The sequence below is a fragment of the Streptomyces sp. NPDC053427 genome (assembly GCF_044544985.1).
GTDB lineage: Bacteria > Actinomycetota > Actinomycetes > Streptomycetales > Streptomycetaceae > Streptomyces.
Map to the genome: position 1 here is coordinate 286,461 of NZ_JBITYA010000001.1, position 56,323 is coordinate 342,783.

At 71.0% G+C, this 56,323-nt stretch carries 48 protein-coding genes and 1 pseudogene (2 of these 49 only partly in view); 27 read left to right on the top strand and 22 right to left on the bottom strand.

Annotated features, from left to right (window positions below; all coding sequences use genetic code 11):
- The 4 genes in view from ACIGWZ_RS01125 to ACIGWZ_RS01140 are tightly spaced (at most 25 nt apart) and all read left to right on the top strand, a layout consistent with a single transcriptional unit that may run on beyond the window.
- On the top strand, positions 1-874 hold the 3' portion of the coding sequence (locus ACIGWZ_RS01125) for an ornithine cyclodeaminase family protein (protein WP_400059493.1). The gene continues 152 nt to the left of window position 1, outside the view; the window shows 874 of its 1,026 coding nt (coding positions 153-1,026); its start codon lies off the left edge, out of view; it ends in the stop codon at positions 872-874.
- A 20-nt stretch (positions 875-894) separates the two neighbouring features.
- Positions 895-2,271, top strand: a complete 1,377-nt coding sequence (locus tag ACIGWZ_RS01130) for a Y4yA family PLP-dependent enzyme (protein WP_400060757.1) — start codon at positions 895-897, stop codon at positions 2,269-2,271.
- 25 nt (positions 2,272-2,296) lie between these two features.
- Complete coding sequence (locus ACIGWZ_RS01135; protein ID WP_400059495.1) at positions 2,297-3,322, top strand: cysteine synthase family protein; 1,026 nt, start codon at positions 2,297-2,299, stop codon at positions 3,320-3,322.
- A gap of 8 nt (positions 3,323-3,330) precedes the next feature.
- Positions 3,331-4,728 carry an MATE family efflux transporter gene (locus ACIGWZ_RS01140; protein ID WP_400059497.1) on the top strand — a complete coding sequence of 466 codons (1,398 nt, stop codon included), beginning with the start codon at positions 3,331-3,333 and terminating at the stop codon, positions 4,726-4,728.
- Between the two features lie 136 nt (positions 4,729-4,864).
- Here ACIGWZ_RS01140 and ACIGWZ_RS01145 read toward each other — a convergent pair whose 3' ends face one another.
- Positions 4,865-5,692: an SGNH/GDSL hydrolase family protein gene (locus ACIGWZ_RS01145; protein WP_400059499.1), complete on the bottom strand. Its 828-nt coding sequence runs from the start codon at positions 5,690-5,692 to the stop codon at positions 4,865-4,867.
- Positions 5,693-6,078: 386 nt separating this feature from the next.
- Here ACIGWZ_RS01145 and ACIGWZ_RS01150 point away from each other — a divergent pair, with 386 nt between their 5' ends.
- Positions 6,079-7,269, top strand: a complete 1,191-nt coding sequence (locus ACIGWZ_RS01150) for a PucR family transcriptional regulator (RefSeq protein ID WP_400059501.1) — start codon at positions 6,079-6,081, stop codon at positions 7,267-7,269.
- A gap of 215 nt (positions 7,270-7,484) precedes the next feature.
- Here the strand turns inward: ACIGWZ_RS01150 and ACIGWZ_RS01155 are convergent, their stop codons facing one another.
- From ACIGWZ_RS01155 to ACIGWZ_RS01170, 4 genes are all read right to left on the bottom strand, one after another.
- Positions 7,485-9,095, bottom strand: a complete 1,611-nt coding sequence (locus ACIGWZ_RS01155) for an FAD-dependent monooxygenase (protein ID WP_400059503.1) — start codon at positions 9,093-9,095, stop codon at positions 7,485-7,487.
- Between the two features lie 159 nt (positions 9,096-9,254).
- The gene (locus ACIGWZ_RS01160; protein WP_400059505.1) at positions 9,255-9,944 is read right to left on the bottom strand and encodes a VOC family protein; all 690 of its coding nucleotides are present in this window, start codon (positions 9,942-9,944) and stop codon (positions 9,255-9,257) included.
- Positions 9,945-10,009: 65 nt separating this feature from the next.
- The gene (locus tag ACIGWZ_RS01165; protein WP_400059507.1) at positions 10,010-10,723 is read right to left on the bottom strand and encodes a VC0807 family protein; all 714 of its coding nucleotides are present in this window, start codon (positions 10,721-10,723) and stop codon (positions 10,010-10,012) included.
- Positions 10,720-11,364: a TetR/AcrR family transcriptional regulator gene (locus ACIGWZ_RS01170; RefSeq protein ID WP_400059509.1), complete on the bottom strand. Its 645-nt coding sequence runs from the start codon at positions 11,362-11,364 to the stop codon at positions 10,720-10,722. The genes ACIGWZ_RS01165 and ACIGWZ_RS01170 overlap by 4 nt, the downstream gene beginning before the upstream one ends.
- A 422-nt stretch (positions 11,365-11,786) precedes the next feature.
- Here ACIGWZ_RS01170 and ACIGWZ_RS01175 point away from each other — a divergent pair.
- Positions 11,787-12,118: pseudogene (locus ACIGWZ_RS01175) on the top strand (hypothetical protein); the annotation flags it as partial.
- A 103-nt stretch (positions 12,119-12,221) separates the two neighbouring features.
- Here ACIGWZ_RS01175 and ACIGWZ_RS01180 read toward each other — a convergent pair.
- Together ACIGWZ_RS01180 and ACIGWZ_RS01185 are read right to left on the bottom strand one after the other, a co-directional pair.
- Positions 12,222-12,980 carry a CAP domain-containing protein gene (locus ACIGWZ_RS01180; RefSeq protein WP_400059511.1) on the bottom strand — a complete coding sequence of 253 codons (759 nt, stop codon included), beginning with the start codon at positions 12,978-12,980 and terminating at the stop codon, positions 12,222-12,224.
- Between the two features lie 470 nt (positions 12,981-13,450).
- Positions 13,451-14,029, bottom strand: a complete 579-nt coding sequence (locus ACIGWZ_RS01185; protein WP_400059513.1) for a TetR/AcrR family transcriptional regulator — start codon at positions 14,027-14,029, stop codon at positions 13,451-13,453.
- A gap of 373 nt (positions 14,030-14,402) precedes the next feature.
- Between ACIGWZ_RS01185 and ACIGWZ_RS01190 the strand changes: the two genes are divergently transcribed.
- The 4 genes from ACIGWZ_RS01190 to ACIGWZ_RS01205 are packed head-to-tail and all read left to right on the top strand — an operon-like array spanning position 14,403 to position 19,312.
- Entirely contained in the window at positions 14,403-14,984 is a 582-nt protein-coding gene (locus ACIGWZ_RS01190; RefSeq protein WP_400059515.1) for a 2Fe-2S iron-sulfur cluster-binding protein, read from the top strand.
- A complete protein-coding gene (locus ACIGWZ_RS01195) occupies positions 14,981-15,973 on the top strand; it encodes an FAD binding domain-containing protein (protein ID WP_400059517.1) in 993 nt (330 codons plus the stop codon). Before ACIGWZ_RS01190 ends, ACIGWZ_RS01195 begins: the two co-directional genes overlap by 4 nt.
- Entirely contained in the window at positions 15,970-18,105 is a 2,136-nt protein-coding gene (locus ACIGWZ_RS01200; RefSeq protein WP_400059519.1) for a xanthine dehydrogenase family protein molybdopterin-binding subunit, read from the top strand. The genes ACIGWZ_RS01195 and ACIGWZ_RS01200 overlap by 4 nt, the downstream gene beginning before the upstream one ends.
- Before the next feature lie 49 nt (positions 18,106-18,154).
- Positions 18,155-19,312 carry an XdhC family protein gene (locus ACIGWZ_RS01205; RefSeq protein WP_400059521.1) on the top strand — a complete coding sequence of 386 codons (1,158 nt, stop codon included), beginning with the start codon at positions 18,155-18,157 and terminating at the stop codon, positions 19,310-19,312.
- 47 nt (positions 19,313-19,359) lie between these two features.
- Here ACIGWZ_RS01205 and ACIGWZ_RS01210 read toward each other — a convergent pair whose 3' ends face one another.
- Positions 19,360-21,504, bottom strand: a complete 2,145-nt coding sequence (locus ACIGWZ_RS01210) for a SpoIIE family protein phosphatase (protein WP_400059523.1) — start codon at positions 21,502-21,504, stop codon at positions 19,360-19,362.
- 357 nt (positions 21,505-21,861) lie between these two features.
- On the opposite strand from ACIGWZ_RS01210, the gene ACIGWZ_RS01215 reads away from it, so the two are divergent.
- The 4 genes from ACIGWZ_RS01215 (at position 21,862) to ACIGWZ_RS01230 (ending at position 25,054) form a co-directional block, all read left to right on the top strand.
- A complete protein-coding gene (locus tag ACIGWZ_RS01215; protein ID WP_400059525.1) occupies positions 21,862-22,188 on the top strand; it encodes a plasmid stabilization protein in 327 nt (108 codons plus the stop codon).
- A gap of 219 nt (positions 22,189-22,407) precedes the next feature.
- Positions 22,408-22,755, top strand: coding sequence for an Ig domain-containing protein (locus ACIGWZ_RS01220; RefSeq protein ID WP_400059527.1), 348 nt, complete (start codon positions 22,408-22,410; stop codon positions 22,753-22,755).
- 38 nt (positions 22,756-22,793) lie between these two features.
- The gene (locus ACIGWZ_RS01225) at positions 22,794-23,339 is read left to right on the top strand and encodes a DUF6328 family protein (protein WP_400059529.1); all 546 of its coding nucleotides are present in this window, start codon (positions 22,794-22,796) and stop codon (positions 23,337-23,339) included.
- Between the two features lie 89 nt (positions 23,340-23,428).
- Entirely contained in the window at positions 23,429-25,054 is a 1,626-nt protein-coding gene (locus ACIGWZ_RS01230) for a cytochrome bc complex cytochrome b subunit (RefSeq protein ID WP_400060759.1), read from the top strand.
- A gap of 42 nt (positions 25,055-25,096) precedes the next feature.
- Here ACIGWZ_RS01230 and ACIGWZ_RS01235 read toward each other — a convergent pair whose 3' ends face one another.
- From ACIGWZ_RS01235 to ACIGWZ_RS01245, 3 genes are all read right to left on the bottom strand, one after another.
- Positions 25,097-25,489 (bottom strand): cytochrome c oxidase subunit 4, encoded by a 393-nt coding sequence (locus tag ACIGWZ_RS01235; RefSeq protein ID WP_400059531.1) that lies wholly within the window; start codon positions 25,487-25,489, stop codon positions 25,097-25,099.
- A gap of 4 nt (positions 25,490-25,493) precedes the next feature.
- The gene (gene ctaD, locus ACIGWZ_RS01240; RefSeq protein WP_400059533.1) at positions 25,494-27,131 is read right to left on the bottom strand and encodes a cytochrome c oxidase subunit I; all 1,638 of its coding nucleotides are present in this window, start codon (positions 27,129-27,131) and stop codon (positions 25,494-25,496) included.
- 273 nt (positions 27,132-27,404) lie between these two features.
- Positions 27,405-27,815, bottom strand: coding sequence for a DUF2795 domain-containing protein (locus ACIGWZ_RS01245; RefSeq protein WP_400060761.1), 411 nt, complete (start codon positions 27,813-27,815; stop codon positions 27,405-27,407).
- A 783-nt stretch (positions 27,816-28,598) separates the two neighbouring features.
- Here ACIGWZ_RS01245 and ACIGWZ_RS01250 point away from each other — a divergent pair.
- From ACIGWZ_RS01250 to ACIGWZ_RS01290, 9 genes are all read left to right on the top strand, one after another.
- Positions 28,599-30,185 carry a sensor histidine kinase gene (locus tag ACIGWZ_RS01250; protein ID WP_400059535.1) on the top strand — a complete coding sequence of 529 codons (1,587 nt, stop codon included), beginning with the start codon at positions 28,599-28,601 and terminating at the stop codon, positions 30,183-30,185.
- Between the two features lie 3 nt (positions 30,186-30,188).
- On the top strand, positions 30,189-30,593 hold the full coding sequence (locus tag ACIGWZ_RS01255; RefSeq protein WP_400059537.1) for a roadblock/LC7 domain-containing protein: 405 nt from the start codon (positions 30,189-30,191) through the stop codon (positions 30,591-30,593).
- The gene (locus ACIGWZ_RS01260; protein ID WP_400059539.1) at positions 30,590-30,943 is read left to right on the top strand and encodes a DUF742 domain-containing protein; all 354 of its coding nucleotides are present in this window, start codon (positions 30,590-30,592) and stop codon (positions 30,941-30,943) included. Before ACIGWZ_RS01255 ends, ACIGWZ_RS01260 begins: the two co-directional genes overlap by 4 nt.
- The gene (locus tag ACIGWZ_RS01265; protein WP_400059541.1) at positions 30,924-31,544 is read left to right on the top strand and encodes a GTP-binding protein; all 621 of its coding nucleotides are present in this window, start codon (positions 30,924-30,926) and stop codon (positions 31,542-31,544) included. Before ACIGWZ_RS01260 ends, ACIGWZ_RS01265 begins: the two co-directional genes overlap by 20 nt.
- Positions 31,541-32,818: a cytochrome P450 gene (locus ACIGWZ_RS01270; protein ID WP_400059544.1), complete on the top strand. Its 1,278-nt coding sequence runs from the start codon at positions 31,541-31,543 to the stop codon at positions 32,816-32,818. Before ACIGWZ_RS01265 ends, ACIGWZ_RS01270 begins: the two co-directional genes overlap by 4 nt.
- Before the next feature lie 612 nt (positions 32,819-33,430).
- Entirely contained in the window at positions 33,431-36,502 is a 3,072-nt protein-coding gene (locus ACIGWZ_RS01275) for an amino acid adenylation domain-containing protein (RefSeq protein ID WP_400059546.1), read from the top strand.
- A gap of 692 nt (positions 36,503-37,194) precedes the next feature.
- Positions 37,195-38,277, top strand: coding sequence for a sugar ABC transporter substrate-binding protein (locus ACIGWZ_RS01280; protein ID WP_400059548.1), 1,083 nt, complete (start codon positions 37,195-37,197; stop codon positions 38,275-38,277).
- A 100-nt stretch (positions 38,278-38,377) separates the two neighbouring features.
- Complete coding sequence (locus ACIGWZ_RS01285) at positions 38,378-39,163, top strand: SDR family oxidoreductase (RefSeq protein ID WP_400059550.1); 786 nt, start codon at positions 38,378-38,380, stop codon at positions 39,161-39,163.
- A 90-nt stretch (positions 39,164-39,253) separates the two neighbouring features.
- The gene (locus ACIGWZ_RS01290) at positions 39,254-40,156 is read left to right on the top strand and encodes a DMT family transporter (protein WP_400060764.1); all 903 of its coding nucleotides are present in this window, start codon (positions 39,254-39,256) and stop codon (positions 40,154-40,156) included.
- A 145-nt stretch (positions 40,157-40,301) separates the two neighbouring features.
- Here the strand turns inward: ACIGWZ_RS01290 and ACIGWZ_RS01295 are convergent, their stop codons facing one another.
- The 3 genes from ACIGWZ_RS01295 to ACIGWZ_RS01305 form a co-directional block, all read right to left on the bottom strand.
- The gene (locus tag ACIGWZ_RS01295; protein ID WP_400059552.1) at positions 40,302-42,098 is read right to left on the bottom strand and encodes a M4 family metallopeptidase; all 1,797 of its coding nucleotides are present in this window, start codon (positions 42,096-42,098) and stop codon (positions 40,302-40,304) included.
- 420 nt (positions 42,099-42,518) lie between these two features.
- Positions 42,519-43,250, bottom strand: coding sequence for an HAD family hydrolase (locus tag ACIGWZ_RS01300; RefSeq protein ID WP_400059553.1), 732 nt, complete (start codon positions 43,248-43,250; stop codon positions 42,519-42,521).
- A gap of 37 nt (positions 43,251-43,287) precedes the next feature.
- On the bottom strand, positions 43,288-43,767 hold the full coding sequence (locus tag ACIGWZ_RS01305; protein WP_400059555.1) for an Lrp/AsnC family transcriptional regulator: 480 nt from the start codon (positions 43,765-43,767) through the stop codon (positions 43,288-43,290).
- A 206-nt stretch (positions 43,768-43,973) separates the two neighbouring features.
- On the opposite strand from ACIGWZ_RS01305, the gene ACIGWZ_RS01310 reads away from it, so the two are divergent.
- The 3 genes from ACIGWZ_RS01310 (at position 43,974) to ACIGWZ_RS01320 (ending at position 48,329) form a co-directional block, all read left to right on the top strand.
- Positions 43,974-45,329 carry a DUF5685 family protein gene (locus ACIGWZ_RS01310; RefSeq protein WP_400059557.1) on the top strand — a complete coding sequence of 452 codons (1,356 nt, stop codon included), beginning with the start codon at positions 43,974-43,976 and terminating at the stop codon, positions 45,327-45,329.
- Positions 45,330-45,531: 202 nt separating this feature from the next.
- Positions 45,532-47,046, top strand: a complete 1,515-nt coding sequence (locus ACIGWZ_RS01315) for an FUSC family protein (RefSeq protein ID WP_400059559.1) — start codon at positions 45,532-45,534, stop codon at positions 47,044-47,046.
- Between the two features lie 131 nt (positions 47,047-47,177).
- Positions 47,178-48,329: a lactonase family protein gene (locus ACIGWZ_RS01320; RefSeq protein ID WP_400059561.1), complete on the top strand. Its 1,152-nt coding sequence runs from the start codon at positions 47,178-47,180 to the stop codon at positions 48,327-48,329.
- Here the strand turns inward: ACIGWZ_RS01320 and ACIGWZ_RS01325 are convergent.
- From ACIGWZ_RS01325 to ACIGWZ_RS01355, 7 genes are all read right to left on the bottom strand, one after another.
- On the bottom strand, positions 48,283-48,624 hold the full coding sequence (locus tag ACIGWZ_RS01325) for a nuclear transport factor 2 family protein (RefSeq protein WP_400059562.1): 342 nt from the start codon (positions 48,622-48,624) through the stop codon (positions 48,283-48,285). The genes ACIGWZ_RS01320 and ACIGWZ_RS01325 overlap by 47 nt on opposite strands.
- Positions 48,625-48,916: 292 nt before the next feature.
- Positions 48,917-49,861, bottom strand: coding sequence for a sirohydrochlorin chelatase (locus ACIGWZ_RS01330; protein WP_400059564.1), 945 nt, complete (start codon positions 49,859-49,861; stop codon positions 48,917-48,919).
- A 98-nt stretch (positions 49,862-49,959) separates the two neighbouring features.
- On the bottom strand, positions 49,960-50,967 hold the full coding sequence (locus ACIGWZ_RS01335) for an N-acetylglucosamine kinase (RefSeq protein ID WP_400059565.1): 1,008 nt from the start codon (positions 50,965-50,967) through the stop codon (positions 49,960-49,962).
- Entirely contained in the window at positions 50,960-51,931 is a 972-nt protein-coding gene (locus ACIGWZ_RS01340) for a phospholipid scramblase-related protein (protein ID WP_400059567.1), read from the bottom strand. Before ACIGWZ_RS01340 ends, ACIGWZ_RS01335 begins: the two co-directional genes overlap by 8 nt.
- Positions 51,932-51,961: 30 nt before the next feature.
- Positions 51,962-52,639 carry a uracil-DNA glycosylase gene (locus ACIGWZ_RS01345; protein WP_400059569.1) on the bottom strand — a complete coding sequence of 226 codons (678 nt, stop codon included), beginning with the start codon at positions 52,637-52,639 and terminating at the stop codon, positions 51,962-51,964.
- 91 nt (positions 52,640-52,730) lie between these two features.
- Positions 52,731-53,816, bottom strand: coding sequence for a WD40/YVTN/BNR-like repeat-containing protein (locus ACIGWZ_RS01350; RefSeq protein ID WP_400059571.1), 1,086 nt, complete (start codon positions 53,814-53,816; stop codon positions 52,731-52,733).
- 91 nt (positions 53,817-53,907) lie between these two features.
- Positions 53,908-55,005 carry an NADH:flavin oxidoreductase/NADH oxidase gene (locus ACIGWZ_RS01355; RefSeq protein WP_400059573.1) on the bottom strand — a complete coding sequence of 366 codons (1,098 nt, stop codon included), beginning with the start codon at positions 55,003-55,005 and terminating at the stop codon, positions 53,908-53,910.
- A gap of 138 nt (positions 55,006-55,143) precedes the next feature.
- Here ACIGWZ_RS01355 and ACIGWZ_RS01360 point away from each other — a divergent pair, with 138 nt between their 5' ends.
- Complete coding sequence (locus ACIGWZ_RS01360; RefSeq protein WP_400059575.1) at positions 55,144-55,515, top strand: ArsR/SmtB family transcription factor; 372 nt, start codon at positions 55,144-55,146, stop codon at positions 55,513-55,515.
- Positions 55,516-55,585: 70 nt separating this feature from the next.
- Here the strand turns inward: ACIGWZ_RS01360 and ACIGWZ_RS01365 are convergent, their stop codons facing one another.
- Positions 55,586-56,323, bottom strand: partial view of an FAD-dependent oxidoreductase gene (locus ACIGWZ_RS01365; RefSeq protein ID WP_400059577.1) — the 3' portion only. The gene runs 630 nt beyond the window's last position; only the last 738 of its 1,368 coding nucleotides appear in the window; the start codon falls outside the window, past its right edge; the stop codon is at positions 55,586-55,588.

Sequence of the window (56,323 nt, forward strand, 5' to 3'; positions counted from 1 at the left end):
GGGAAAGTCCGACAACCCGCGCAAGCTGACCGTCAAGCCCGAGGACGGGCACTCGGTCTCCTACGCCATGCTCGGCCGGGACGGCTCCCGCGATGTCGTGGCGATCAAGACGTCGTACAAGCACGGGCTCGACAAGGGCCGCGAGGAGCAGCACTACTACACCGCGCTGACCCTCTACGACGACGTCACCGGCCTGCCCGTCGCCATGATGGACTGCGGCCGTATCGGCTCGCTGCGCACCCCGGCCGTCTCCGCCCTGCTCGCCCGCGAGTGCGCCCGGCCCGGCGCCCGCAGCGCCCTGGTCATCGGCACCGGAACCCAGGGGCGGCTCGCTCTGCCGTTCCTGCTGACGACGCTTCCGGACCTGGACCGGCTCATGTTGTTCGGCACCCACTCCGACGGCATCGCCGCGGTACGCGGGGAATTGCGCACCCATTTCCCTCAGCGGGACGTGGAGATCGTCACCGACCTGCGGGCCGCGGCGGCCGATGCCGACATCCTCGTCGCCACCGCGGGCGCGCACACCCCGGCTGCCGTCGAGGCCGGCTGGCTCAAGCCCGGAGCGCTGTCGATCCTCGTGGGCCACGGGCTGGCGCCCTCCACCCTCCACCGCGCCGACCGCGTCGTGGCCACCAGCGAGGCACAGATGAAGGTCACCGGCACCGACATGGCCGATGACAACGGCGACTTCCCGGCCGTCGACACCGAATTCCCGCCCGTCATCGCCGGCATCACCGCGGGCCGCCGCTCGGCGCAGGAGCGCATCTTCGCCTACAACAGCGGACTCGTCGTCACCGACATCGCGCTCGGCCACCGCTTCGCCCAACTCGCCCTCGACCAGGGCCTGGGAGTGCAGGTGCCGCTGTGGCAGTGACCGACGTCCCGGCCCTCACGATGCCGACCCTCCCCGCCCACCCGGACCCGGACACCGACCGGATCCTGGACAGCGGCATGCTGCACGAGCTGTCCTACGCCTTCGGCGGCCCCTTCCACTTCCTGCTGCCGCACCGCTTCGACGCCAACCTCGCCGCATTCCGCACCGCCCTGCACGACGCCGGTGTGGAGGGACGGGTGTACTACGCGAAGAAGGCCAACAAGGCGGCCGTGTGGACAGAGCGGTGCGCCGCCCACCAGGCGGGCGTGGACGTGGCCAGCGCGCCGGAACTGCGCGAAGCACTCGGGCACGGGGTGCGCGGCGAGAACATCGTCGTCACCGGCCCCGCCAAGAGCGACGAACTGCTGCGGCTGGCCGTCCTCCAGGGCGCTCTGGTCGCGGTGGATGCTCTCGACGAACTCGACCTGCTCATCACGCTCGCGCTGACCGGCACGATCCGCCCGGCCCGGCTGCTGCTGCGCCGCCTGCCCTCCGCCCAGCCGCACAGCCGCTTCGGCATGAACGACGCCGAGCTGGAGACGGCCCTGGACCGCTGCGTACGCGCCGGGGACGCGGTCCGGATGGAGGGCTTCAGCTTCCACCTGTCCGGCTACGCCATCCAGCCGCGCGCCGACCTCGCCGGCGAACTCGTCGACCTCTGCCTCAAGGCCCGCGTCCTGGGCCTTCAGGCCGACCGGATCAGCATCGGCGGCGGCTTCGCCGTCGACTACAGCGCGGCCGACCACTGGCACACCTTCCTCGCCGAGCAGAAGCCCGAGCATTACCACGCGAAGAAGGCATTCCGGACCGGGGACTTCTACCCGTACCACTCTCCCGTTGCCGGGGCCGACGCCCTGCGCGCCATCCTGGCCACGGTTCCTCAGGGCGGACGGGACACACTCGCGGCACGGCTGACGGACACCGGCACGCTGCTGATGACGGAGCCCGGCCGCGCTCTCCTGGCGGGAGCCGGCTCGACCGTCTTTCGCATCCAGGGTGTCAAGGAGCGTGCCGGGTACCGCATCGTCACCGTCGACGGGACCAGCCTGAGCCTGTCCGAGCAGTGGTTCAACAGCGAATACCTCCCCGACCCGCAGCTGGTGACGCCTTCCGGCCGAGACCATGGCGCGCACACCGGTGAGGTGCACCCGGCCTGTGTGGGGGGCGCGTCCTGCCTGGAATCGGACATGGTCACCTGGCGCAAGGTCCCCTTCCCCGCACGCCCGCGCGGAGGGGACCTCCTGGTCTACCCGAACACGGCCGGCTACCAGATGGACTCCAACGAGTCGCCCTTCCACGACCTGCCGCTGCCCTCCAAGGTCGTCATCGACCGCCTGGGCGTGGACCACCTGGGCGAACGCCCGCGCTGGCGGCTCGACCGCCGCCCCGCACGCTGACCTTCAACACGCCAGGAGTCGTCCCATGAACGAGGCCCTCGCGCGCCCCGCCGTGGTCTCCCGCATATCCGACCTCATCGGCCGCACCCCGCTGCTGGAGCTGTGCCGTACCGAGACCGGCAGCCGCCTGCTGCTCAAGCTGGAGATGTACAACCCGACCGGCACCGCCAAGATCCGCATGGCCCGCGCGATGATCGACGCCGCCGAGCAGGACGGCGCGCTGCGCCCGGGCGGCCGCATCATCGAATCGACCTCCGGCAACACCGGCCTGGGCCTGGCCGTCATCGCGGCCGAGCGCGGCTACACCTTCACCGCCGTCGTCGACCACCACGCCGCCGCCGACAAACTGCGCGGCATGAAAGCCCTGGGCACCGAACTCGTCTACGTCGTCGACGACGGCACCGAGGAACTGGCCACCGCCGCCCGCGAGGAACTCGCCGAGGACATGGCCCGCGGCCACGACAACACGATCTTCACCGAACAGCACAACAACCCCGCCAACGGGGTCGGCTACTTCCCCGTCGCCCACGAACTCCACCAGGCCCTCGACGGCGACATCGACGTCGTGATCGGCGCGGTGGGCACCGGCGGCATGCTCTGCGGCACCACCCGCGAGCTGCGCAAACTCCACCCCGACTTCACCACCATCGGCGTCGAGCCCAAGGGCTCCATCGCCTTCGGCGGCCCCGCCCACGACTACTACCAGTCCGGGACCGGCACCCCCGAAGGCGCCGAGATCGGCGCGCTCGTCGACTTCGACCTCATCGACGAGGGCGTCAAGGTCGGCGACATCGAAGCCTTCGCCACCGCCCGCGCCGTGGCCCGGACCGGACTGCTGATCGGCGGTTCGGCCGGCGGAGTCGTCTACGAGGCCCTGACCCGCCTGTCCTGCGTCCCGCCGGGCACCACTATGGTCGCCCTGATCAATGACGGCGGGGAGAAGTACATGGACACCGTCTTCAACGACGACTGGATGAGCGCCCGCAACCTGGTCGATCCCGCCATGGAGCGCGAGATCGACGAGAAGATCACCAAACTCCGCAGGATTTGATACTCACCATGCCGCTGACCACCCTCCTTCGCGACAGTCGCGCCCTGGCCACCCTCGCCGTCCCCTTGGTCCTCACGCAGCTGGCGCAGGTGGCGCTGACGACCACCGATACCGTGATGATGGGCATGCTCGGCGCCGCCGACCTGGCGGCGGGGGGACTGGCCATCGTCCTCTTCAACCAGCTGCGCACCATGGGCGTCGGACTGATCACCTCCGTCGGCAACCAGATAGCCGCCGCCTCCGCCCGCGCGGAGACCACGCAGGACGCCGCTGCACAGGCCGGCGACGACGAGGTCCGCTCCCTCGTCAGGGCGAGCCTGGCCCTGGCCACCCTCGCCGGGGTGGTCGGCGCCGCGGTGATGCTGCTGATCGGCCAGGCCCTGCCGCTGCTCGGTCAGGAGCCGGGCGTGGCGGCCAATGCCCAGCACATGCTGCTGGCCCTGGCCCCGGGACTGCTGCCCTGCCTGTGGTTCCAGGCCATCCGCCAGTTCACCGTCGGCATGCGGCGCCCCCAGGCCCTGCTGCAGATCACCCTCGCCTCCGTCGCCGTCAACGCCGGGATCAACTGGGTGTTCATCCACGGCACCTGGGGCCTGCCGAAACTGGGCCTGCCCGGCATCGGCGTCGCCACCTCCCTGGTCCACCTGCTGACCCTCCTGGCGCTGTACGTCTTCACCCGCCGGGACCCCGTCCTCGCGCCGCTGCTCAGTCTCAACATCGCCAAGGCGGACCCGGCCACGATCCGTCGGCTGCTCCGGCTGGGCATCCCGATCGCGGCGACCTACGGCTCGGAGGCCGGCTTCTTCTCCGTCACCGCCCTGATGGCCGGCTCCTTCGGCAGCGCCGCCCTGGCCGCCCACACCGCCGTCAACCAACTCGTCTACATCGTCTTCCAGGTCGCCGTCGGTCTCTCCCACGCGGCCTCGATCAACGTCAGCCGCGAGATCGCCCTGGACCGCCCCAAGGACGCCCTGCGCATCAAGAACACCGCCCTGGCCTGCGCCGCAGCCGTCATGGCCGTGGTGGCCGTGCTCTACGTCGCCGCCCCGAAGCTGGTGCTGGCCCCCTTCTTCGAAGGCGGCGACAGCGAGGCCGTCTCCATCGCCACCCACCTGCTGCTGGTGACCATGGTCCTGCAATTCTTCGACTGCGCCCAGAACATCGGCGTCGGCCTGCTGCGCGGACTGGACGACACCAAGAGCGGATTCCGCATCACCCTGATCGGATACTGGCTCGTCGGGCTGCCGGCCGCCTGGCTCTTCGCCTACGCACTCCACCTCGACACGCTCGGCATCTGGCTCGGTCTGCTCACCGGTCTCGCGGTCACCGCCGTCCTCCTGCTGCGCCGCTACAACACCGCGCTGACCGCCCGGTTCGCCTCTTCCGAACCCGTCCCCGCAGCCTGAACCGATCTCGTCCCCATGGCCGGGCGCCGCGGCACCATGCCGCGGCCGGCCGCACCCTGCGCAGCGCGCCGCCCCGCCGGAGGAGACCGGCGGGGCGGCGCGCGCCAACGGGTGACGGTGGTGGCGGTCAGGCGGTTCAGCGGCCCAGGGCCTTCAGCACCGCCTGGGCCATGGCACGTTCGCCCACGGCGTTGGGGTGCAGCGGCGCGGCGGGCGAGGTCGGCAGGAGACCCTCGATCCAGGGGGACGCGGAACAGCTGTCGTGGCCCTTGGTCGGACCGAGGGTGTCGACGTATGTGGCGCCCGCCGCGGCGGTGGTCTTGGCCACCTTGTCGTTGAGCTCGCCGAGGACGGAACGCAGGAAGCGGAGATCGCCGGTCGTGACGGGCATCTTGCCGAAGCACTTCGTCGGGTCGTCGGGGAGCACCGACGGGTAGCCGACGACCACCACCTTGGCCTGGGGAGCCTTGGCGGACAGCTTGCGGAGACCGTCGGCCAGCTGCCCCGCCGCCGAGTCGAGCCGCTTGCTGAGCGTGTCGCCGTAGAAGTCCCGGCAGGGCGATCCGAAGGGACCGGTCACGGCCAGGGCCGAGCAGGCGACCACGACGTCGACGAAGCCGACGTCGGAGGTGCCGAGGTCGTTGCCGCCGAGCGTGAGGGTGACCAGGGACGTATCGGGCGTGACGGCGTCGAGCTGGGGGCCGTTGACGACGATCCCGACGTCGGTCTGGGACGTGGTGAGCGCCCTCACCTTGGCGCCGGCGCAGGTCTTGTCCATGTACGAGGACGGGGAGAGGGCCGCGGCGACGAGGTGGCCGTAATTGTGGTCCGAGCGCAGGCACAGGCCCGCGGATTGCGCGGGGACGCCTGCCCCGGCGGCGTAGGAATCGCCGAGGGCCACGTATTTCCCGGTCCCGGTCCCGGCCGGGGCCGCGGCATGTGCGGAGGCTCGGGTGGTGGCCATGGTGAGGGTGGAGGCGAGGAGCGCGGCGCCGGTCAGGACGGTCGCATATTTCCGGACGCCGGGGATGCGTACGGCGTCGCCGATATCGGCAGTACTGCCAGTACTGCCAGTACTGCCAGTACTGCCAGTACTGCCAGTACTGCCAGTACCGGCAGTACCGGCAGTACCAATGGTGCTTGTGGTGCGTGTTGTTGCGGCTCTGGGCACGATTCCTCCTGGGGAGGCAGTACGAGGGAATACGGTCCGATACCGGCCGGTAACGTCCTCGTATCGTGGCGGTCGGATACCGCACGGGCCATGTGCCGACGCACAGCACCACACCCGCCTCTGTTGTCCCAGGGCACAATGCGGCCCCGCTTCCGTTCGGCCCTTTGTAGCCTGCGGGCATGAGCCGGACGCCCGACGCACCCGCCGAAATCGCCCCCATCGCGGCCTTGTTGCTGACCCGCAGCGAGGAACTGGGCGCACGGATGGCCCGCCGTATACGAGCCCAGGTGACGTACTACCGAGGTGACGAGCACGTCTCCTTCGGGGAGTTGGCCGCATCGTGTCAACGCAACTGCGAGCAGGTGCTCCAGCGGCTCGTGCACGGCGGCAGCGGGGACATGGCGCCGGCCCAGGAGACCGGCCGCGAACGGGCGCGTCAGGGAACCCCGCTGGCCGAGGTCCTGCACGCCTATCGCGTCGGGGCCGAGGTGCTGTGGACCGCGATCGCCGCCGAGGCCCGTTCCGCCGAGGGCCTCACCGCCGAAACGATCATGGCCCTGGCCGCGTGGTGGGTGAACGGAGGCCTCGCCGCGTCGGCCAGCGATGCGTACCGTGAGGAGGTCTCCGAGCTGGTGCTGCAACGCGAGCGGGAACGGTCGGCCATGGTCGAGGCCCTGTTCACCGGCCTGCTCACCGACCGCACGACCCTCTGGGAAGCGGCCGATGTCCTGCGCCTGCCGACCGGCGGGCCCTATGTCGTGGTCGCCGCCGAGGTGCCCGGACCCGGCCGGGAGGCGCTGCCCGGAATCGAGGCACGCCTCCTCGCCGAACACCTGCGGTCGGCCTGGCGCCTGCTGCCGGACCTGCACGTCGGCGTGGTCGCCGTCCAGCATCCGGGAGCCGATGATGCGGTGCTGAGCGTCCTGGAGCGAGCGCTCACCGTCCGCGTAGGCATCAGCCCCCCGTACCGCGACCTACGGGAGACCCCCAGGGCCCTCCGGCTCGCCCGCCTGGCGCTCACCGGCGCACGCGGCCGGCCCACGGGCATCGCACGATTCGACAACAGCCCGGCCGCGCTGCTGGTGGCCGCGGCTCCGGACGAGGCCGGACGGATCGCCCGCGCCGTCCTCGAAGGCGTACTGCGGCTCCCGGCCGGCGAGCGGGACCGCCTGCTGGAGACCCTGGAGTGCTGGTTCGCGGCGGGCGGCTCGGCGGCCGCCGCGGCGGGGCTCCTGTACTGCCACCGCAACACCGTCCGCTACCGGCTGCACAGACTGGAGGAGCTGACGGGGCGTTCGCTGCGCGATCCTCGCGCGGTGGCCGACCTCGCCGTGGCGTTGCATGCGCTGCGGCTGACCCCCGGAGAGTAGGACGTCGCCGCCCCGTTGCCTCTGCCGCCGATCGTCGCCGTGCACGCTCACCACGATCCCTACGGGCGTTGCAGCGACGAGGCCAACTCTTCGCTGCTACACCCTTCTTCCTCCGTGGACTGCGCACGGGGAGATGAGGGGTGGGGGAGGAGCCGCGGACCCGGCCGGTGCGGGTGGCCGGCGGAACGTCATCGGCGGTGGGGCTTCCTGGCTGGTCAGCCCCGTGCGTCAACGGCTCTGCTCGGTCCGCCGCCGCGTCCGGTCGGGGTACGGGGCGCACCGAACCAACGGGTGAGGGCGGCGCGCAGGCCGTCCGCGTCGTCCTTCCGGCCGGCCCAGCAGACGTGCCCGTCCGGGCGGACCAGCACCGCTTCGCCGCCGTCGGCCGCAGGCTCGCGGTCGAGACGGTCGAGACGGTCGAGACGGTCGAGACGGTCGAGACGGTCGAGACGGTCGAGACGGTCGAGGGGGCCGAGACGGTCGATTCGGTCCGTCCAACCGTCCGCCGCGGCGGCGACCGCCGACGTGGCGTCGGCCAGCAGGGCTCCGCGACCGGACGGCAGCCGGATGCCGGGTGCCCGCGCCCCCAGCAGCGGGTGATCCGGCGCGCCGGGCATCGGGTAGCGGATGTCCGTACCGGCGATCATGGCGGCCACGCGGTGGTTGGCCTCCGGCGTGGTGAGCAGGTCGGCGAGCAGGTCGCGCACCAGCACGGCGTCCGGGTCGGGGAGCGTCAGCACCATCTGGGCGCGGGTGTTGGCCAGCACCCGGGCGCCGACCGGGTGCCGCTCGGCGTGATAGGTGGCCAGCAGCCCGTCCGGGGCCCGTCCTTGGGTCACGGCGGCCAGCTTCCAGCCCAGGTTGAACGCGTCCTGCATGCCGAGGTTGAGGCCCTGCCCGCCGGCGGGGGCGTGGACATGGGCGGCGTCACCGGCCAGCAGCACCCGGCCGTCGGCGTACCGCTCGGCCTGCCGGGAGGCGTCGGTGAAGCGGGACGCCCAGCGGACGGCGCGCAGTTCACGCGGCGGGCCGGGGCAGCGGGCCAGCGCCGCGCGCACCTCGTCCGCGGTGACCGGGGCGTCGCGGTCGACGCCCTGCTGCTCGGGTCCGCCGAGGATCAGCCGGTGCACGCCGTCGCCGAGCGGGACCAGGAAGGCGACGCCCGCGGGGTTCGGAGTGAGGTCGGGGAGGCGCCAGGTCTCGCCCGGACCGCCGGATTCGGTTTCCGCGGCGGCGAGTTCGTCATCGGCCACTTCGATTTCGGCCAGTTCCACGTCGGCGACGGCCATGCCGACCCGGCCGTCCCGCCCCGGGAAGGGCGTGCCCAGGATGCGGCGCACCGTGCTGCGCCCGCCGTCCGCACCCACCAGGTACCCGGCCCGGACGGTGCACTCGGCCCCGTCGGACCCGAGGAGGGTGCTGGTGACGCCGTCCGCGTCCTGCCGGAACGACGTCAGCTCCCGGCCCCGCAGTACCGGGACGCCGTACGCGGCGAGGTGGTCCTCCAGGAACTCCTCGACCCGGGCCTGCGGGATACCGACCTGGTGCGGGAACGCGGTGTCCAGCGCGCCGTAGTCGAGCGGCAGTCCGGCGAAATGGCCGGCCGGAAGGAGGGCCAGCGACCGGTCCAGGACCGGCTCCAGCCAGCCTCGGCAGTCCAGCACCTCGGCGGTGCGCGGCTGCAGATTGAGCGCCTTGGACTGGCCGCTGCGGTGCGGCAGCCGCTCCACGACGGCCGTCCGCACCCCGGCCAGGCCCAGCTCGTTGGCGAGCAGCAGGCCGGTCGGGCCCGCCCCCGCGATCAGCACCTCGAATGCGGTGTCCACAGCTTCCCCCTGGACGAGTAGTTCCGAATGGTGTCGGCCTGTTCGGCGCCACTGTGAGAGCGCTCAAGATCTTTTTGTCTGAAGGGCAGTTGGCCCTCGAACAGCACGGAAGCCGTACTTTCGAGTCTCGTGCTCAGCCGGCCCCTTGCACCATGCCCCCTACGGGCGGCCAGTGGGCGGACCGGCCACGCCCACGCATGCCTCGTTGCCCTCGAGGTCGGCCAGTACCCAGTTCGATGGTGCGTCGGCATCGTTCACCAGACGGCCACCGGCCGCGAGCGCGGCGGCTATCCGCTCCTCGGCCTGGTCATAGGGCACCCACACGTCGACGTGGACCCGGTTGCGCTGAGGGCGCGGTGCGTCCATCTGCTGGAAGTAGAACGGCGCCCCCCGGCGAAGCGGGTCGATCAGGTCCTCGCTGCTGTCCGCGCGGTCCTGATAGCCGAGCAGGGCACGCCAGAACGCCACTACGTCGGGACCCGCAAGGGCATCGATGGTGACCTGGACGGTCTGCACGGATGACGGGTCAGCGGGTATACCAAGAGAGCGGGCGACTGCCGAGACCTGTCGGGCCAACTCGATGTGCCGTTCAGTCAGCCCGTAGTAGTCGCCCGTAACCGTGATCAGACGGACGATCACACCCTCCTGCCGCAGGTCGACGTCCGGGTGTTCGTCCCCGAGTCCCGGCATCTCGCTCATCGCCTGCACGAACTGCGCTCCCACCGCGAACGACCCGGTGCGGAAGTACGCACAGGCTCCCTCGCCCACGACACGCCAGTCCTCCGTGCCGCCGGTCTCGTGGAACTGCTGCGGCCTGATGCGCCCGGTCTTGCTCTCTACGGAGGTCATGCGATCAACGTAGCGTGCAGGTCCGACAGCCCCCTTCGGCCATCCAGCACTCCGGAACTACTCGCCTAGAGCTTCATGCCGTGCCGGGTGAGGTACCAGTTGTGCCATGTGAGCAGCCCGCCGAGCATCGCCAGCCAGAGCAGGGTGCTGGTGAGCGGGAAGGAGTCCACCGGGATCGTGTACGCCAGCACCACCCGCAGCACCGCGTCGAGCAGGAAGACCGCGCCCCACACCGCCGTGACCAGCCGCAGATGGTGACGGAACGTCGGCTCCGTGTCCCACCGCGCCTCCCATTCGACCAGTCCGGCCTCGCCGACCTTGGCGATGACGATGCCCCGCGAGGCCGTCATGATGAACGGACGCCGGGTGAGCAGCGTGCCGAGCACCCAGATTCCGATCGCGGCGGTCAGCCAGCTGTCCCGGATCATGATCACCCGCGGGCTGCCGGTGATCAGGGTCAGCAGCGTTCCGACCACCACCAGGCTCAGCGTGAACACCGCCATCGCTTCCACGCGCCGCTGCCGCACGATGCCGTAGCCGATCCACGGCAGCAGCAGCACGCCGCCGACGACCATCGAGAGCCACTGGCCGACGCCGGCCGCGCGCAGGCCGTAATAGGAGCCGAGCGGGAGGACGAGCTCGAAGAGCAGCTGCGCGGCGAGCCGACGGCGCAGCGCCCTCGTGCGGCGTCGGGCGGTCGCCGCGGCGGCCCCGTCCGTGTCGGTTCGTGGTGCCGGGTGCGTTGCCATGGCGGGTACCCCCGTGTCCGCTGCGGTCATGACGTCCTTCTGGTGGCGCGGTCGAACAGGTCCGCCAGCTCCCGGCCGGCGGCCCGTACATCGAATGCGGGATCGTGGGTGGCGCGGCGGACCACGTCGTCGATGGCGGCGCGGATCGCCCGCATCATCACCCACGGGTCGAAGTCGCAGAACTCGCCCGCGCGCTGCGCCTTGCGGAGCTGCTCCACCTGGACGGCGAGGTTCGCCTCCGTCGCGTCGAGGAAGGTGACCATGCCGGGATCGCCGCCGCGGAGGTTGGAGAGGATCTCGACCACCGCCGAGAGGTGGTTCGGGTACTCGGCGAACAGGTCGAGGTTGCCCTCGATGGAGGCGCGCAGGCGGGCCGCGTAGCTCTCGTGGGCCTCGATACGGGGGCGGATGTACCCCTCCGCGAGCCGCATCACCTCGGCGACGGCCTCGCGCATCAGGTCGTCCCGCCCGTCGAAGTGGTACGAGATCATCCCTGTGCTGCTCAGCCCGGCGCGCTCCGCGATCTTCGCGAACGAGGCCCGGTGGTACCCGACCTCCGCGATGACGTCGATCGCCGCGGCGACGATCTGGGCGCGGCGGCCCGTCTCCGTGAAGGAGGACCTGGCCTTGCGCTCTCCCTTTTGCTTGCCCGTGCTGTTTCTTGCTTGCATGAGCAAGAAAGTAGCGCGGTTTGCTCGGTCGAGCAAGACGGTGCGGCGCGATCGCCCGCGGTTCGGTGCGGTGCGGGTGCCCGCGCCCCGCACCGGGCATGCGGCCGACGCGGCAGGCCTGTTGACGCGGCAGGCCTGTTGGGGACGCGCTGGTCACCGCGGTGGGGAGTGGCGTCGCGAAGGTGGGGACGAGGCGAGTCCCGGCACGGGAAGGTGCCGCCCTCTCCTTCCCGCGGCTGACGGCTGTCCGGGGCGGCCGCTCCGCCTTCCGTGGACGCTCCGACGGCCCACCGCCGCCTGCGCCGCGCCTCGATCGGCATCAGGAAAGGAGGCGGTGGGGGTGGGGGTGGCACCGAATACGCCCGCCGCGCCGACCCCTATCCGCTCTGCGCCGAGCTCCGCGAGGAGAAGGTGACGCGGCAGGGGGACTCGCCGAGAAGCGCCGCGCCGAGCCGGCCGACGACAGGCTCTCCGCGTTCGTCGGCGGCGACGGCGCGGGCGGGCAGCTCACGCCGCTGGAGAGCATGGACCCCGCGCTGATGCCGTCGGCAGTGGAGGAGCTGCTGCGTTACGAGCCCCCGGTCCATTTTCTGCCACACCGCTCGCCCGCCTGGAGACCCGGATCGCGCTGACCGGGCTGCTCCGGCACCTCGGCGATCCCCGCCTGACCGAGGACCCGCCTCCGTACCGGCGCAGCCCGGTCCTGCGCGGCCCACGCCACCTGGCCATCGAGGTCGACCGGGCGGTCGGCTGATCCCGTCGGATCCGATGAGGCGGCATGACCTCGCCGGGCCGCCGGGCCGCCGCGCCGCCGGGCCACTGCGCCACCGCGCCGCCTGGCGGCGTGCGGCCGGCGGCTATCGCGCCGTACCGAAGTCCTGCGTCCAGTAGTCACCGGGCTGCGCGAGACCCACGCCGATCTCCTTGAAAGAACAGTCAAGGATGTTGCGCTTGTGGCCGGGGCTGGACATCCAGCCCTTCATCACGCTCTCGGGAGTGGAATAGCCATAGGCGACGTTCTCGCCGTATGCGCTCCAGCTGTAGCCGGCCCGTGTGATCCGGTCACCCGGAGCCGAACCGTCGGAGCCGGTGTGGGACATGTTCCGGTGATCCGCCATGTCCTTGCTGTGATCTTGCGCGGCCTTGGTCAGCTTCGCATTCAGGGTCAGCGGCGAGCATCCGACCTTGCTGCGTTCGCTGTTGACGAGTTCCAGAATGCGGGCCGCGGAATTTGATGCCGGAGCGGACGTCGAAGCCGGAGCGGTGGATGCAGCCGGGGCGGCGGGTGAGGCCGGCGCGGCGGGTGCAGCCGGGGCGGCGGATTTCGAGGAACTCGGAGACGGGGCGGGCGCCTTCGGTTTATGTGCTGCCTTCGGCTTATGCGTGGCCTTCGGCTTATGCGTCACCTTCGCGGTCGGCTCCGGACTCCAGGTGTGCTCTCCCGACCGGTGGTGGTGCCGGACGGAGGCACTCTTCCACTGGTCGTGGCCCTTACCGCCCTCGTCCCCCGACCCGTTCAGACACGCCATGGCGGCGGTGGGCACGGCCACGGCGCCTACGGCGACGGCGGCGATGGTTATTTTCCGGTATGGCCGCTTTCTGCGGTGCTGCGTCATGCGTGACCTCACTGAGCTGCGGGGATGCCGTGGGGTCGTCATTCTTGGGACCGCCGCCGAACAGAGCAAGAAACGCCGAATACTAGGTCGCTTAGTAGCAGGACGCGGCTCTTGCCATGGGCGTGTGTGCGTGCTGCCGGAAGTATGGATCTTCTGTGAATTGCTGGCGCCCCGTCAGAAATCCTTATGCGCCGAATGCGCGGGCAATGATGCCGGGCCAGTCGAATGCCGTCCCGCCGTCCCGGCGCTTTTTCTCCATCAAGACGGACAAATCCCATTTGCCGCCGGTGGCCTCAACTACTATTCGAGATAGTTGTCGCCGGGTTCCCTTATGGCGGATGTCACAGGAGTGTGGATTGCGCCCCTGTGTCCCGGGGGCTCCGGTACGCGGACGGCGGACGGCGGACGGCGGACGGCTGGTGGTCATGGAGTTGCCGCCGGGTGCGCTGCCCCGTGCCGGCCCGCGTCGCTCATCGTCCGGGGGCGCCGGCGCGCAGTCCGTCCATGACGAGGTCCAGGAGCCGTCCGGCGCGGGACTGCCACTCCCCGTGCGGATCGATCTGCCAGAGGCCGGCGATGGCGAGCATGAAGTCGTCGGGGGTCACTCCCGGGCGGATGGTGCCGGACTCCTCGTTCGCCTCGAGGAGGAGGGCGACGGCCGAGGTCAGCGGGCCGCGTCCCACGGCGGCCAGGCCGCCGCAGCCGCTTGTGGCCTTGCGCATCGCGTCGGCCAGACCGGCCTTGGCCATGGCGTACTGGGTGAGGCGGTCCATCCACTCCCGCAGCGCCTGGTCGGGTGCGCGGGTCTCGAGCAGCTGGGCCGCGGTGTCGCAGACCTGCTGGACCTCGTAGCGGTAGACCTCCAGCACCAGCGACTCGCGATTGGGGAAGTGGCGGTAGAACGTCCCTTGTCCGACGCCTGCCTTCTTGGCGATCGCGCTCAGCGGGGCGTCGGCCGAGCCCGTCAGCTCCGCCAGTGCCACTTCCAGGATGCGCTCGCGATTCCGTTGCGCGTCCGAGCGCAGCGGTGCGTCTTTCCTTTTCTGCACTCGTCCTCCTTCCGGACATCACGGCCGGAATCCGGAATCGGGGCCGGTCCGGTCTTGCTAACCGGACAACTGTCCGGTAGGTTCAAGCTAACGGACAGTTGTCCGCTTAGGCTCACCATAGCGGCAGATCCGGCCGGTGTGGATGGGCGGCGGCCACCGCAACCGGAATTTCGCCCACCGCACACGCCGTCGGCGCCCCAGCTGACGCCACTACGCACAGCGCCACCTCCTCCCGATCCGTCCGCCGGGATCGTCCCGATCGACCGCTCGCTCCCGCGTGCCGGGGATCGCTCGACCTCTCGGTCGGCCACACAGGCATCGGGCTCGCGCCCCGCCGCCCGCCGCGCCTTACATACGCGAAAGAAGGCTGATCATGGCCCTATCGACGTCCAGCGCCATCACCTTGAACATCAACGGCGAGAAGCATGCGCTGCCCGTCGACCACCGCACGACCCTGCTCGACGCGCTGCGCGAGCACCTCGATCTGACCGGCACGAAGAAGGGCTGCGACCAGGGCCAGTGCGGCGCTTGCACGGTGCTGCTCGACGGGCGCCGGGCCGTCTCCTGCCTCCAGCTCGCGGTGGCCGCCGAGGGGCGTGAAATCACCACGATCGAGGGCGTGGCGGACGGTGAGCGGCTGCATCCCGTGCAGCAGGCATTCCTCGATCTCGACGGCTACCAGTGCGGCTACTGCACACCGGGGCAGATCTGTTCGGCCATTGCGGTGATCGAGGAGCACGCGGCGGGCTGGCCGAGCGCCGCCACCGCCGATGTGCGGCCCGACGCGGAGATCCCGCCGCTGACCGCCGACGAGATCAGGGAGCGGATGAGCGGCAACCTGTGCCGCTGTGGCGCGTATGTGTCGATCGTGCAGGCGGTCGCGCAGGCGGCGCAGGCCGAGGCTGCGAACGCGCAGGAGACGGCGGCGGAGAAGGCGGAGGAGAAAGCGGCATGAAGGAATTCGGCTATCAGCGCGTGCTCGACGTCCCCGGCGCGGTCGCGCTGCTCGGCGCCGAACCCGAGGCGCGCTTCCTCGGCGGTGGCACCAACCTCGTCGACCTGATGAAGGCCGGCGTGGAGCGGCCCGCGCTGCTCATCGACGTACGGGAACTCCCCCTGGACCGGATCGAGTCCACGGATGACGGCGGGCTGCGCATCGGCGCGACCGTCACCAACAGCGATCTCGCCGCGCATCCCGAAGTCCGGCTCCGCTACCCGGCGTTGGCGCAGGCCGTCCTGGCCGGCGCATCGGGCCAGCTGCGCAATATGGCCACGGTCGGCGGCAATCTGCTCCAGCGGACGCGCTGCGGCTACTTCGCCGACCTGACCAAGCCGTGCAACAAGCGCGTCCCCGGCAGTGGCTGCCCCGCCATCGAGGGCGAGCACCACAACCACGCGATCCTCGGCGCCTCCGCGCACTGCGTGGCCGTCCACCCCTCGGACATGGGGGTGGCGCTGGCCGCCTTCGATGCCGTCGTCCGCTACGAAACGGCGGACGGGCCGGGGGAGTTGCCGCTCGCGGAGTTCTACCTGCCCGTGGGCGACACCCCGCATCTGGAGACCGCGCTGCCGCCCGGCGCGCTGATCACCGGCATCACCCTGCCGCCGGCGCCGGTCGCCGCCGTCTCCCGCTACCGCAAGGTGCGCGAGCGCGCGTCGTATGCGTTCGCGATCGGCTCGATCGCCGCCGCCCTCGACGTCCGGGACGGCGCCGTACACGACGTGCGCCTCGCCTTCGGGGCGGTCGCGTCCCGGCCGTGGCGGGCCCTGGAGGCCGAGCGGGTGCTGACCGGGGGACCGGCCACCGCCGCCGCGTTCGCCGCCGCCGCGGACGCCGAACTGGCGGCCGCCGAGCCGCTGCCCCACAACGGATACAAGGTGACGCTGATGCGCAACCTCGTCGTAGCCATGCTGACCGAGCTCACCGAGGAGGCCGCCCGATGACCACGGCGACAACGGGACACCTCCCGGTGACGGGGGTCGTCGGCACGGCGCACACCCGTATCGAGGGTCTGGCCAAGGTCACCGGCGCGGCCCGCTACGCAGGCGAGATTCCGTTCGCCGAACTCGCCCACGGCTGGCTGGTGCTGTCCACGATCGCCCGCGGCCGTATCCGCTCGGTCGAGTCCGCCCCGGTCCGCGCGATGCCCGGCGTCCTGACCGTCCTGCATCACGGCAACGCGCCCCGCGTCGACGGGGACTACCAGGGCCTGCTGGGGCGGCCCGACCCGATCGTCGAGGTCTTCCAGCACGACCAGGTGCCGTTCGTGGGCTGGCCGGTGGCGCTGGTCGTCGCCGAGACGTCCGAGCAGGCCAGGGAGGCCGCCGAGGCGCTGGTGGTCCACTACGACGAGGAGCCGCACGACGTCGCGTTCTCCGCCGGACGCCCCGGTACGTACCTACCGGACGCCGCCAGCATGCGCACGGAGAAGGGCGCCCTGGAGACCGAACTCGCCGCGTCCGCCCATGTCGTGGACGCCGAGTACACCACGCCCGAAGAGCACCACTGCGCGATGGAACCGCACGCCGCGATGGCGCGCTGGGACAGCGGCCGCCTGGAGGTCGTCGACTCCAACCAGGGGAGCACCTGGGTTGCGGACGAGCTGGCAAAGCTGTTCTCCCTCGACCCGGCCTCGGTGCGGGTGCGCTCCGAACACGTCGGCGGCGCCTTCGGCTCCAAGGGCGTACGGGTGCACCAGATCCTCGCCGTGATGGCGGCGACCGTCCTCCACCGCCCCGTCAGGGTCGTACTGACCCGCCGGCAGACGTTCTCGCTCGTCGGCTACCGCAGCCCCACCGCGCAGCGGGTCAGGCTCGGGGCCGACGCCGACGGGCGGCTGCGCGCGCTCGACCACCAGGCGCAGAACCTCACATCGACCGTCCATGAATTCGTCGAGCAGAGCGCCGGGTTCGCGCGCCCCCTGTACGACGCCGACGCGCACCACACCGTCAACCGCGTCGTACGCCTCGACGTGCCCACCCCGACCTTTGTGCGCGCGCCCGGTGAGGCGCCCGGCTCGTTCGCCCTCGAGTCCGCGCTCGACGAACTCGCCGAGAAGTGCGACATGGACCCGATCGCGCTGCGGGCCCGCAACGAACCGGAGGTGGGGCCCGTCTCCGGGCTGCCGTTCGCCAGCCGCAATCTGCTGGCCTGCTTCGAGGAAGGCGCCCGCAGATTCGGCTGGGCGGACCGGGACCCGCGTCCCGGCCTGCGTCGCGAAGGACGCTGGCTGATCGGGACCGGCACCGCCGCGGCCACCTTCCCGGTGCTTGTCGGCCCGGCCACGGCCGCCGTGACGGCGGAGGCCGACGGCACGTTCACCGTGCGGATCACCGCGGCGGATGTCGGGACGGGGGCGCGGACCGCGCTCACCCTGATCGCCGCGGACGCGCTCGAGGTGGCACCGGAACGCGTCCATGTGCGCATCGCCGACAGCGACTTCGGCCCGGCGATGATCGCGGGCGGCTCGATGGGCACCCGCTCCTGGGCCTGGGCGGTCACGGTCGCGGTGCGCGATCTGCGGGAGCAACTGGCCCTGGGCGGTGACATTCCGCCGCAGGGAATCACCGCACGGTCGGACACCAGCCAGGCCATCGGCGAGCTCACGCAGAAGGAACGGCACTCCTTCGGGGCGCAGTTCGCCGAGGTCGCGGTGGATGTCACCAGCGGTGAGATCCGTGTGCGGCGGATGCTCGGCATCTTCGCCACGGGCCGGATCATCAACCCCCTGACCGCCCGAAGCCAGTTCATCGGCGGCATGACCTGGGGTCTTTCCATGGCGCTGCATGAGGAGGCGATCCGGGACCAGGCGTCGGGCGGCCACGTCGGCGCGGACTTCGCGAGCTATCACTTCGCCGCGAACGCCGACGTACCGCTCATCGAGGCGGACTGGGTGGACGACCCGGACGAGGACGACCCGGTCGGCATCAAGGGGATCGGCGAGATCGGGATCGTGGGTGCCGCGGCGGCGATCGCCAACGCGGTCTGGCACGCCACCGGTGTACGCCACCGGCACCTGCCGATCCGGCCCGACCGTGTCCTCACGGCCGACGGCGGGGCCGACCGGACCGGCTGAGCCCGTCCGCCGTACCGCCGCCGGCCCACGAACCCTGAGGAGGACCAAGATGCTGGACATCGCCGAGGAGCTGCACCGCTGGGTCGAGCAGGGCCGCGACTTCGCCGTCGCCACCGTCGTGGCCGTCGGCGGCAGCGCCCCGCGCAGCCCCGGCGCCGCCCTCGCCGTCGACAGCGAGGGCACGGCCATCGGCTCGGTCTCCGGCGGCTGCGTGGAGGCGGCGGTGTACGACCTGTGCGCCCAGGCGCTCCAGGACGGCGAGACCGTGCGCGAACGCTTCGGCTACAGCACCGAGGACGCCTTCGCGGTGGGGCTGACCTGCGGCGGAGTCATCGAGGTCCTGGTCACGCCGATGCGCGCGGACGCACCGGGCCGGACGCTGTTCGCGGCGGCGCTGTCGGCCGCCGCCCGGGGAGCGGCGGCGGCCCTCGTCCGGGTGGCCGGTGGCCCGGCCGAGCTGCTCGGCCGGGCGCTGCTCGTACACCCCGACGGCTCGTACGAAGGCGGACTCGGCGGACACGTGGAGCTGGACCGCACAGCGGTGGGGGAGGCCCGCGCCCTGCTGGACGCGGGGCGCACCGGCACGTTCGACATAGCGGAGGACGGATCGCGCTGCGGGGCCGCCCTGACGCTGTTCGTCGAGTCGAGCGTGCCGCCGCCCCGCATGATCATCTTTGGTGCGGTCGACTTCACCGCGGCGCTGGCGCGTACCGGCAAATTCCTCGGCTACCACGTGACCGTCTGCGACGCCCGCCCCGTCTTCGCCACGCGGGCCCGCTTTCCCGACGCCGACGACGTCGTCGTCGACTGGCCGCACCGCTACCTCCAGCAGACCGGGACCGACGGCCGTACGGTCCTGTGCGTGCTCACCCACGACGCCAAGTTCGACGTCCCCCTGCTGAAGGAGGCCCTGCGGCTGCCGGTCGCGTTCATCGGCGCCATGGGCTCCCGCCGCACCCACGAGGACCGCAACCGCAGACTCCGCGAGGTCGGCGTCACGGAACGCGAACTGGCCCGGCTCCGCTCGCCGATCGGCCTCGATCTCGGAGCCCGTACGCCTGAGGAGACCGCCCTGTCCATCGCGGCGGAGATCGTCGCGGCACGTCAGGGCGGTACGGGTCTGCCGCTGACCGGCTCGCGGACACCGATCCATCGCGACAGGGACCGGCGGGTGACCGGCGCGGCCGGGCCGCATGCGGCGGCCTGACCCGGCCCGGACAGGCGGGTGCCCGCGCCCGGGATACGACCGCCGGCTCAGGCAGGGGCAGGGGGCGGGGCCGATGCGGTAGGTCCGGTCGGCTCGGAGACCAGGACCATCAGCGCCACATCGTCCTGCCGGTCCACGTCCGCGTGCCGGTTCTTCAGCAGGGCGTCGGCGAGGCGGTCCGGGCCCAGGTGCGGCGCGTCGTCGAGCCGTTCGGCGAGGTTGGCGACGGAGCGGTCCAGGTCGACCCCCGGCGTTTCCACGAGGCCGTCGGTGTAGAGCACCAGCACCGAACCCGGGGGCAGGTCGATCTCCGTGGCGGAGTACCGGGCGTCGGGGTCGATGCCCAGAAGCAGCCCGGCGGGGACGTCCACCACGAGGGTGGGCCGGTCGGCGCGGCGCAGAAGCGGGGGCGGATGACCGGCGCTGGCAACGCATGCCCGTCGCGTGCGGACATTGATGTGCACGTACAGGCAGCTGGTGAAGAGGCCCGGATCCAGATCGGTCAGCAGCCGGTTCGTACGGGCCAGCACCTCGCCGGGTGAGGCGCCGGCGGACGCATGGGCGTGGACGGCGGTCCGGGCCTGCCCCATGAGAGCGGCGGCCGCCGCGTTGTGGCCCTGCACGTCCCCGATGACCGCCGCGACGCTGTCCTCGTCCAGCCGGATCAGGTCGTAGAAGTCGCCGCCGATGTCCATTCCGCGGGTGGACGGCAGATAGCGGGCCGCGACGGCGAGACCGGGCACCGCGGGGAGCCGGTGCGGCAGCAGGCCGGCCTGCAGGTCGTGGGCGAGCTGCTGCTTGGTGTCGTAGAGCCGGGCACGGTCCAGCGCCTGGGCGATCAGCCCGGCCAGCGAGGTGAGGACCTGGCGCTCCTCGGGGCTGAAGGTGCGGGGGCGGGTGTAGGCGAGGATGCAGCAGCCGACCGGGCGGCCGGAGACGATCAGCGGCAGCACGGCCCGCGCCGCCTTGCCCGTCAGCTGCGGCAGACCGGGATAGTCCCGTTCGATTTCCTCGGGGGTGGAGTAGAAGCTGGGCTCCCCGGTGGCGAGGGCGTGTACGGCGGGGCTGTTGGCCGCGCCGAGGAAGGCCCCTTCGAAGGCCGCGACGGCCTCGGCGGAGTACCCGCGATGGCCGAGGGTCCGCAGCCGCCCGCCCTCCGTCGCGTACATGAGCACGCCCTGGGCACCGAAGGCCGGCACGATCTGGTCGGCCACGAGGTCCACGACATCCCGCACCCCCACGGCCTCCGTCAGCGCGGCCGCCAGATGCAGGACGTGGTAGATCTGCCCGGCCCGCACGGGCATGGCGGCGCCCGCCGCCGGGATGGGCGTCACGGTGCCGGGATCCCGGTCCGAGGGGCTGATCCACACGCTCAGGCCCCGGCCGTCCGGGAACAGGCGGAAAGTGAGCCACTGGTCCGGCGGCCGGCGTGCGGTGAAGGACATCGGCCGTCGGCTGATCATCGCGGCGCGGTAGCGGTCCTCGAAGATCGGGTCGCGCAGCCACGGCAGCACGTCCCAGGGCTGCGCTCCGACCAGTCGGGTCTCCTCCTCACCGAGCAGATCCGCCGCACCCGTGGTGACCATGGTGACGCGCCCCTCCAGGTCGAGCGCGCAGCAGCCGCCGGGCAGCCGCTCCACATAGTCCACCGCCGCCAGCGCCTCCTCCGGGCGCACGCATCGCACGGGCGGCGGCGTCAGCACCCGCGGCCCACCGGTCGGCGAGACGCTGCCACCGGTCCCCGGACCCTTGCCCAGCGCCGCCGCCAGGCTCCGGCAGCCGGCCTCCACCGCCTCGCGCTCGTCCGCCGACAGCTGCGGCGCATGACCGGCCGGCCACAGCAGCAGCAAAGCGCCCCGGCACGCGGGCCGCTCGCCGACCGGCGCCGCCGCCAACGCGAAGTCGTACGGCACGGCCACCGCCGTACGGGGGAAGTCACGCGCCAGCTGCTGATGGCCCCCCACCCACACCAGGCGCTGCCGGCGTGCCGCGACGGCCACCGGGATCGGGGCCGCCAGGGCGACGTGGCTCCAGGGCTCCAGCAGCCGCGTCGGCACGCCACTCAGGGCGGCCAGCTGGAGCACGGGCTCGTCGGCCGCCAGGACATAGAGCCCGCAGGCGGAGGCCCCGGCCTCCAGCATCGCCCGGAGCAACGCCCGGTCCACGGGATCGGAGTCGGCCCCGCCGCTCATTTCGCACCTTCACACCGCTGCCGTCGGGACATCGAGACCACTGCGACCTGTCGCTTTCCGATCCGCCGCTTCCCCGTGCCGGGCATCGGCCGGCACAGCGGAGAACGATCCGCCGTGCACCGTCCCGACGCGTCTCCTGGGACAGTGCCGACGTTACGCCGTTGACCGGGCCCCGGCACTTGATGACGGGTGCGTGGCGGGAGGGCGGCAGGGAGGCGCGGGCGCGGGCTCCCGAGTAGCGCCGGGTGCCCCGTAGGGCTGAAGTGGTACGTGCGACGCGTGGCCGGTGACCTGGCCGGTGACCGCCGTGCGCCGCCGCCGACCGTTGAGGGATGCCCAGGTCAAGGAGGGGTTTTCATGCCCGCCGGTGCCAGCAGGAAGCGTGAGCGTCAGTACGAGCACATCAAGGAGAGCGCGCAGCAGAGGGGAGAGTCCACGAAGCGCGCAAAGGAAATCGCCGCCCGGACGGTGAACAAGGAGCGGGCGCGCGCCGGTGAGTCCAGAACGGCGAGCAGGGTCTCCACCCAGGACAAGAAGTCCGCCCCGCAGCGCGGCGGCGAGCGCTTCCACAGCGGGGCCCAGGGCCCGACGAAGGACCAGCTCTACGAGGAGGCGAAGAAGCGCAACATCGACGGCCGCTCCTCGATGAACAAGCAGGAACTGCGCGACGCCCTCGGCCGCTGATACGCGGCCGACACCCGGTTCGCCACACCGGGTTCGCGGCACAACGTTCCTGTCACCCCACCGCAGGAACTCCCCGGAAACGAGGCGGTCATACACGGGAGCGCCAGGGCGCCGTGCTTACCATCACCGGCATCCCCGGGAAGGAATCCGGGCGCCGTGCCATCAACGAGAACTCATCAACGAGAACTCACCAGCGAGAACTTTGGACCAGGAGGCGGTATGCGGGCGAATGCGGGCTTGTCCCGGACGCTGACCATTCAGTCGGCCGGGGGAACGGGACAGCATGCCCGGACCCGTCAGACCTTTGCGCAGCCGCTGAAGGCCCGGCTGGTCGACATGCGCACGGGCACACCGGTGTCCGACGCCCCGGTGACCTTCTCGTGGGAGGCCATGACCCAGCAGGTCCTCTTCGAAGGCGACCGGACCAACGTCACCGAATCCACCGATGCCCAGGGATACGCGCAGACCCCGCCGCTGGTGGCGGGCGATGCGGCCGGCACCGCCACCTTCCTCGTCACCGCGGAGGGTGCCGCCCCGGAGGAGTTCGAGGTCACGGTCGACGGCTGAGTCGGGCAGGCGATCGCAGACAGTGGCCGGGAGGTCGTATGGAGCCGGAGCCGGATCCACATCCCCACCCTCGTGCGCCTCACGATCCGCACCATCCGGCGCATGGCCGCGATGAGTCCGAGGAGGAGCGGGCCGACCGCCGCTGGACCGACCTCCTCCAGGAAGTCCGGGTCACGCAGACCGGCGTGCAGATTCTGTTCGGCTTCCTCCTCACTGTTGTCTTTACACCGAGGTTCGCCACCCTCACCGCGACCGACCGGACCATTTATGTGGTCACGGTCCTCCTCGGTGCCGCCACGACGGGTGCGCTGATCGGGCCGGTGACCTTCCACCGGTTCGTGACCGGCCGTCATATCAAGCCGGAAACCGTCATCTGGGCATCGAGGCTCACCATCGTCGGGGTCGTTCTCCTTTTGGCGACCGTCACCTCAGCGCTCCTGCTCATTTTGCGTATCGCCATCAACGACAGCGCCGTGCCGTGGATCGTCGCGGGGCTCGTGGTGTGGTTCACGCTGTGCTGGTTCGTGCTTCCCGCATGGGCCCGGCACCACTACGGGACCAAGAAAGGACAACCAGACGCGTGAGGTCTCCGCTTGAGTACTCCGGATAACGGTTAGTCATGCGCAAGGCCGCGGCGGCCCGCGGCCGTCGCAGGGACGAGGGAGCACGGTGCATGCCTTTCCGCAAGCGCAGAGAAAGCCTGCAGTCGAGGGCTCGGCAAGCGGCTGAACGCGGATTCCATCGGCTGGACGAACGGCTCCCAGCGGCCGATGCGGGGAAACTGCTGCGCAAGGCGTTCCCGGACCACTGGGCGTTCTTTCTGGGGGAACTGGCGCTGTACAGCCTGATTGTGCTCGTGATCACGGGCATCTTCTTGACGCTCTTCTTCGATCCGGTCATGGCGGAGAGCACCTATCACGGCTCGTACGGCCCGCTGCACGGCACGCGGATGACCCAGGCCTACGCCTCCACGCTGCGACTGAGCTTCGATGTGCGGGGCGGGCTGCTGATCCGACAGATCCACCATTGGGCGGCATTGACGTTCGTGGCAGCCGTCGGGGTGCATATGCTGCGGATTTTCTTCACCGGCGCCTTTCGCCGGCCGCGCGAGGGCAACTGGATCATCGGGGTGACGCTCTTTCTGCTGGCGTTGCTGGAGGGCTTCTGTGGCTACTCGCTCCCCGATGACCTGCTCTCCGGTACCGGCCTGCGCACCGCGGACACCATCATGGGGTCCATCCCGGTCGTGGGCACGTATCTGTCGTTCTTCGCCTTCGGCGGCGAATACCCCGGGCAGGACATCATTCCGCGCCTCTATACCGTCCACATCCTGCTGGTGCCCGGCATTCTCATCGCCATGGTGACGGCCCATCTCATCCTCGTGGTCTTCCTCAAACACACCCAGTGGCGGGGGCCGGGCAGAATGAACAGAAACGTCCTGGGGCAGCCGATGGTGCCTCAGTGGATCACCAAGTCGACCGGGCTGTTCCTCATCGTCTTCGGATGCACGGCCGTCCTCGGCGCAGTGGCCCAGATCAACCCGATTTGGAATTACGGACCGTTCCGCGCGGACCAGGTTTCCTCCGATGCGCAACCCGATTGGTACGTGGGGTTCCTCGAGGGGGCGATGCGCCTGATGCCTCCCTGGGAAACGCAGGTGTGGGGCCACACCATCATGTGGAATGTGTTCCTGCCCGCCGTGGTCCTGCCGGGGGTGCTGTTCATGGGGCTGTACCTGTACCCGTTCTTCGAGCGATGGGTGACCGGCGACCGCGGCGAACACCATCTGTGCGACCGGCCGCGCGAGCGCCACACCCGCACCGGACTGGGGGTGGCCGCCATCGTCTGTTACGCGGTCCTGCTGCTGGCCGGTGGCAACGACGTCATCGCGTTCGGGTTCCAGCTGTCGGTGAACGCCCTGACCTGGGTGCTCCGGGTGGCGGTTGTGGTCGCGCCGCCGCTGGCCTTCTTCCTCACCAAGTGGATCTGTCTGGCGCTGCAGCGGCGCGAGCGTGAGCGGTTGACCGAGGGCGACGAAACGGGCCTGGTGAGCCAGTCGGTCTACGGCGATCTGTCCGAGGGGCAGCGGGGAGTGGCCCCCCAGGAGCGGCACACGCTCCTGGCACGGTCGGACCCGGACCCCCTGGAACTCGTTCCCCCCGGGGCGGAGGGGCTTACCCGGCAGGACCGCCTGCGGGCCGCGCTGAGCCGGTGGTACTACCGCGACCAGGTGAAGATGCCGGCGACGGAGGAGCAGCGGGAAGAAATCGCCGTGCTGAACGCCCCGCCGCGCGACTGAGCGCCGAGCGCCGTTTGCCGCTTGCGGACCGCGTACGAGAGGTCAGCCGTCGCGCTCCCCGAACTGGAAGACAAAACCGAAGACGCCGGAGCCCAGCAGCCCCACACCGATCAGGAACAGCCACAGCCCGTAAATCACGCCGAGCGCAGCGATCGTGAAGCCCACGGCGGTGAGCAGCGGGTAGATGCTGCGCGGCGGAAAAAAGTCCAGGGGACCGGAACGCTGATGCACCTCGGCGTCCTTGTGGTCTTCCGGACGGGTACCCCGCCTGCGGTGCTGCATGAAAAAGAAGAAACAGATCAGCGAGGACATGATGAAAGCGACGATCAGCGCGGCCGTTCCCGCCGGTTCTCGGTCGGACCACCATGCGTAAATGACCGAGGTCGCGGCGAAGAAGAGGGCGACGCCGCCGAACAGAAAGGTCTCGACTTTCATCGGCTCACTCGCTCAAGGGGTCGGGGGTGGAGGTACCGCCCGCGCTCGGGCCGCCGGTCAGGGCCGGGCCGACGGCTCCCAGCCCCACCTCGGGGTGGTGCAGGTCGAAGGCCGGGGAATCGGAGCGCACCCGCGGCAGGGTGTGAAAGTTGTGGCGTGGCGGTGGACAAGAGGTGGCCCACTCGAGAGACCTGCCGAATCCCCAAGGGTCGTCCATCTCCACCTTGGGTGCATATTGGCGCGTTCGCCAGACGTTGAACAGGAACGGCAGCGTCGAGGCCCCGAGGAGGAAGGAACTGGCCGAGGAAAGGGTGTTCAGGGTGGTGAAGCCATCGGCGGTCAGGTAGTTCGCGTAACGCCGGGGCATGCCCATCTCGCCCAGCCAGTGTTGCACCAGGAAGGTGCCCTGGAACCCGATGAACAGGGTCCAGAAATGAACCTTCCCCAGTCTCTCGTCGAGCATCTTGCCGGTCCATTTGGGCCACCAGAAATAAAACCCGCCGAACATTGCGAATGCCACCGTGCCGAACAGCACATAATGCAGATGCGCCACGATGAAATAGCTGTCGGTGAGGTGAAAATCCAGCGGGGGAGAGGCGATGAGTACTCCGCTCAGTCCACCGAGCAGGAATGACACAAGGAACCCGATACTCCACAGCATGGGCGTTTCGAACGAGAGGCTGCCGCCCCACATGGTCCCGATCCAATTGAAGAATTTGACCCCGGTCGGCACCGCGATGAGAAAGGACATCACGGAGAAGAACGGCAGCAGTACGGCTCCGGTCGCGAACATGTGGTGGGCCCAGACCGAGGCGGAGAGCATCGTGATGGCGATGGTGGCGCCGACCATTCCGACGTATCCGAAGACCGGCTTGCGGCTGAACACCGGAACGATCTCGGTGATGATTCCGAAGAACGGAAGCGCCACAATATAAACTTCGGGATGCCCGAAGAACCAGAACATGTGCTGCCACAGCAGCGCACCCCCGTTTGCGGCGTCGAAGACATGCGCGCCAAATTTCCGGTCCGCTTCCAGCACGAGGAGTGCGGCGGTCAGTACCGGAAAGGCCAGCAGGGCCAGCGTGGAGGTGAAGAGCACATTCCAGGTGAAGATCGGCATGCGGAACATCGTCATGCCGGGAGCCCGTAGGCAGACGATGGTGGCGATGAAGTTCACCGCACCCAGGATCGTGCTCAGCCCGGCGACCACCAGCCCCATGGTCCACAGATCCCCACCCTTGCCGGGGGAGAACACCGGCCCGTTCAGGGGCGCGTAGGCGAACCAGCCGAACGAAGCGGCCCCGCCGGGGACCAGAAACCCGGAAACCACCATGAGTCCGCCGAGCAGGAAAACCCAGTAGGTAAACGCATTGAGCCGCGGGAAAGCCACGTCCGGCGACCCGATCTGGAGTGGCATCACCGCATTGGCAAAGCCCGCGAACATCGGCGTCGCGAACAGCAGCATCATGATCGTGCCGTGGACGGTGAAAAGCTGATTGTACTGTTCGTTCGACACGATCTGGAGGCCCGGGCGCATCAGCTCCGTGCGCATCAGCATGGCCAGAGTGCCACCCAGCAGAAAGAATCCGAACGCGGTCACCATGTACATGTTGCCGATGACCTTGTGGTCGGTGGTGGTCATCCAGCGCAAAAGCACCTGGCCGCGAACGGATCGGTCTTTCGACTCCTCCCCGGTTCCGGAGTCCGGCGGAATGGCCCGCTGCGAGTCCCGCTGAATCCGTGCCATCGGCGCTCCCGTTCGTCAGCAGAGAGGGCAGCTGATAATCGTACTCAAATGCCCTTCCAGGTGCGCTTACCTCATACCACGCCGACGCGCGGAAGGCTCATTCGTGACGGCATTCAGCGGACGTTCGGTAACTCGTTCAGGAAATACTCTCGGGAAATGTCTCCGCGATCAGTCGCGGCGGTCTTCCGTGCCGAGCCCGAGGGACACCGCGATGCTCTGCACATTGCCGTACCGCTCCCCTGCCGGGAGCTTCTCGGCCAGGGCGATCAACCGGTCCGGTGCGTTGTCGCGCACGAGTTTCTCGACGATGTCGAGCCGATCGGCCGGATACATGCTTCGGCCGAGGTGCTGCGCGAGTTCGGAGCGCACGGCGACGTCCTCCTGGGACATCCCGTGCGGTGTGCCACCCCGGAACGCGGTGTCGGACGCCGGGGCCGCCTCGGGCTGGTCCTCGCCCGCCGGCTGGAGCTCTCGCTGCTCGGCTGTGCGCAGCGAGTGATCCCTGGTCAGCTCCGCGCGCAGCTCCTTCTTCATCACGTCGTCCCGGGCGGGGCCCGTCTTGTCCGTACCGTGTTGCATGGCCACTTGCGCCTCCAGAGTTGCGGAATGAAACTCCGCCCTTCGCATCCCCTCCATGAGCTGCGTCGCCGTCGTGCGCTCATTGGCAACGTCAGGGCACCGCTCACCACAGGACGCGCCACGCTGACAACACCTCCTCATCCATCGCACGCCCAGAGGCCGGAGATCGCATCTTGGTGCGGAGCGGGCGGCGGGCCGGGGGTGGGTCGGCTCTCGGGAGAGGTGTGCCGCAGGCCCTCCGGTCGCACACGGCTCGGGCCGCCCTCGCGGCGCGCCGAGCGGCTGCCGCCTGACGGACTTCGGCGGAGCCCGACGCGGCGCACGATGCGGCGGCCGACGGGACGAGCAATGCGATGAGCAAGGGAGCGAGCGACGAGATGAGCGACGAGATGAGCGGCGCAATGAGTAAGGGTCACTCGCCGTTGTGGGCAGATCCGTTGGCCGACCGGATGGCCAACGATCCTGACGGGCCTCGCGGTTGCCCGGCGTGCCGGTTACCCGCGACGCACGGTCCGCCCGGAGGTGAGCCCGTGTGAAGGCGTCCAAGTCCGGTCGTGGGGCGTGTGATCCACATCTCAGCCCATGCTCTGCGTACCCACCCGAACATGCGTAGTGATCAAGTCCGGTTATAGTGTTATCGGTTGAGCGCACGGGTGTGTGATTCCCGCGGCGCTCGGCCCATGGTCTTGTTGTCGCCTCGGGTGGGTGAGGTAAGCCCGACGTTTGTCGTCTCTGCCGCGCCGTACCCATGCGCTTCCGTAGTCCCCACGATTGAGGATGCTGATGGTTCGTACTACGTCGTTAACCGGAGGCTCACAATCCGGGTCTGTTGCGGCGTGGTCGGCACCCGCGGCCGCGGCGGCCGTGGGGACGACGGTCGCCGGAGTGCTCGTGCCGGCCGCCGCCACGGGCGGGGTCGTCTGGTGCGGAGCGGTCGCCACGGGGGTCATCGCCTTCATCTCGGCGATTGCGGCGCGCCGCAGCAAGGCGCTGTCCGAGCTGCGCATCGTCGCCGCCGAGCGGGAGGCTCTCCTTGTTCAGCATCTGGGCCAGCAGGAAGCGGCGACGATCCGTCTGGCCGAGCAGCAGCTGCCGGTAGCGGTCAGCAAGCTCCAGGAAGGCGAGTTCGCCGAGGACGTACTGCTGTCCCTCGCCGCCGCCGACAATGACCTCAGCCCGCAGTTCCGGGCGGCGCACGAAGCCCTGCTTCGTTCGGTGGTCGATGCGGTGCAGGCCGAGGAGAGCATGCGCGACTCCGCGCAGCGGGGTGTGGTGAACGTCGCCCGCCGCGTCCAGGCCATCGTGCACCAGCAGGCGACGGACCTGCGCGCGATGGAGGACCGGCACGGCCGGGAGCCGGCATTCTTCGCCGATCTGCTCCGGCTCGACCACGGCACGGCTCTCATCGGCCGACTGGCGGACAGCATCGCGGTCCTCAGCGGGGCCCGGCCGGGACGTCAGTGGAGCAAGCCCGTGCCGCTCTACAGCGTCCTGCGCGGTGCCATGTCCCGGATTCTCGACTACCAGCGCGTGGAGCTGCATTCCGTGGCCGACGTCGCGGTGGTCGGTCCGGCCGTCGAGCCGCTGATTCACGCACTCGCCGAGCTGCTGGACAACGCCACGCGGTATTCGCCGCCCAAAACCCGCGTCCATCTGACGGCGGTGGAAGTCCACATGGGCATCGCCATCGAGATCGAGGACGGCGGTATCGGGCTCAGCGAGGAGGCGCGGGCCCGCGCCGAGCGGATGCTGACGGAGGCACGGGCCGGTATCGACCTCAAGGACCTCGGTGAGTCGCCGCGTCTGGGACTTGCGGTGGTCGGTCGTCTGGCGCGGGCGTACGACTTCCAGGTGTCGCTCCCGCCCTCGGCCTACGGGGGAGTGCGCGCCGTACTGACCGTACCGAAGGCATCGATCACCACAGCGCCGGCATCGGGCAGGGCGCACGGCATCGGAGCCTCCTCCGGCCCGCGCCCGGCGACCCGTAGCTCCGCCCCGCCGGCCCCGTCGACGCCTCCGGTGCCGGCGCCGTCGCCTTCGAACGACACGCCGATCGAGCATTCCGCGTCGCGGATGGATGAGGAGGACACCGGCACGTTCGGTGTGGCCGGTCCGGTCCGTGCCGAGGCGGAAGCCGACGGGGCCGGGGTGACGGCCAGTGGCCTGCCGCAGCGGCGTCGGCGTTCCCCGAATCCGGAACGCAAGGGGGCCCACAAGACGGCCCCCGCCGACCCGGGCCCGGCAGCGACAGCTCATGAAGAACCCGCGCCCGGCGTTTGGATGGCCGAGCTGCGCAGTGGTCTTTCCGGCGAAAGGCCGACGTCGGCACCCGCCCGGACCAGTAACGACACGTTAGACAAGGGTGAGTAACCGATGCATCAGCGCGCGGACATGGACTGGATGCTCAAGGACCTCGCGGAGAGCGTCCCGCAGACCCGGCACATCGTGGTGCTCTCGTCGGACGGCCTGTGCATGGCCCGGTACGACACGGGCCCGGACACCGCCGACCGCCTCGCCGCCATCGGCTCCGGGCTGCAGAGTCTGTCGGGGGCGGTGGCCGCCGAGTTCCCGCACAGCAATGGCCGGATGAGGATGGTCGTCATCGAGGTCAGCGGCGGTTTCATGTACCTGATGGCGGCCGGCGCCGGCGCACATCTGGCCGTACTCGCCGACGAGGGCGTCGATGCGGGACTCGTCGGGCAGTGCATGCGTGACCTGGTGGCCCGGATTGGTGCCCATCTCACCAGTCCGCCGCGCGCCGACGGGCAGACGGCGTGAGCGAATCCGACCAGGACTGGGGCAGTGGCGGTCCTGAGCGGTTGTATGTGATCACGGGGGGCCGCGCCGGGAGCGATGAGCAGGTCGAGTTCGATCTCGTCACGCTGATCGTCTCCCGGGAGGAATCGCAACCGGGCATGCAGCCCGAACACGCCGCCATCCTTCGGGTCTGCAGGACGCCGCTGTCCGTCGCGGAGATCTCCGCGCATCTGGCGCTGCCCCCGAGCGTGGTCGGCGTACTCCTCACCGATCTGCTGGCCGACCGGCGGATAGAGGCCCGCATGCCGGCCTCGAAGCTCCCCGACATTGCACTGATAGAGGCGGTTATCGATGGTCTCCAGAAGCTCTGAAACGGTCATCGAGCCCCGGAGCGAGGACCGGCTGCCGTCCTCGGCTTCCTCGGCCGTCAAGATCGTCATTGTCGGCGGGTTCGGCGTGGGCAAGACCACGCTCGTCCGCTCGGTGAGTGAGATCAGACCGCTGACGACCGAGGAGACGATGACGCAGGCCAGCGCCGGCGTCGACGACGTCGCGGGGGTGGAACGCAAGACGGAAACCACCGTGGCCATGGACTTCGGCAGGATCAGCCTGAACGAAGAGCTGGTGCTCTACCTCTTCGGCACCCCCGGCCAGCAAAGGTTCTGGTTCCTCTGGAACGGTCTCTTCGAGGGCGCGCTCGGCGCCGTCGTCCTCGTCGACACCCGGCGTCTCGACGTCAGCTTCGATGTGATCGGCCGTCTGGAAGAGGCCGAAGTGCCCTTCGTGATCGCCGTCAACGCCTTCCCCGACGCGTCCTCGTACCCCACCGAGGAGCTGCGCAGCGCACTGGACCTACCGGAGCAGGTGCCGATCGTGGTGTGCGACGCCCGCCAGCGGTCGTCGAGCCGGGACGTCCTGATCACACTGATGCGCTACCTGCGCTCCTTCGCCCAGACCTCGGAGCCCATGTGACCGCCAACCACCCCGCGCACGACACCGCCGATCGCCTGGCTCCGCCGCCGGGATGCCCGGCGCACGGCCACAGCCCCGAAGCCCTGTACCGGCTGCACGACGTCGGGATCCAGGCCGACCTCGTGGGCACCTACGAGAAGCTGCGCGCCGAGTACGGCCCCGTCGCACCGGTACTCGTCCACGGGGACCTCCCGGCCTGGCTGGTCCTCGGGCACCGCGAGAATCTGGAGATCCTGCGTACCCCGAGCGTCTACTCCCGCGACTCACGTCACTGGCGGGACATGGCGGAGGGAAGGGTGCAGCCCGACCACCCGCTGGCGCCGGTCACGACCTGGCAGCCGCTGTGCGTCTTCGTCGACGGGGAGGAGCACAAGCGGCTCCGCGGCGCCGTCACCGACAGCCTGAGCCGCTTCGAGTCGCGCGGCATCCGGCGGCACGTCACCCGCTTCACCGACCAACTGGTCGACGAGTTCGCCGCAACGGGCCGGGCCGACCTGGTGGGCCAGTTCGCCGCCCAGCTTCCGCTGCGCGTCATGACCCAGCTGTTCGGCATGCCGGAAGAGTACAAACCGAGCCTGGCAGCGGCGGTCCAGGACGTGCTCAGCGGTACGCAGACCGCCGTGGCCAGCAACGACTTCATCACCGAAACCCTCCAGCAGCTGGTTGACCGAAAGCGCGCCCACCCCGGCCACGACTTCCCGACGAAGCTGATCGAGCACCCCGCGAACCTCAGCGACGACGAGATCCGCGAACACTTGCGACTCATCCTCACGGCGGCGAACGAGACCACGGTCAACCTGATCGCGAACGCGCTGCACATGGTGCTCACCGACCCGCGCTTCCGCGCGCATCTCACCGGCGGACACATGACGCTGCCCGATGCGCTGGAGCAGATCATGTGGGACGAGCCGCCGATGATGACGCTTCTGGGGCGCTGGGCGGTCAGTGATACCCAGCTGGGCGAACAGGCCATCAGGGCCGGGGACATGCTGCTGTTGGGGCTGCGCGCGGCGAATGCGGACCCCGCGATCCGCCCCGATCTGACGGCGCCCGTGCACGGAAACCGCTCGCATCTGGCCTTCAGCGGCGGTCCGCACGAATGCCCCGGGCAGCACATCGGACGGGCGATCGCCGACACCGCCATCGACACGCTGCTGACGCGCCTTCCCGATCTGCGATTGGCCGTTCCCGAGGCGGAACTTCAGTGGCAGACCTCGCTGATGTACCGCCACCTCGTCGCGCTGCCGGTGCAGTTCACGCCCCACGGCCGGTAACCGTCGTCCGGCACTTTCCCGATGCCCCGGAAGCGGGGCCCTCGTCAGCCGCCCGGCACCGGGCGGCCAACGCGGCCCGCTCCCGGGACATTTGGCGTGTCCGCGTTTCCCGACAGAGCACGCCACCTCACGTGCGGCGGAGTGCGAGCGACGGTGTGATCGTTATCAAGCCCGGCGGGGCGACAACACTGTCTTAAATTAATGCCCACGTGGGCAGTGATGCGAAGGAGCACCAAAGGGGCGTGTGAGCGGAGAGAGCTCACCGCGGTTCCCGTAGAGGAAGGCATCAAGTGCACTTGTCGTACGGAGAGCACCTGAACCATGTCTGCGGGCGCCTTTCGCTGTCGCCCCCTTCACCAGACAGGTCAGGCCGTGCGGCTGCGGCGCGGTGCGCCGACGGCCCCGTACGCCCGCCCCAGAGGTGTCGCGCGAGATGAGGTGACTCCCCCTCACGGCCCGGCGAACAGCCACTATGGGCCCGGCCCGGCGCGCCCTCGCGCTGCGGCCGCTCGACCTCGCCTGCCTTCGCAGCCCTCCGGTGCAGCGCAGGACGCGCCCTCGACGTCCTGCTGCCCCACCCGCATCGACCATTTCCCCCCGTGTGGAGCCTTGATGAACACCAGCACGCCCGTTGTCGGCACCCGCAGCCGTACCGCTGTCCCCGCCCCACCGGGTGCCTCGCTTCCCGGCCTGCTGGCCCGCCGGACAGCGCGCACACCCATGAGCCCCGCCGTGCAGGACGGGGAACGGGCCTATTCCTACCGGGAGCTCGATGAGCTCTCGCAGTCCATATCCAGGGCCCTCCGCGGCCGTGGCATACGCAGAGGGGAGGCCGTCGCCGTCCTGGGCGTACGCTCGTGGGAAGCGACGGTCACCATGGTCGGCATCCTGAAGGCCGGAGCGGTATGCGTCCCCGTGGACGCCCACTACCCCTCGGCACGCTCTGCCGAAATGCTTCTGGACACCCGCGCGCGGCTGGCCGTCGTACTCCCCGGGCACACTTCCGCCGTGCCGGCCGACGGTGGACCGGTCGAGTGGGTGGAATTCGACACCCTGGTGAAGACGGCGCCCGGCCCCTTCGAGGAGCCTCCGATCACCGCGGAGCGCGAGCCCGACGACTGCGCCTACATCCTGTTCACCTCCGGTACCACCGGGCGGCCCAAGCCGGTGGTCTTCCCACACCGCGCCGTGACCCGACTCGCTGCCGGGGCGAATCCCTGGTGCGCCGGCCCCGGCAAACGCGTTCTGCAGACGTTCGGCCTGTCCTTCGACGGCTCTCTCTTCGAGACCTGGGCCACCTTGATCAACGGCGGCTGCCTCGTCGTGGCCGAACGGGATGTGCTGCTGGACACCGACCGACTGCGGTCGCTGATCCGTACGCAGCGCATCACCCACGCATTCCTGACCACCAGCCTCTACCACCACGCGGTACGCACCCACCCCGCGATCTTCGGCTCCCTGGACATGGTGCTGATGGGCGGCGAGGCGATGGACCCGGACCTGACGGCGGCGGTGTGTGCGGCCGGACGCCCCCGTCACCTCATCAATGGCTACGGGCCGACCGAGGGCGGCATCATGGTCACGGCTTACGACGTCGGGCAGGTGGTTCCCGGGGCACCGTCCATCCCGATCGGGCGGCCGGTGGCCGGCAGCAGCTGCCATCTGCTGCGGGCCGACGGCACTCCGGCCGGCATCGGCGAGGAAGCGGAGATCTATATCGGCGGGGCGGGCCTGGCACGGGAATATCTCGGCCGGCCCGCCGAAACCGCGCAGGCCTTCGTCACCCGGAGAACCGCCTCCGGTGAAACGCTGCGCCTCTATCGCAGCGGCGATCTGGGGCGTCGGCGCCCGGACGGAGAGCTCGAATTCCTGGGCCGGGCCGACCGGCAGGTCAAGATCCGCGGATTCCGGATCGAGCTGGAGGCGGTGGAAGCCCTGCTGCGCGGACACCCCGATGTGGCCGAAGCCGCGGTGCTGGTCCGGAGCAACGACGGTATCGGCAAGGGGATCTGCGCCTTCGTCACCCCGGCGTATCCCGCTCGCCGTCCCGACCCGGCCGAACTGCGCTCCCACCTGGCGGGCCGCCTCCCCGCGCACGCCCTGCCCGCCCCCATCGTCCCGCTGGAGCGCCTGCCCCTCACGGCCAACGGAAAGACGGATTACCCGGCCCTGCGCACCGCGGCGGAGTCGAGCACGGTGGAGCGCGGAGCCGAAGAGGACGCCGCCGCCCACCGCCGTGGCGACGCCGTCGCCGACATCTGGGCCGACGTTCTCGGCGTACCGGTATCCGACGGCACCGACTTCTTCGCCGAGGGCGGCAACTCCCTTCTGGCCGCCCATGCGGTCACCCGCACCATCGCCACCCTCGGTCTGCCGACGGCGCGCTTCGCTCCGCTGCTCCAGTGCCTGCTCGCCACCCCCACGCTCACCGCCTTCCGCTCGGCGACCCGCCGCTCCGCGGCCGCCCAGGACGACCGTACGGAGCCGGAGTTCGAGGCGGACGCCCGCCTGGAGCCGCTCCCTCCGCTCTCCGGGGAACCCGCGCCCCGGCCGACCCGGGCCCGCCACATCCTGCTCACCGGGGCCACCGGCTTCGTCGGGGCGTTCCTGCTGGAACGGCTGCTGCGGGACACCGACGCCACCATCCACTGCCCGGTGCGCGCGGCCGACCGACCCCAGGCGATGCGCCGGATACACGAGTCGATGGGGCAGTACGGCCTCCGGCTCACCGAACCCGGCCGCGTCCGCCCGATACCCGCCGACCTGGCCCGCCCCGCCCTGGGCATGGCCTCCGCCACCTTCGAGCGGCTCGCGGACACCGTCGACCTGATCCTGCACAATGCGGCGCACGTCAACTTCCTCTATCCCTACCGCCAGTTGCGGGAGGCGAATGTGGAGGCCGTGCGCACGCTCGTCCAGCTGGCCGGGCCGCGGCGCGTCCCCCTCCACTACGTCTCGACCACGGCCGTCCTCGCCGGCAGCGGCGTCGGCGGGGTACGGCACGTCGACGAGGCCACTCCGCTCAGCCACCCCGAACTGCTCAGCATGGGATACCCCGAGACCAAATGGGTCGCCGAGCGCATGCTCGGCCATGCCGCCCGCGGCGGGCTGCCGGTGACCGTCCACCGGCCGTACGAGATCACCGGCCACTCCCACACCGGTGCGTGGAACACCACCAGTGCCATCTGCGCCGTCTTCGACGCCATCGTTCAGATGGGGGCGGCCCCCGCGGTGCCGCTGCCCCTCGACCTCGTGCCCGTGGATGCCGTCACCGACGCGATCGTCGGCATCGCCACCCAGCTCCCGCACCTCGGCGGTGTCGTCCACCTCACCAACCCCCGGCCTGCCCTCCTCGGCGACATGGTCGACCGCATGCGCTCCGCCGGGCACCGCATCGACGACGTGAGCTACAAGGAGTGGACCGACGCGCTGGACGAGCATGTGCATGCCCACCCCACCTCCCCGATAGCGCCGTTCACCCCCCTCTTCCACACCCCGGCCAAGCGAGCCGATTTCACGGTCAAGGAGATGTACTTCGACAACGTCTTCCCCGAGGTACGCCGTACCCGCACCGACCAGGTCTGGCCGGCGTGGCGCGCATCCTGCCCGCAGGTCGATGACGCCCTGCTGGACGGCTATATCGCATGCCTCGGACGCGCGGGCCTGCTCCGCGGCCGGGTCTGAGCCGCCGCCGCCTCGCCACCGGTAGCGGCCGGGGCCGGTTCTTCCGTCGCGGAGGGAGTCGGCCCCGGGCGTTGCCCTGCGGTCCGTCCCGTGCGCAGGCTGCGGGGTCCGTAGACGATGCCCGCGTCATCCGCCGGCTCCGCAGTGCAGCCGTCCCTTTCGGTTGCGATGAGCCGTTCCATGTGCCTTCCCCCCCGTTGCGGTCCTCATTGAGTCAACCCTACGGGCGCCCACTGACACCGCCCGCTCCGTCCCGCCCGCCGCGGTATCGCCGGGCCGTTTCCCCTTCAAATCCAGCCAATTCATGGCGAGTTCGCACCGTGGCATTCGCACCGTCAAGAAGTGGGTCGCTCGCCACGCCGAACGCCGCCGCCTTGGGTCGTCACCCTTGCCGCGGGGGCGCGCATGCGGCATTCGCGGGGGTGCGCATGCCGCATCCAATGTGAAGTAATGGTGCATTGTGGCGATAATTACCCGAAGGAGGGTGAATAGTCGGCTTCGTGGGCCGATTCGCGAGATGCGGCACACTCACGGGATACTGCGAGGGTGGCCGCGCGCATGCCTTCGCATTGTCAACGCACGGCTCGCTTTCATATCGTTCCTCCTTCGATTCTTGACGATGTGGGTGGCGGTGACGTTCACTTTCAGCCGTTCCGGGCCGGTCAGGGCGGCCCCTTGCGGAGGTACCTGAAATGAATGCAGCACTGCGTCGTATAATCACCGGTGCAATGACACTCTCGCTCGCCGTGCCATTGGCGGCCTGCGGAAACAGCGGTGACGACACAGGTACCGACGAAGAGTCCATAGGGCTGCTCCTGCCGGAGAGTAAAGCGGCCCGCTACGAGACATTCGATCACCGCATCATCGCGAGCCGGATATCGACGCTCTGCCTCGAATGCAAAGTGGACTACCGCAACGCCGGTGCTCAAGTGGACATCCAGAAGAGGCAGTTCGAGGCGCTGGTGAAGAAGGGCGTCAAGGTCATCATCCTGGACCCGGTCGACGCCCACGCCGCCAAGAGCTGGGTGGACGCGGCGGCGAAGAAGGACGTCAAGGTCATCGCGTACGACCGTCTTGCCGAGGGCGATGTCGCGGCCTATGTCTCCTACGACAACGAGAAGATCGGCCAGCTGCAGGGCAAGGCGCTCCTGGCCGCCCTCGGGGCCCAGGCGTCGAGCGCAGATGTCGTCATGCTGAACGGCTCGCCGACCGATCCGAATGCGCCGTCCTTCAAGAAGGGCGCCCACGACGTTCTCGACGGCAAGGTCCATAAGATCGTCTACGAGACGGACATTCCCGAGTGGTCGGCGACGGAAGCCGGGAAGAAGTTGAGCGAGGTCATCAGGGACCGCGGTGCGGCGGGTTTCGACGCCGTCTACTCGGCCAATGACGGGATGGCCGGCGGAGCCGCCGAAGCGCTGAAGTCGGCCGGCCTCAAGAATGTGCCCGTCGGTGGTCAGGACGCCGAACTCCCCGCCCTGCGGCGCCTGGTGAGCGGTACGCAGTCGTTCACTATTTACAAGCAGGTCAGGCCGGAGGCCGAGACCGCCGCGGAGATCGCCTTCCGGCTCCTGCGGGGCAAGAGCATCAAGTCCTTCACTCCGACGACGGCCGACAGCAAGAGCAAGTCCGGGATCCCGGCCAAGCTCTTCAATGCGCAGATCGTCACCAGGAAGAACATGGAGGACACCGTGATCCGCGACGGCGTCGTCCCCGTCGACTGGCTGTGCACCAAGGATCTCGCCGCCGCGTGCAAGTCGATCGGGCTGAACTGACCCGGCAGTACCGGCAGTGAGGTCGCCCCCGGGCCGCGCAGGTGGCCCAGGGGGCGGCGTTCAGGGCGTACGGGCCGACCACGGGAGGTATACGTACGCCATGAATGCCAAGGAGTCGAACCACACCCCGGCCGATGGCGCCGACAAGCCTCTGGCGGGCAGCGTCGCCCTGGTCACCGGCGCCTCCAGCGGGATCGGCGAGGCGGCGGCGCTGTCGCTCGCCCGGCTGGGGTGTTCCCTTGTGCTGGTGGCGCGCCGTACCGACCGGCTGACGGAGCTGAGCGACGCGATCGGCACACACGGCGCCTCGGCCCTCCCGCTGACCGCCGACCTGGGCGCCCCGGCACAGGCTCGGCAGGTGGTCGAGGACGCGGTGCGCCACTTCGGCCGGCTGGACGTGGTGGTGAACAACGCGGGATACGGAGCGCGCGCCGCGGTGGAGGAGAGCGACCTCGACGACTGGGAACGGATGGTCGATCTCAATCTCAAGGCCGTGCTGCACATGTCGCATGCCGCGCTGCCGCATCTGCTGCGCGCGGCGGAGGACGGCGCGCGCGGCGTCGCGGACCTGGTGAACGTGAGCTCGGTGGCGGGGCGGCTGGCCCGTAAGAACAACAGCGTCTATTCGGCCACCAAGCATGCGGTGTGCTCGTTCAGCGAGTCCCTGCGCCAGGAGGTGACCGGGCGCGGCGTACGGGTCGGGCTGGTCGAGCCGGGCATGACGACGACGGAGATGACGATCGGCGGCGAGTCGGCGTTCGGGATGCCGCAGCAGAGCTGGCTGCGGGCGGGGGACATCGCCCGTTCCATCAGCTTCATGATCACTCAGCCGCCGCATGTGGCGATCAACGAAATCATGGTGCGGCCGACCGCTCAGGAGCACTGACGACGGCCCTGCGCGCCCGCCGGGCGCCCCGGCTCCCGTCCGGTTAGCGTCGGAACGGGGACCGGCGGTGAGGAGGTGGTGGCGGGCGCCATGTGGCCGGCCGTCCTGTTCGCGCTGCTCGCGGCGGCCAGCAATGCGCTGGCCACGGTGTTGCAGCGGCGCGCGGCCCGTACGGTGCCGCTGGCGCCGGGGCTGCGGCTCGGTCTGCTGGTCGATCTGCTGCACCGCGCGGTATGGCTCTGCGGGATGCTCGCGGTCATCGCCGCCGCCGGTTTCCAGGCGCTCGCGCTGTCGCTGGGCGCGCTGTCGGTGGTGCAGCCGCTCTTCGTCCTGGAACTGCCGCTCGCCCTGCTCATCGGGCGCGTACTGCTCGGCGGGCGGGTCTCGCGCGGCGGCTGGACGGGCGTCGGGCTGTTGGTGGTGGGGCTGGGGTGCGCGCTCGCGGCGGCCGCCCCGACCGTCGGCACCACCCATGCGCCGTTCGACCGCTGGATCGGCGCGCTGGTGGCCTGTGGCGCGGCGATCGCACTGGCCGTCGGCGTGGCGCTGCGCCGGCCGGCGGGCGCGGTGCGGGCGGCCGCCTTCGGCGCGTCGACCGCCGTCGCCTACGCGCTGACCGCCGCCCTGATGAAGGACGCGACGCACGCCTGGCAGCGCGGCGGCCCCGGTGAGTTCTTCCTGGCCTGGCAGACCTATGGGTTCGCGGCCGTCGGCGTGCTGGCCCTGTTCCTCATGGAGAACGCCATGCAGTCCGGCCCGCTGACCGCCTCCCAGCCCGTCCTCACCCTCGGAGACGCGCTGGTCAGCCTGTCCCTGGGCGTCACGCTCTTCGACGAACGCGTCCGGACCGGCTGGTGGCTGGTCCCGGAGGGGCTGGGCGTCGCGCTGGTGCTCTGGGGCGCCGTCCTGCTCTCCCGCGTCGCGCTGACCCAGGACGTGGTGAGCGGGCCGGGCACCGGGGCCCCGTCCGGCACCGGTGAGGCGCGGCGGTGAGCGTGACGGCCACCGCCCTCGGCGACGGTTCCCCGCGCGAGCGACGGCCCCGTGTCGCCGTCCGCCACCCCGCCGTGGTGGCGCGAGTCCGCCCTGGCCACCGGTGCCCCCGCCGAGGACGGGGGCACCGGTGGCCGGATCTCGATCAGCGCTTGGCGGCAGGCGCGTTGGCGGCCGTGACGTTCACGGCGGCCCAGGACTTGTCCACCGTCTTGTACTCGGTGCTCTTGGCCCCGTAGAGGTCCTTGGCGGCCTTCAGGGTCGCGGTCCGGGCGTCGTGGAAGTCGGTCGTGGAGACCATGTACCGGGTCAGCGCCCGGTAGTAGATCGCCGTCGCCTTGGTCCGGCCGATCCCGGTCACCGTGGAGCCGTCGATGGTGGGGGAGTCGTACGTGACCCCGCCGATCACCTTCTTGCCGCTGCCCTCGGCCAGCAGGTAGTAGGCGTGGGACGAGACACCCGAGCCCGCGTGCACCTCGGTGTCGTAGGACTCCTTCGACCAGTAGTCGACGGTGCCCTCGAGCTTGTCGAGGGAGGGCTTGTCCAGTCGGCGCAGGAACTTCTGCTCGAGGCCGAGCTTCTCGCCCATCAGGTAGTTGGGCGGGTTCTTCGGGTTGTTGGCGGCGAACTCGACCGAGCTGCCGAAGATGTCCGCCAGCGACTCGTTGAGGGCGCCCGGCTCGCCGAACTGGTTGCCCTCCTCGTCGACGCGGGTGGGCTGGAGGCTCGCGGTCGCGTCCACGACGCCGTGGGTGAGCTCATGTCCGGTGACGTCCAGGACGACCAGCGGCTTGGTGAAGGTCTTGCCGTCACCGTCGCCGTAGAGCATGCAGCCGCAGTCCGAGGACCAGAAGGCGTTGCCGATGTTCTTGCCGAAGTGCACCAGGGCGCGCGCCCCGCGGCCGTCGTTCTTGATGCCCTTGCGCCCGAAGGTCTTCTTGTAGAAGTCCAGGGTGCTCGTTATGCCGTACTGGGCGTCGACGGCGGCGGTGGCCCGGTTGCGGGTCGTGCCGTCGCCCCAGCGGTTGGTGGTGTTGGTGAACGCCTTGCCGTCGGTGAACTTCTCCAGTTCCTTGCCGCCCGCGTCGCGGGTCTCGGTGTTTCCGCGGGTGGAGTCCTTCAGCGTGAAGGACTTCTTCGCGGTCCGGGTGGTGGAGAGCGGCACCTTGCCGACGAAGAGGGACGAGCCGGTACCGGCGGCCGCGCCCGAGGAGCCCTTGGCGGCCTTGCCCCCGGTGGCCGGGGCGGCGGAGCCGGTCAGCCCGGTCGCGGGGCTGAGCTTCGCGCCCTGCTTGCGCAACTTCTCCTGGACGGCGGGCGACAGGAACGAGTCGTTGGCCGGGATGTTGCTGAGCACGGCTCCGGTGGCGGCGTCGACGACGACCGTACGGACGCCACCGGCCTCGTCGGCGCGGCTGTCGCTCACCTCCACCTGGTAGGCCAGCGCGGTACGGTCCGCGCGGGCGTCCACGACCAGCTGGGCCGTACCGGCCTGGCCCTTCGCCGCGGTGGCGGCCTTGGTCTCGGCCTGCCCGGCCGACAGCTTCGGGCTGGTGGACGTCACCTCGACCTGACGCCGGGAGGCCCGGGTCACGTCCAGATAGGCCGACTTGGCGTCCAGGTGGACGACGAGGTCGCCGCCGAGCACCGGCAGGCCGCGGTGGGTGCGGAGGAAGCGGACGTGCTGCTTGCCGTCCGGGTCGACCAGCAGGTCCGTGGCCTGGAGCTGGTCCTTCTTGCCGACGCCGGTGGCGGCGGCGTGGGCGTACGCAGCGGCGCGGGCCGCATCGACGATCGCCGCATGGGAGGGGGAGGAGGCGGGAGCCGGGCCCCGGGTGACCGAGGGGGACGCGGCGGCGGTGCCTGCCACGCCTGCCGTGACGGTCGCGGCCGTCGTCACCGCGACGGCTATCGCCAGGCTGCGTATGTGGGGTCTACGCACTGATGTGGGTCCTTTGTGCACAGGGGGCGGTCGGTTCGCCAACCACCCCTACGCGCGGCGCTGTTGAGCACCGCGGGGATCGAACGACCCCGCGCACACCCTGCGTGTTCTGGCATGGGCATGTAAAGTCCCAAGTTTGCTTTTCGACCGAGTTAAATCGAAATTTGACAATTGATCAGCCTTGGGTAGCCATAAGGTGACCAACTGTGTTCCCGGTGCTGAGTGGGGAGACCTCGTCGGGGGCCCGTCGGTTGCCCGCTCCGGCTGAGACGTACGTCTCAACGCCAGCCGCCCCGCCCCGATCGTCGGGGGCGGGGCGCAAGCCGGAGCCGAGGAGCCGGAGGAGCCGGAGGAGGCGAAGGAGTCGAGGAGCCGAACGAGCTGGACGGCCGGACGGGGGGTGGGACGGGCCGGACGGGCCTACTCGGCAAGCCCCGACGACCGCACGGAGCGCTCGAGCCACTCGTACGCGGCCCGCGCCGTGAACTCCTCCTGACCGCCCCTGAACAGCAGCCCCGCGTGCGCGAACGCCGGTTCGTCGGCGGTGTCCGCCACGTACGGGATCGCCATGCACCGCATCCCCGCCCGGTGCGCCGCCACCGCGCCGGGCGGCGCGTCCTCGACCACCACACACGTCTCGGGCGCCACGCCCATCCGCCGCGCGGCCTCCAGGAACACATCGGGCTCCGGCTTGCCGCGCGCCACCTCCTCCGCCGACACCGCCGTGCTCAGCAGCGCATCCAGCCCCGTGCCGGCGAGCACCGCCTCGATCGCGGCCCGCGACGAACCGGAGGCCACCGCCATCGGATGTCCGGCCGCCTGCAACCGCTCCACGAACTCCCGCATTTCCGGGAACACCTCGGTGTGCGTGCGCGCCAGCTCCAGATAGAGCCGGTTCTTGCCCGCCAACAGCTCCTCGATCGGGGCGTCGAGGGCGAACTCGCGGCTGAGGATCTCCAGCGTCTCGCGCGTCCCGATGCCGATGAAACGGGCGTGATGCTCCCAGCTGAAGTCACTCACCCCGTAGCCGGCCAGCAGCCGCCGCCCCGCCTCGTAGTAGTTCGGCTCGCTGTCGACCAGCGTGCCGTCGAGGTCGAAGATCACCGGAGTGCGTGGGGCGGAAGGGGACGGGGAGGCGGGGGAGGCGCTCATGCCGACAGCATGCCAAGCCCGTCGCCCGCCCCGTGGCTCACCGTGCCGCCGCGGTGCCCCCCACCGCCTCGACCAGCGGCAGCATCCGGTGCGGCACCCGCTCCCGCAGCGCCATCTCCGTACGGGTACGGACCACGCCGGGCATGCTGATCAACCGCTGGATCACATCCTCCAGATGCGCCGCGTCCCGGGCCACCACCCGGGTCAGCAGATCCCCGCCGCCGGTCGTCGAGAACGCCTCGATGATCTGCGGCACCTCCGCCAGCGCGGTGGCCACTTCCTCCAGGTGCCCCTGCGTCACCTCGATGTGCACAAAGGCGAGTACGGGGTGCCCCAGCGCGGCGGGCGAGAGCCGGGGGCCGTACGCCGTGATCACCCCGTCCCGCTCCATCCGGTCCAGCCGCGCCTGAACGGTTCCGCGGGCCACACCGAGCACCCGGGCGTACTCCCGCACGCTGGTGCGCGGCTGCTCCAGCAGCAGCCGGAGGATCTTGGCGTCCAGGGCGTCGACGGGCATGGTCGGACGGGATCCTTACGGTGTGCGGGGCGGCGCTTCCCCGGGACTGTACCAACGGCACGGCGGCCGGCGATCTGACGACATTTCAGTCGTGCGGGATCTGCGTAAGGGGCTTGTGTGCAGGTCAGCTGGTACGCCCGGTAGATTTCCGTCCCGCTGCGGACCTCATTCGGTCCGAGCCGACGTCGTACCACGGGGGATTTCACATGTTCGGAATTGTCAGGCCCTGTTCCCATCGCCTGTCCGAAGGGCTCAAGGCGGAGTGGATGGCCCATCTGTGCGGCCTCTGTCTCGCGCTGCGGGCCGACCACGGGCAGTTCGCCCGGGTCGTCACGAACTACGACGGGCTGATCGTGTCCGTACTGACGGATGCTCAGACCGGCACCGCGGACGCCGCGCGCCGTACCGCCGGTCCCTGCCCGCTGCGCGGCATGCGCACCGCTTCGGTGGCGAAGGGGGAGGGCGCGCGGCTGGCGGCCTCGGTGTCCCTCGTCCTGGCCTCGGCGAAGATACGCGACCACGTCGCCGACCGGAACGGACTGCTGCGCCGCCGCCCGGTGGCCGCCGCCGCCCGCAAGGTCGCCGCGGGCTGGGACCGGGCCGGGGCGCGCAGCGGCGCCACGCTCGGCTTCGACACGGCCGTACTCGTCGACGCGGTCGACCGCCAGGTGGGCATCGAGGAGCTGGCCGGCCCCGGCACCCCGCTGACGGTCATCACCGAGCCGACCGAGACGGCGACCGCCGCGGCCTTCGCGCACACCGCCGTGCTCGCGGGGCGGCCGGGCAACGCCGCGCCGCTGGCCGAGGCCGGCCGGCTGTTCGGACGGCTGGCGCACCTCCTCGACGCCGTGGAGGACCGCGCGGCCGACGCCGCCGAGGGCGCCTGGAACCCACTCACCGCCACCGGCGCCACCACCGCGCAGGCCCGCCGGCTGTGCGACGACGCCGTGCACGGAATCCGCCTCGCGCTGCGCGAGGTGGAGTTCGCCGACTCCGCCCTGGTGCATGTGCTGCTGGTGCACGAGCTGCGGCGCTCGGTGGACCGCGCCTTCGGAACGGTCACCTGCGCCCACCAGGGACACGGGGCGCCGGGGCACGGGCAGCCGCCGCAGTACGGACAGCCGCCGCAGTACGGACAGCAGCCGCCGTACGGACAGCAGCCGCCGTACGGGCAGGCGCCGGCCGGTGTCGGCCCGTACGTCCAGGGGCAGCAGCTGAACGGCCCGCAGGCCCCGTACGCCGGAGGCCCGGTGCCGCCGGCCGGCACCGGCGGCGGCCACGGGGGTCACGGCGGCGGCTCGGGCGGTGGCGAGGGCGGGATGCCGCACTTCCCGCACCAGCCGAAGAAGCCCCGCGGCTTTCTCGCCGGATGCGCGGTCTTCATCGGTCTGTGCTGCACCTGCCAGCTCTGCTGCGCCAGCCACTACGAGGGGCCCTGGTCGCGGAAGAAGCGCGAGGGGTGCTGCCAGGACTGCGACTGCGGCGATTGCAGCGGCTGCGACTGCTGTGACGGCAGCGGTTGCGACTGTTGCGACTGCTGCAGCTGCTGCGACTGCGGATAGCCGCCGTCGCCGCGCGCGGGTCGCCGGTGGTCCGTTGGTCTACAGCTGGCGCACCGTATAAGTGTGTCGCTGTACCAATGGCCCAGCATTCTCGACGCCTGTTGAGCCAACTGGCGTCCGGATGGTGTGATCTTCCCGTCGATGGCGCTGCGGGATTCCGCGGCGCCTTTTTCATGGAGAAGCGCCAAGGAGCGGTCACGCCGTGCTGAAGAGGATGTTTGTCGCCCCGGACCCGGGACGGCTGCGGCTGCGCAGCGCGGCCCGCGCGGTTCTCGGCATCGCGCCGGCCGTGGCCCTCTCGGGCCTCGCCGGCCACTCCCTCCTCGCGGCCATCGCCGGCGGCCTCGCCGCGCTGCTCGCGCTCTTCACGGTCACCGACCCCACGGTCCGCGGCCAGGCCGTCACCACCGCCTGGCTGCCGGCCGTCGGCTTCCCGGTGCTGGTGCTGGCCACGGTGCTGCACGAGCACCCGCTGGCGCGCGATGCCGCGTTCCTCGCCGTCGTGGGCGCCGGGGTGTACGCACGCCGCTGGGGCCCACGCGGCCATGCCCTGGGGATCTTCGCGTTCATGATGTTCTTCATGGCGCAGTTCCTGCGTGCGGTACCGGCCCACCTGCCCGAGCTCTGCGGTGCCGTCGCGCTCGCCCTGGTCGTCTCCTCGGCCGTCCGCTTCGGCGCCTGGTGCTACGAACGGCGCTTCCCGGCACCACCGCTTCCCGCACCCCCGGTCGCCCGCGGCCTCGCCCGTACGACCACCCGCCAGGCGGTCCAGACGACGGCCGCCTGCGCCGTCGCACTCGGTATCGGCCAGCTCGTGTCCGCGGACCGCTGGTACTGGGCCGTGGTCACCGCATGGTGGATCTTCGTCAACACCTCCTCGCGCGGCGAGACCCTGATCCGCGGCTTCCGCCGGGTGCTCGGCACCGTCGCCGGCATCGCGGCCGGACTGCTGATCGCCATCCCGCTGCACGGCGCCCCCGTCCCCACCGCCGCCCTCGTCGCCGTCTGCGTCTTCGGCATCTTCTACACCGCGGGACCGTCCTACAGCTGGATGATGTTCTTCGTGACCGTCATGGCGGGCCTGCTCTACGGCCTGCTCGGCGTGCTGCACCCCGGGCTGCTCGCGCTCCGCTTCGAGCAGACCGCCGTCGGCGCGATCGCGGCGACGCTGGCCGTGGTGCTCGTGCTGCCGGTCACCACGCACGCCACCACCGACGGCTGGATCCAGCGCGCCGTGCACTGCGTACGGGACTGCACGGCCGTCTCCGCCCGCCGGCTGGCCGGTGACGCCGAGGCCGACCCGTCGCCGTATGTCGCCGAACTCGAGCTGCTGCTCGCCCGGGTGCGGCTCTCGCTCGCTCCTCTGCTGCATCCGCTCAGCCCGCTGCGCCACCGCAAGGCGCGCGCCCGCCAAGTGATGACGTACCTGGACGACTGCGCCGCACAGGTCAGGGGCCTGGCCGAGGTGGCCGCCGACCCGGCCGCCTCGCACGACGCCCGGCTGACCGCCGCCTGCCAGCGCGTCGAGACCGTCGTGGGCGCCCTGTTCGCGCCCGGCGCGGAGCCCGCCGTCGGGGCCACCGCGCTCGCCCCCGCCCCGCAGCACCACCCCGGCGCCGAACGCGCCCTGGCCCATCTGCACGGCCTGGAATCCGCGCTCACCGCCCTTGCCCAGCCCGTCCGCAGCTCCCCGCGCGCCCCGTTCGCGGCCTCCTGAGGACGCGCCGGGGCACGGCCCCACAGGGCGGGAACCGGCCATCCGCACACGTGCCGCGCCCCGGCTGTTAGCGTCGCCGGGGAACCTCTCACGGGCAGGCGCGGGGCAGCGGGCGGACGAAGGGCGGACCAATGGGGACGACGGACATCGGCCGGCGGGCGTACATCGGATCGTTCACGGCGGCGGGCGGCCTCGGCATCACCACGGCGGCCGTCGACCCGGAGACCGGCGCGCTCGAGCTGAGGAGTTCCACCGCCGCCGTCCCCAACCCCTCGTATCTGGTTCCGAGCCCCGACGGGCGGTACCTCTACGCGGTCAGCGAGCTGCCCGACGGTGCGGCGGCGGCCTTCGCCCTCACCTCGGAGGGGCCCGCGCCGATCGGGCCCCCGGTCCCGGTGGGCGGCGCCGATCCCACCCATCTCACCCTGGCGGCCGGCCGTCTGATCACCGCCAACTACAGCTCCGGCAGCGTCAGTTCGCTCCCCGTACGGGCCGACGGCACCCTCGGTGACCGCTCCGTCGTGCTCCCCCATCAGGGCAGCGGCCCCCGGAGCGACCGTCAGGAGGGCCCGCACGCCCATGCCGTGCTGCCCGATCCCAGTGGCCGCTGGCTGCTCAGCGTCGACCTCGGTACGGACTCGGTCCGGGTGTGCGCCCTCAACGGCGCCGACGGGGCGCTGACGGTGCGGGACGAGGTGGCGCTGCGGCCCGGCAGCGGACCGCGCCACCTCGCCTTCCACCCGAGCGGCGACCGCGCCTACGTCATCAATGAACTCGACCCGACCCTCACGCTCTGCCGATGGGACGCCGACCGTGGAACCCTCACACCACTGGGTGAGACCCCTCTGCTGACGGACGGGACCGGCGCGGGCTCCGCTTTCCAGGACCCGTCGACGAGCGGCGGCGGAACGCAGCGGAGCGGAACCTTCCCCTCCGCGCTGGCCGTCTCTCCGGACGGCCGGTTCGTCTGGGCCGCCAACCGGGGCCACGACAGCATCTCCGTCCTGGCCCTCGACGCATCCGGGGACGCCGCGACGCTCCGCACGACCGTCCCCTGCGGCGGGCACTGGCCCCGCGACCTGGCGCTGCACCCGAACGGGCGGCATCTCTACGCCGCCAACGAACGCTCCGGCGACGTCACGTGGTTCACCCTCGACCCCGCGACCGGTGTCCCCGCCAGGTCCGGCTCCGTCGATGCCCCGGCGGCGTCCTGCGTGGCCTTCGTCCGGCCCGCGGTCAGCCCCGCGGGAAGTTCCCGCCGAAATACACCTGGGTCTCGGTGACCCGGCCCTCGCGCACCGTCATCACCTCCACATTCCGATGACGTGCGCCGCTCTTGAGCTCGTACGTGTACCGGACGAAGACCTGGTCGCCGTCGGCGGGCACGGCCTCGAGGATCTCCTGGGAGCGGAGCCGGTGCGCCGTGGGGAAGCAGCGCTCGAAGAACGCGGCCTTGTCGATGTGGTCGTCCTGGGGACTGGTGAAGACGAAGTCGTCGGCGAGCAGCCGGTCCATGGCCTCGCGGTCCTGGGCGAGATAGCTCGCGAAACAGGCGCGGACGACATCGGTGTTCGACATGGCGCTTCCTCTCGGGACGACTTCGCGCGAGGTCCGGGCGGCGGGTTCCCACCGTAGCCCGTTCCGTGCTCGGCGCACCGTAGCCGCCGAACCGGCGAGAAGGCCTCTGGCGGGGCCGCTGACGGCCGGCCGCCGACCCGGCCGCCTTCACCGCGTTCGACGTCATCGCGGGGCGTCTGACGGGAATCTGTGCCGCTCGCCCGCTCCCGCGCCGGGCCCACGCGAAGGGCCGCCCCGCGCACGGCGCGGGACGGCCCTCGACGGTCTGCGTGAAGACGACCCCTGACGCTCCCTAACGGACGACCGGCGCGCCCTGCTGCAGGGTGATGCCCACCGCCGCCGCGTAGTTCGACAGCACCAGCCGGCCCACCGCGCCGTACGCGCCGAGCGCCTCCGCCGCCGCGCAGCCCGCCTCCGCCGCGGCCGCCCCCAGCAGGCCGTCGGCGAGCTCGGGGCCGATCAGGTACGGGGCCAGTGCCAGCTGCTGCGAACCGGAGTTGCGCAGCTGCTCCGCCGTACGGGCGATGGCGCCTTCCTCGTCGAGGCCGGCCGCCAGCACCGGCACGGCCAGCCGCGCGGAGAGCAGCATGCCGGTGATCCCGGCGGCCTGCACGGCCTCCTCGCCGCCCACGGTGGCCAGGATGATGCCGTCCGCCGCGGTGGCGACGGTGAACAGGCGGGCACGGTCGGCGCGCGCCAGACCGGCCTCGGAGAGCCGGACGTGCAGCGCCTCGGCGAGCAGCGGGTGCGGGCCGAGGACCTCGGTCAGGTCGGCGCCGGAGCCGCTGTTCATGATGGCCTGGCGTATCCGCCGGAGCAGCGAGCTGTCCGGTCCGGCCAGCAACGGCACGACCACCGCGGCGGGCTGGTCGGCCGGCCCGTCGTGGCCGATCCGGGCCTTCTGCTCGGCACCGGCCTGGGCCAGGACGGCCTCCAGAGCCGGGAACTCGTCGCCGCCGTCGACATAGGCGATCCGGGCGTCGAGGCCGGGCAGCTCCGAGCGGGCGATGCTGGAGACCTCTTCCGCAAGGCTGCGGGAGGCCGGGGTGGGGGTGCCGGGCACCGCCAGCACCAGGGCGGGTGCGCCCTCGGGTGCGGCGAGCGGCTCCGGCTTGCGGTGGCGGCCGGATTGCCGTGCGCGCGGCATTCGTACAGGTAGGCCGGGTGCGGCCCCCGGGCTCGGGGATTCGGCGTCAAAATAGGGCGAGCCAGGTGCGGGCCCAGTGGGGGAACTCATGGCGCCGCATGCTAACGCCTCGCACCCCTCCCGCGCGGAGGGAGGGTTCGCCATCGAGGTATCCGTCCCGATTTATCCCGCGCGTCACGGTGGTGCGATCACCCCACAGGGCGTGTGATCTGCAACAACTTGCCGTCGGCGGGCAGTACCAGGCGGTCGGCCGACACCGCCGCGGCGATGGTCAGGGAGCCGTCCAGAGGGCTGCCCGCGGCCGCCTCGTGGCGTGCGTACGGCAGCCGTTCGGCGAGCGCCGCGCGCACCGGGGCCAGCAGCGGCTCGCCCATCCGGAACAGACCGCCGGTCAGCGCCACCACGGGGTGGCCGCCCGGTGGGCAGACCGCGGCCGCGGCGTCGGCGATATGGCGCCCGGCGTCCTCAAGGATGGCCGCGGCCACCGGGTCGTCGGGGGCGCACCGCGCCACTTCCGGCGCGAAGGAAGCCAGGACGGCGGGCCGGTCGGGCCGTGGATAGAGCGCGCCGGGCAGGCCGGCGACCGGCCCGAACTCCGCCTCGGCGCGCGCGAGAAGAGCGCGCGAGCCGCCCGGTCGGCCGTCGTGCGCGCGCATCGCGGCCTCCAGACCGGCGCGGCCGATCCAGGCGCCGCCGCCGCAGTCGCCCAGCAGATGGCCCCAGCCGTCGGCGCGGCGCCAGCCGCCCGCCTCCGTCAGATCCGTCCCCATGGCGATCATGCCGGTGCCCGCGGCGACCACGGCGCCCGGCCGTTGGCCCAGCGCCCCGGCGTACGCGGTGACCGCATCGGCCGCCAGCGCCAGGTGACGCACCCCGAACGCCTCCGCCAGCGCGGCGGGGAGCCGGGCCCGCAGATCGTCGCCCAGCGAGGCCATCCCGGCCGCGCCCACACAGATCGCGGCGAGGCCGCCTGCGCCCGTCTCGTCCAGCAACTCCTGGGCGGCGGGCACCAGTTGGGAGAGCAGATGGGTTGCGTCGATGCCGGCGGCGCCGGTGCGGACCGGCTCCTGCGAGGCGTGGGTGGCCAGCGTCCGGGGCGCGCGTCCGTCGTCGGCGCGGGCGAGGGCGATCCGTAGCCCCGAGCCGCCCGAGTCGACCCCCAGGACGAACGGGCGGCGCCGGGCCGGCTCAGCCAAGGCCGCGGGCGTCCTGCTTGAGGGCGGTGTCGACGGTCAGGGCCGTGGCGACGACCAGGCTCAGCAGCGGGTCGGGGAGCTGGCGGTGGATCTGCAGGACGTAGTTGTCCGCCGTGGTGAACATCGTCTTGGCCATCCCTTCCCAGGTCTTGGTGATCCGGGCGACCTCGGTGTCGGTGTGGTCCACGATGGCGAAGTTCCAGGCGCGCCAGTTCTCCGCCTTGATGGCGCCGATCTGCTGGCCGTTGACCATCATCGCGAAGTTGATCTTCCCGATGGCGTTCTGCTGCACGATCTCGCCGACCGGCTGCCCGTCCGGCCGCGCCACCAGCACCTTCGACTTGATGATCTTCGCGGGCCGGGTCAGCACCAGCTGCGGCTGCCCGTACGCGTCGCGGATCTCCAGTTTGTGGGTCATGTACTGATCCAGGCTGGAGACGACCCGCAGCACCTTCTTGGCCGTGCTCTGGCCTACCTGGACGACCGTGCCGAGGGCGTTGCCGTGCTGGTCGAAGACGCCGTACTCGTTGGTGACCTCGATCAGCTTGGCCTTCTGGTTGATCACCAGCACCGGCTCGGTGAACAGGCTGCCGCCGCCGGGCCCGGCGGGCGCCGCGCCGGCCTGCTGCTGGGGTGCGTACTGCTGAGGTGCGTACTGCTGGGGCGCGTACGGCTGCTGCGGCGTCGGCTGCGCGGCGGGCTGCTGCGGGACCTGTGCGGGCTGTTCAGGGGCCCGCTTCTGGAGGGTCTGGGGCGGTGCGGCCTGGGCAGCGGGCTGGGCCTGCTGCTGGGCGGGCTGCTGTGGCGCCGGGCGGGATGCCTGGGGTAGGGCCTGGGCCGGTGCCTGCGGCTGCTGTCCCGGATGGGTGTGTCCGGTCCACTGGGAGCCGTCCCACCAGCGCAGTTGCTGGGGGATGCCCTGCGGGTCGGCATACCAACCCGCAGGGATGTTCGTGTTCGTCATGCGGGAACACTATCTCCCGGCATCACGGCTTCACGGCAGCCTCCAGTCCACCGGCTGCGCCCCCTGCCGCACCAGAAGATCATTCACCCGGCTGAAGGGCCGCGAGCCGAAGAAGCCCCGGTCGGCGGACATGGGGGAGGGGTGCGCCGACTCGACGGCCGGCAGATCGCCGAGCAGCGGCCGCAGATTGCGCGCATCGCGGCCCCACAGCACCGACACCAGCGGGACGCCGCGCCCCACCAGCGCGCGGATGGCCTGCTCGGTGATCGCCTCCCAGCCCTTGCCGCGGTGCGCGGCGGGCTTGCGGGGCGCCGTCGTCAGGGCCCTGTTCAGCAACAGCACGCCCTGTTCGGTCCAGGGGGTGAGGTCGCCGTTGGACGGCCGCGGCAGCCCGAGGTCGGAGTGCAGTTCGCGGAAGATGTTCTCCAGGCTCCCCGGCAGCGGGCGGACGTCCGGCGCCACGGAGAAGCTCAGCCCGACCGCATGCCCCGGCGTGGGGTAGGGGTCCTGTCCGACGATGAGCACCCGCACCTCGTCGAAGGGCTGTTGGAAGGCGCGCAGCACATTGCTGCCGGCCGGGAGGTACGTACGTCCCGCGGCGATCTCCGCCCGCAGGAAGTCGCCCATCGCGGCGATCTGTCCGGCGACGGGCTCAAGTGCCTTGGCCCAGCCCGGTTCAACGATGTCATGAAGAGGTCGTGCAGCCACGCGATCACCCTACTGGCCGAACACCGCTCCCCTTCAATCCCCGGGTAATCCCTGGCCAACGGTCACCGGTGCGTCGTCGGGACGCCTGCGCTCACCCCATGGCGGCCGCCCGTACGCACAGCACATCCGGAAGGTGGGAGGCGAGCAGCCGCCAGGTGTCGCCGTCGTCCGCGCTCGCGTACACCTCGCCGTTGCGGTTGCCGAAATAGACGCCCGCGGGATCCGCGTCGTCGACGCAGAGCGCGTCCCGGAGCACCGTGCCGTAGTGGTCCTCCTCGGGCAGCCCGGCGTTCAGGGGCTCCCAGCTCCCGCCCGCGTCGGCCGTGCGGTAGACCCGGCAGCGGTGGTCGGCCGGCACCCGGTCGATGTCGGCGGTGATGGGGAAGAGGTAGGCGACATCGCCCGTGCGCGGATGTGCGGCCACCGCGAAGCCGAAGTCGGAGGGCAGCCCGCCGCCGATATCGGTCCACTTGGCCCCGGCGTCATCGCTACGGTAGACGCCCCAGTGGTTCTGCAGGTAGAGCCGGTCGCGGTCCACCGGGTCCTGCGCGATCTTGTGGACGCACTGGCCGAACTCGGGGTGCTGGTCCGGCAGGAAGACCGCCTTGACGCCGTTGTTCGACGGCGCCCAGCTCGCGCCGCCGTCGAGGGTGCGGAACACGCCGGCCGCGGAGACCGCGACGGTCACCGCGTCGGCGTCGCGAGGGTCGGTGATCACCGTATGGACGGCCAGCCCGCCGCCGCCCGGCACCCAGCTCTCCCGGCTGGGGTGGTCCCACAGCGGACGCACCAGTTCGAAGGTCTCGCCGCCGTCCTCCGACCGGAACAGCCCGCCGGGCTCCGTGCCGGCGTACACCACGTCGGGGGCGGCGGGTCCTGCAGGATGCAGCTGCCACACCCGCTCCAGCGAAGTCCCGGTGTACGGCGGGTACTTGACCGCCGGGCGGGACGGCTCCCGCCAGCTCTCGCCCAGGTCGTCGGAGTGGAACACCGAGGGGCCCCAGTGCGTGCTGTCGGCTCCGGCCAGCAGTCTGGGCGTTCTGCGGCGGCTGTCGATCCCGAGGGAGTACACCGCCTGCGCGGCGAAATGCGGGCCGTTCCATTCCCACTCGCCGTGCCGCCGCCGGCCGAGGAAGAGGCCTTTGCGGGTGCCCACCGCGAGGAGTACGTCAGTCATGCCGAAGCACCTCCGAAACGCCGTTGTCTCAGGTAGTGGTCAGTGTGCACCCGACCACTGACAACGGCGTTCCGCGGCGCGTTCGTGCAGGTCAGACGGCCCGGTGGTACTGCTGCGGGGTGGCTACGCCGCCGCCCAGCTCGAGGGCCGCATGGCGCACGAAGGACGGGTTGCGCAGCAGTTCGCGGCCGAGCAGCACCACGTCCGCCTGGCCGTCCGCGACGATCTTCTCGGCCTGCCGCGCCTCGGTGATCAGCCCCACGGCGCCGACCGGCAGCGCGGTCTCCCGCTTCACCCGCTCCGCGAACGGCACCTGGTACCCCGGCCCGGACGCGATCCGGGCCCGCGGCGCATTGCCGCCGGTGGAGGTGTCCAGCAGATCCACTCCGTGCGCCAGCAGATCGGCGGCGAAGCGCACGGTCTCCTCGGCGGTCCAGCCCTCGCGCTCGTCGTCCTCGTTCTCGGTCAGCCAGTCGGTCGCCGAAATCCGGAACAGCAGGGGCAGCTCCTCGGGCCATACGGCGCGCACCGCGTCCACCACCTCGAGGGCGAAGCGGGTCCGGTTCTCGTACGAACCGCCGTACTCGTCGGTGCGGTGGTTGGTGTGCGGCGAGAGGAACTGACCGATCAGGTAGCCGTGCGCGCCGTGCACCTCGGCCACCTGGAAGCCGGCGTCCAGCGCCCGCCGCGCGGCGTCCGCGAACTGTCCGACGATCTCCTGTATCTGCGCCACGCCGAGCTCGTCGGGCGCCGGGTGCCCCTCGTCGAACGGCAGCGGGCTCGGCGCGACGGTGGTCCAGCCGCCCTCATCCGCAGTCAGCGGGCCGCCGCCGCGCCAGGTGGCGTCCGTGGACGCCTTGCGGCCGGCGTGCGCGAGCTGAATGCCGGGGACGGTGCCCTGTTCCTTGAGGAAAGCGGTGATCCGGCGCAGCGCCGCCACCTGGCGGTCGTTCCAGATCCCCAGGTCGTGCGGGCTGATCCGGCCCTCCGGGCTGACGGCGGTGGCCTCGGTCAGGATCAGCCCGGTGCCGCCGGCCGCCCGCGCCGCGTAGTGGGCGAAGTGCCAGTCGTTCGCGACGCCCGCGTCGGGTCCGGTGGCCGCGGCGGAGTACTGGCACATCGGTGCCATCCAGAGTCGGTTGGCGATGGTCAGGGACCGCAGGGTGATGGGCTGGAACAGCTTGCTCACGGCATTCTCCGGGGTCGGTTCGCGAGTGCTTCGGCTCGATGCACTCGTACGATAGTCACCGTACTACGAAGGATGTCAAACTACGATGGTCCTCGTACAATGAACCTCCGCCGACCGAGCCGCACCCCAGGAGCCGTCATGACGACCGATACGACGCCCAAGGGCGCCCCGTCCGGCTCCCGGTCGCTGGAGCACCCGGACCGCGAGGACATCCGCCTCGCCGATGTCCTGCACGCCCTCGCCGACCCGATGCGGCTGCGGATCGTGTGCGCACTGGCCGCCGCCGAGGGCGAGCTGACCTGCGCCGACATCGAGCTGCCGGTCAGCAAGTCGACCTGTACGCACCACTACCGGGTGCTGCGCGAGCACGGCGTCATCCGGCAGATCTACCGAGGCACCGCCAAGAGGAACGGGCTGCGCCGTGCCGACCTGGATGCGCTCTTCCCCGGCCTGATCGACGGCGTACTGCGCGCGGCGGACCGTCAGGCCCGGCGCCTCGGTGACGGCTGACCGCCGCCCGCACGGACTGCCGTACGGCCCCTCGTGCGGGCCGTACGGACTCCGATACGGGCCGGTCCGCTCACCCGGATACGCGCGCCGCGTCCAACAGCCGTTCCCAGTCCGGCAGTTTGACGGTCCCGCGGCCCAGCCGGTGTCCCCACTCCGTCTCCGCGGCCTCGATGGCCAGCCACCCCGTCCAGGGGACCGGTGTCTGCCCCGCCCGCTGCAGCGCCGCCACCGGATCGTCCACCGTGTCCCGCCCCGCCAGGGCGGCCGCGTCCTCCAGCAACGACGCCGTGGTCTCCTTCGCACAGTGGCGGTTGGTGCCGATGACCCCGGTGGGGCCGCGTTTGATCCAGCCCGCCACATAGGCGCCGGGGCACGGCACGCCGTCGCGCAGCACCCGACCCGCCAGATGCGGCACCGTCCCGCGCGCCTCGTCGAACGGCAGTCCCGGCTGCGGCGTCCCCCGGTAGCCGACCGAGCGCAGCACCAACTGCGCCTCGATGTCCTCGTATTCGCCGGTCCCGGTCACCCCGCCGCGCCCGTCCGGCGCCGTCCGCTCGAACCGGACCGCGCGCACGCCGGTGGCGGCATCCCCGGCGATCTCGGCCGGCCGCAGGAAGAACCGCAGATGAATCCGCCGGGTGGGCGCCGACCCCGCCGCCCCCGTGGCCGCCGACCGCTCCGCCCAGCCGCGCAGCACCTCGATGTTCCGCCGCCCCACGGCCGGCAGGGCGCTCGGGTCCGCATACGCCGGGTCCAGCGCCAGCTCCTCGGCCCGTACGCAGACCTCCGTACCCGGCAGCGACCCCAG

What these genes read in the sequence shown, in the direction of transcription:
- ACIGWZ_RS01265 (WP_400059541.1), top strand. Translation starts at nt 30,924, where the DNA reads ATGGTCTCCAGAAGCTCTGAAACGGTCATCGAGCCCCGGAGCGAGGAC.
- ACIGWZ_RS01220 (WP_400059527.1), top strand. Translation starts at nt 22,408, where the DNA reads ATGCGGGCGAATGCGGGCTTGTCCCGGACGCTGACCATTCAGTCGGCC.
- ACIGWZ_RS01195 (WP_400059517.1), top strand. Translation starts at nt 14,981, where the DNA reads ATGAAGGAATTCGGCTATCAGCGCGTGCTCGACGTCCCCGGCGCGGTC.
- ACIGWZ_RS01165 (WP_400059507.1), bottom strand. Translation starts at nt 10,723, where the DNA reads ATGACCGCAGCGGACACGGGGGTACCCGCCATGGCAACGCACCCGGCA.
- ACIGWZ_RS01255 (WP_400059537.1), top strand. Translation starts at nt 30,189, where the DNA reads ATGCATCAGCGCGCGGACATGGACTGGATGCTCAAGGACCTCGCGGAG.
- ACIGWZ_RS01145 (WP_400059499.1), bottom strand. Translation starts at nt 5,692, where the DNA reads ATGGCCACCACCCGAGCCTCCGCACATGCCGCGGCCCCGGCCGGGACC.
- ACIGWZ_RS01325 (WP_400059562.1), bottom strand. Translation starts at nt 48,624, where the DNA reads ATGTCGAACACCGATGTCGTCCGCGCCTGTTTCGCGAGCTATCTCGCC.
- ACIGWZ_RS01320 (WP_400059561.1), top strand. Translation starts at nt 47,178, where the DNA reads ATGGGGACGACGGACATCGGCCGGCGGGCGTACATCGGATCGTTCACG.
- ACIGWZ_RS01160 (WP_400059505.1), bottom strand. Translation starts at nt 9,944, where the DNA reads ATGACCTCCGTAGAGAGCAAGACCGGGCGCATCAGGCCGCAGCAGTTC.
- ACIGWZ_RS01215 (WP_400059525.1), top strand. Translation starts at nt 21,862, where the DNA reads ATGCCCGCCGGTGCCAGCAGGAAGCGTGAGCGTCAGTACGAGCACATC.
- ACIGWZ_RS01150 (WP_400059501.1), top strand. Translation starts at nt 6,079, where the DNA reads ATGAGCCGGACGCCCGACGCACCCGCCGAAATCGCCCCCATCGCGGCC.
- ACIGWZ_RS01245 (WP_400060761.1), bottom strand. Translation starts at nt 27,815, where the DNA reads ATGCAACACGGTACGGACAAGACGGGCCCCGCCCGGGACGACGTGATG.
- ACIGWZ_RS01130 (WP_400060757.1), top strand. Translation starts at nt 895, where the DNA reads ATGCCGACCCTCCCCGCCCACCCGGACCCGGACACCGACCGGATCCTG.
- ACIGWZ_RS01330 (WP_400059564.1), bottom strand. Translation starts at nt 49,861, where the DNA reads ATGAGTTCCCCCACTGGGCCCGCACCTGGCTCGCCCTATTTTGACGCC.
- ACIGWZ_RS01305 (WP_400059555.1), bottom strand. Translation starts at nt 43,767, where the DNA reads ATGCCCGTCGACGCCCTGGACGCCAAGATCCTCCGGCTGCTGCTGGAG.
- ACIGWZ_RS01190 (WP_400059515.1), top strand. Translation starts at nt 14,403, where the DNA reads ATGGCCCTATCGACGTCCAGCGCCATCACCTTGAACATCAACGGCGAG.
- ACIGWZ_RS01285 (WP_400059550.1), top strand. Translation starts at nt 38,378, where the DNA reads ATGAATGCCAAGGAGTCGAACCACACCCCGGCCGATGGCGCCGACAAG.
- ACIGWZ_RS01140 (WP_400059497.1), top strand. Translation starts at nt 3,331, where the DNA reads ATGCCGCTGACCACCCTCCTTCGCGACAGTCGCGCCCTGGCCACCCTC.
- ACIGWZ_RS01205 (WP_400059521.1), top strand. Translation starts at nt 18,155, where the DNA reads ATGCTGGACATCGCCGAGGAGCTGCACCGCTGGGTCGAGCAGGGCCGC.
- ACIGWZ_RS01170 (WP_400059509.1), bottom strand. Translation starts at nt 11,364, where the DNA reads ATGCAAGCAAGAAACAGCACGGGCAAGCAAAAGGGAGAGCGCAAGGCC.
- ACIGWZ_RS01250 (WP_400059535.1), top strand. Translation starts at nt 28,599, where the DNA reads ATGGTTCGTACTACGTCGTTAACCGGAGGCTCACAATCCGGGTCTGTT.
- ACIGWZ_RS01180 (WP_400059511.1), bottom strand. Translation starts at nt 12,980, where the DNA reads ATGACGCAGCACCGCAGAAAGCGGCCATACCGGAAAATAACCATCGCC.
- ACIGWZ_RS01200 (WP_400059519.1), top strand. Translation starts at nt 15,970, where the DNA reads ATGACCACGGCGACAACGGGACACCTCCCGGTGACGGGGGTCGTCGGC.
- ACIGWZ_RS01135 (WP_400059495.1), top strand. Translation starts at nt 2,297, where the DNA reads ATGAACGAGGCCCTCGCGCGCCCCGCCGTGGTCTCCCGCATATCCGAC.
- ACIGWZ_RS01235 (WP_400059531.1), bottom strand. Translation starts at nt 25,489, where the DNA reads ATGAAAGTCGAGACCTTTCTGTTCGGCGGCGTCGCCCTCTTCTTCGCC.
- ACIGWZ_RS01360 (WP_400059575.1), top strand. Translation starts at nt 55,144, where the DNA reads ATGACGACCGATACGACGCCCAAGGGCGCCCCGTCCGGCTCCCGGTCG.
- ACIGWZ_RS01280 (WP_400059548.1), top strand. Translation starts at nt 37,195, where the DNA reads ATGAATGCAGCACTGCGTCGTATAATCACCGGTGCAATGACACTCTCG.
- ACIGWZ_RS01290 (WP_400060764.1), top strand. Translation starts at nt 39,254, where the DNA reads ATGTGGCCGGCCGTCCTGTTCGCGCTGCTCGCGGCGGCCAGCAATGCG.
- ACIGWZ_RS01210 (WP_400059523.1), bottom strand. Translation starts at nt 21,504, where the DNA reads ATGAGCGGCGGGGCCGACTCCGATCCCGTGGACCGGGCGTTGCTCCGG.
- ACIGWZ_RS01225 (WP_400059529.1), top strand. Translation starts at nt 22,794, where the DNA reads ATGGAGCCGGAGCCGGATCCACATCCCCACCCTCGTGCGCCTCACGAT.
- ACIGWZ_RS01300 (WP_400059553.1), bottom strand. Translation starts at nt 43,250, where the DNA reads ATGAGCGCCTCCCCCGCCTCCCCGTCCCCTTCCGCCCCACGCACTCCG.
- ctaD (WP_400059533.1), bottom strand. Translation starts at nt 27,131, where the DNA reads ATGACCACCACCGACCACAAGGTCATCGGCAACATGTACATGGTGACC.
- ACIGWZ_RS01230 (WP_400060759.1), top strand. Translation starts at nt 23,429, where the DNA reads ATGCCTTTCCGCAAGCGCAGAGAAAGCCTGCAGTCGAGGGCTCGGCAA.
- ACIGWZ_RS01310 (WP_400059557.1), top strand. Translation starts at nt 43,974, where the DNA reads ATGTTCGGAATTGTCAGGCCCTGTTCCCATCGCCTGTCCGAAGGGCTC.
- ACIGWZ_RS01340 (WP_400059567.1), bottom strand. Translation starts at nt 51,931, where the DNA reads ATGACGAACACGAACATCCCTGCGGGTTGGTATGCCGACCCGCAGGGC.
- ACIGWZ_RS01275 (WP_400059546.1), top strand. Translation starts at nt 33,431, where the DNA reads ATGAACACCAGCACGCCCGTTGTCGGCACCCGCAGCCGTACCGCTGTC.
- ACIGWZ_RS01350 (WP_400059571.1), bottom strand. Translation starts at nt 53,816, where the DNA reads ATGACTGACGTACTCCTCGCGGTGGGCACCCGCAAAGGCCTCTTCCTC.